The organism is Actinomadura kijaniata NBRC 14229 (assembly GCF_001552175.1).
GTDB lineage: Bacteria > Actinomycetota > Actinomycetes > Streptosporangiales > Streptosporangiaceae > Spirillospora > Spirillospora kijaniata.
This window is the reverse complement of the sequence record NZ_BCQR01000081.1, coordinates 1-50,944: the sequence shown is the minus strand read 5'-3', so window position 1 is coordinate 50,944 and position 50,944 is coordinate 1. Positions and strand designations below refer to the sequence as shown.

Genomic DNA, 50,944 nt, shown 5'->3' with positions numbered 1-50,944 from the left:
GGCGGGTCCCGGCCGCCGGAAGACCGGCCGGGCCCGCCGCACCACGAAGTCCAGAAGTAACAGCGGCACTACCAGTAAAGGACACCGAGGCCACCATGGCGGGACAGAAGATCCGCATCCGGCTCAAGGCCTACGACCACGAGGTTATCGACACCTCCGCGAAGAAGATCGTTGAGACGGTGACGCGGACGGGCGCCAAGGTCGCGGGCCCGGTGCCGCTGCCGACCGAGAAGAACGTGTACTGCGTCATCCGCTCGCCGCACAAGTACAAGGACAGCCGCGAGCACTTCGAGATGCGCACGCACAAGCGGTTGATCGACATCATCGACCCGACGCCCAAGACCGTCGACTCGCTGATGCGACTCGACCTGCCGGCCGGCGTTGACATCGAGATCAAGCTCTAAGGGACGCACCCAGATATGAGTACGCAGAGGAAGGGCGTCCTGGGCGAGAAGCTCGGCATGACCCAGGTCTTCGACGATGAGGGCCGGATCGTTCCGGTGACCGTCGTCCAGGCCGGGCCGTGTGTCGTGACCCAGCTCCGCACCCAGGAGACCGACGGATACACCGCCGTTCAGATCGGGTTCGGGCAGATCGACCCCCGCAAGGTGAACAAGCCTTCCGCGGGTCACTTCGCCAAGGCCGGCGTCACGCCGCGCCGCTACCTGGCGGAGCTGCGGGTCGACGACACCACCGAGTTCGAACTCGGCCAGGAGATCAACGCCGGCGTCTTCGAGGCCGGCCAGAAGATCGACGTGACCGGCACCTCCAAGGGCAAGGGCACCGCTGGTGTCATGAAGCGCCACGGCTTCCGTGGTCTGGGCGCTTCGCACGGTACCCAGCGCAAGCACCGCTCGCCGGGCTCGATCGGCGGCTGCGCGACCCCCGGTCGCGTGTTCAAGGGCCTCCGCATGGCGGGACGGCACGGCAACGCCCGTACCACCGTGCAGAACCTGACCATCCACGCCATCGACGCCGAGAAGAACCTGCTCCTCATCAAGGGCGCGGTTCCCGGCCCCAACGGCGGTCTGGTCCTGGTCCGCGACGCAGTGAAGGGGACCGGCAAGTGACCACCAAGCTCGACATCGACCTGCCCTCCGAGATCTTCGACGCGAAGACCTCCGTCCCGCTGATCCACCAGGTCGTGGTGGCGCAGCTGGCCGCGGCTCGTCAGGGCACCCACTCCACCAAGACGCGGGGCGAGGTCTCCGGTGGTGGCAAGAAGCCGTACCGGCAGAAGGGCACCGGCCGCGCGCGCCAGGGTTCGACCCGCGCGCCGCAGTTCGCCGGTGGTGGCACCGTCCACGGCCCGCAGCCGCGCGACTACTCGCAGCGGACGCCCAAGAAGATGAAGGCCGCCGCCCTGCGTGGCGCCCTGTCCGACCGCGCCCGCTTCGGCCGGGTCGTGATCGTCGACAACCTCATCGAGGGTGACGCCCCGAAGACGAAGACCGCTCTGGCGAACCTGCGCGGCGTCACCGACGCCCGGCGCGTCCTGGTGGTCCTCGACCGTGAGGACGAGGTCACCTGGAAGAGCCTGCGCAACGAGCCGAGCGTGCACATCCTCGTCTCCGACCAGCTCAACACCTACGACGTGATGGTGAACGACGTCGTGGTCTTCACGCAGAAGGCCTACGACGAGTTCGTCTCGCGCGCGGCGAAGAAGTAAGGAGGGTCCGGAATGAACAAGATCGCCGACCCCCGTGACATCATCATCGCGCCGGTCGTCTCGGAGAAGAGCTACGGCCTTCTCGACGAGAACAAGTACACGTTCGTGGTCCGTCCGGACGCCAACAAGACGCAGATCAAGCAGGCCGTCGAGGCCGTGTTCGGCGTCAAGGTGACGAACGTCAACACGATCAACCGGCAGGGTAAGCGCAAGCGCACCCGGTTCGGCTACGGCAAGCGCAAGGACACCAAGCGCGCCATCGTCAGCCTGGCCGAGGGCGAGCGGATCGACATCTTCGGTGGCCCGGCCTAAATAGCCCGGCCCGCCCGGAGATCAGAAAAGGGATGAACGAAAAAGATGGGCATCCGTAAGTACAAGCCGACGACTCCCGGTCGTCGCGGGTCCAGCGTGGCCGACTTCGTCGAGATCACGCGCCGCGAACCGGAGAAGTCGCTGCTGCGTCCGCTCCCCAAGAAGGGCGGCCGTAACAACCACGGCCGGATCACCACCCGCCACCAGGGTGGCGGCCACAAGCGCGCCTACCGCGTGATCGACTTCCGTCGCCACGACAAGGACGGGGTCCCCGCCAAGGTCGCGCACATCGAGTACGACCCGAACCGCACCGCGCGCATCGCGCTGCTGCACTACGCCGACGGCGAGAAGCGCTACATCCTCGCGCCGCAGGGCCTGAAGCAGGGCGACCGCGTCGAGAACGGCCCCGGGTCGGACATCAAGCCGGGCAACTGCCTGCCGCTGCGCAACATCCCGACCGGTACGGTCGTCCACGCCATCGAGCTCAAGCCCGGTGGTGGCGCGAAGATCGCCCGTTCGGCCGGTGTCGGCGTCCAGCTGCTGGCCAAGGAGGGCAAGTACGCCACCCTGCGTATGCCCTCCGGCGAGATGCGCATGGTCGACGTCCGCTGCCGCGCCACCGTCGGTGAGGTCGGCAACGCCGAGCAGTCGAACATCAACTGGGGCAAGGCCGGCCGTATGCGCTGGAAGGGCAAGCGCCCGACCGTCCGCGGTGTGGCCATGAACCCGATCGACCACCCGCACGGTGGTGGTGAGGGCAAGACCTCCGGTGGTCGCCACCCGGTCAACCCCAAGGGCAAGAAGGAAGGCCGCACCCGCCAGGCCAACAAGGCCAGCGACCGGCTGATCGTCCGTCGGCGCAGCAAGAAGAAGCGGTAGGAGTAGCCCGACATGCCACGTAGCCTTAAGAAGGGCCCCTTCGTCGACGACCACCTGATGAAGAAGGTGGAAGTCCAGAACGACAAGGGGACGAAGAACGTCATCAAGACGTGGTCCCGGCGCTCCATGATCGTGCCGGACATGATCGGTCACACGATCGCCGTGCATGACGGCCGCAAGCACGTGCCGGTGTTCATCACCGACGCCATGGTGGGCCACAAGCTGGGCGAGTTCGCGCCGACGCGGACGTTCCGCAGCCACGTCAAGGAAGACCGCCGCAGCCGCCGAGGCTGAGCAGGCAGAAAGATCGTAGGAGAGAGGGAACAGCGATGGAAGCCAGGGCCCAGGCGCGGTTCATCCGCGTCACGCCCAGGAAGGCCCGCCGCGTGGTGGACCTCATCCGCGGCCTGCCTGCCGCGGAGGCTCAGGCGGTGCTGCGGTTCGCCCCCCAGGCTGCGAGTGAGCCGGTGGGCAAGGTGCTGGCGAGTGCCATCGCCAACGCCGAGCACAACTTCAAGCTCGACTCGGACACGCTCGTCGTGAGTCGTGCGTGGGTGGACGAGGGCCCGACCCTCAAGCGTTTCCGCCCCCGCGCCCAGGGCCGGGCTTACCGCATCAACAAGCGCACCAGCCACATCACGGTGGTCGTTGAGTCGCGGGACGAGGCGTCGGCGGCCGGCGGTAAGAAGACGAGGAGGGCCCGGTAGTGGGTCAGAAGATCAACCCGCACGGGTTCCGGCTCGGCATCACCACCGACCACAAGTCCGTGTGGTTCGCCGACAAGCTCTACAAGGACTACGTCAAGGAAGACGTCCAGATCCGGCGCATGCTGCAGAAGGGCATGGACCGGGCGGGCATCTCCAAGGTGGCCATCGAGCGCACCCGTGACCGCGTCGAGGTGAACATCCACACCGCGCGTCCGGGCATCGTGATCGGCCGCCGTGGCGCCGAGGCCGAGCGTCTCCGGGGCGACCTGGAGAAGCTGACCGGCAAGCAGGTCCGGCTGAACATCCTCGAGGTCAAGAACCCCGAGGTCGACGCCCAGCTGGTCGCTCAGGCCGTGGCCGAGCAGCTGTCCAGCCGTGTCGCGTTCCGTCGCGCCATGCGCAAGGCCATCCAGTCCGCCATGAAGTCCGGCGCCAAGGGCATCAAGGTCCAGTGCTCCGGTCGTCTGGGCGGCGCCGAGATGTCCCGGTCCGAGTTCTACCGCGAGGGCCAGGTCCCGCTGCACACGCTGCGCGCCGACATCGACTACGGGTTCTACGAGGCCCGTACGACCTTCGGCCGCATCGGCGTCAAGGTGTGGATCTACAAGGGCGACGCCGCGCAGACCCGCGCCGAGCGTGAGGCCCAGGCCGCCCAGCAGCGCGCCGCCGGTGGCGGTCGCGGTGGTGAGCGCCGCGGTGGTGAGCGCCGCGGTGGTGGTGGCGGCGGCGAGCGTCGTGGCGGTGGCCGCGGCGGTCGTGGCGGTCGCGGCGGCGAGCGCGGCGGCGAGGGCGCGCCGAAGCAGCAGCAGAACACCGAGCAGCCGGCCCCCGCCGCTGAGGCTGCTCCGACTGGTGAGGGGAGCTGAACCCGATGCTGATCCCTCGTAAGGTCAAGCACCGCAAGCAGCACCACCCGAAGCGCCGGGGAATGGCCAAGGGCGGCACGAAGGTTACCTTCGGTGAGTACGGCATCCAGGCCGTCGAGGGCGCCTACGTGACCAACCGCCAGATCGAGGCGGCTCGTATCGCCATGACCCGCCACATCAAGCGTGGCGGCAAGGTCTGGATCAACATCTTCCCGGACCGCCCGCTGACCAAGAAGCCCGCCGAGACCCGCATGGGTTCCGGTAAGGGTTCGGTCGAGTGGTGGGTGGCCAACGTGAAGCCGGGCCGCGTGATGTTCGAGATCTCCTACCCGAACGAGCAGATCGCTCGGGAGGCGCTCACCCGCGCGATCCACAAGCTGCCGATGAAGTGCAAGATCGTGAAGCGAGAGGCGGGTGAGTCCTGATGGCCAAGGGTCTTACCGCCGACGAGCTGCGGACCGAGCCTGAGGACGTCCTGGTCACCAAGCTGAAGGAAGCCAAGGAGGAGCTGTTCAACCTCCGCTTCCAGGCCGCGACCGGCCAGCTGGAGAGCCACGGGCGGCTGCGCACCGTGAAGCGCGAGATCGCTCGCATCTACACCGTGATGCGTGAGCGCGAGCTCGGCATCGTCACGGTCGCCGAGGACGCCGCGGAGGGCAAGGACAATGGCTGAGCAGACCGAGAAGCGGAGCACCCGCAAGGTCCTCGAGGGCCTGGTGGTCAGCGACAAGATGGACAAGACCGTGGTCGTGTCCGTCGAGGACCGGGTCAAGCACGCGAAGTACCACAAGGTGATCCGCCGGACCACCAAGTACAAGGCGCACGACGAGGCCAACGAGTGTGGCGTCGGCGACCGCGTCCGTCTCATGGAGACCCGCCCGCTGTCAGCGAACAAGCGCTGGCGCGTGGTGGAGATCCTCGAGAAGGCCAAGTAATTACTGGTTCCGCCAGGCTGGGCCCAATCGATGAACCGAAGGCCCAGAACCGGTGTGACGAACAGGAGTTGACGTGATCCAGCAGGAGTCGCGACTCAAGGTCGCCGACAACACGGGTGCGAAGGAGATCCTTTGCATCCGGGTTCTCGGCGGCTCGGGTCGGCGCTACGCGGGAGTCGGCGACATCATCGTCGCGACGGTGAAGGACGCCCTTCCCGGCGCCGGCGTTAAGAAGGGTGACGTCGTCAAGGCGGTCGTCGTGCGCACCCGCAAGGAGCGCCGGCGTCCGGACGGCTCCTACATCCGCTTCGACGAGAACGCGGCCGTCCTGATCAAGGACGGCGGAGACCCCCGCGGCACCCGAATCTTCGGCCCCGTGGGCCGTGAACTGCGCGAGAAGAAGTTCATGCGCATCATCTCGCTCGCGCCGGAGGTGCTGTGATGAAGATCAAGAAGGGTGACGAGGTCATCGTCATCGCCGGCAAGGACAAGGGCGCGACGGGCAGGGTGCTGCGCGTCGACCCGCGCTCCGAGCGCGTTGTCGTCGAGGGCGTCAACATCATCACCAAGAACATCAAGGCCGACGCCGCACGGGCCGGCAAGGAGAGCGGCCAGGTCAAGGTCGAGGCGCCGCTGCACGTCAGCAACGTCGCCCTGGTCGAGGACGGCAAGCCGGTCCGCGCGGGCTACCGCGTCGACGAGGACGGCACCAAGGTCCGCGTCTCCCGCCGTTCCGGCAAGGAGATCTGACGATGACCGAGACCGTTACCGAGCGCCCCGTCCCGCAGCCGCGCCTGAAGCTTCGCTACCGCGAGGAAATCGTGAAGGCGATGCAGGAGCAGTTCGGCTACTCCAACGTGATGCTGGTTCCCGGTCTGACCAAGATCGTGGTCAACATGGGTGTCGGCGACGCCGCCAAGGACGCCAAGCTCATCGAGGGCGCCGTCCGCGACCTGACCGCGATCACCGGCCAGAAGCCGGCCGTGAACCGCGCCAAGAAGTCGATCGCCCAGTTCAAGCTGCGCGAGGGCATGCCGATCGGCGCCCACGTGACGCTGCGCGGCGACCGGATGTGGGAGTTCCTGGACCGTCTGCTGTCCACGGCCCTCCCCCGCATCCGTGACTTCCGCGGCCTGTCGCCGAAGCAGTTCGACGGCAACGGGAACTACACCTTCGGTCTGACCGAGCAGGTCATGTTCCACGAGGTCGACCCCGACAAGATCGACCGCGTGCGTGGCATGGACATCACCCTGGTCACCACGGCCAAGACCGACGATGAGGGCCGGGCGCTGCTGAAGCTCCTGGGCTTCCCGTTCAAGGAGAACTGAGCGAAATGGCGAAGAAGTCCCTGATCGCCAAGGCGGCCCGCAAGCCCAAGTTCGGCGTGCGCGCGTACACTCGTTGCTCGCGCTGCGGGCGTCCCCGCTCCGTCTACCGGAAGTTCGGCCTGTGCCGTGTCTGCTTCCGCGAGATGGCGCACCGGGGCGAGCTGCCCGGCATCACCAAGTCCAGCTGGTAAAGGGCGTGTTCGGCCCCCCGAACCGTGCTGAACGGCCAGGGGGGCCGCCCTTTGCAGCCTGTGTAATAACCACCGGGCACCTGACGAAGGTGCCCATGACCACGCCAAAGGTCCGACAAGGAAACCGTGGCGAGGGAGGGCCTGTAGGCCATGACGATGACCGACCCGATCGCAGACATGTTGACGCGTCTGCGTAACGCGAATTCGGCGTACCACGACAGCGTGGCGATGCCGTACTCGAAGATCAAGGCGCACATCGCCGAGATCCTCCAGCAGGAGGGCTACATCTCGGGCTGGAGCGTGGAGGACGCCGAGGTCGGCAAGAAGCTCGTGATCGAGCTCAAGTTCGGTCCGACCCGTGAGCGTTCGATCGCCGGTATCAAGCGCGTCTCGAAGCCGGGTCTGCGCGTGTACGCGAAGAAGGACAACCTGCCCAGGGTCCTGGGCGGCCTGGGCGTCGCGATCATCTCGACGTCCTCCGGCCTCATGACCGACCGGCAGGCCGGCAAGCGCGGCGTGGGCGGCGAAGTCCTCGCCTACGTCTGGTAGAGGGGAGGGCTTAACAAATGTCTCGCATTGGACGTCTCCCCGTTACCGTGCCCAGCGGCGTCGAGGTGAAGATCGACGGGCGTGAGGTCACCGTCAAGGGCCCCAAGGGCACCCTGTCGCACACCGTGGCCGAGCCGATCGAGGTGAAGCTGGAGGACGGTACCGTCACCGTCTCCCGGCCGAACGACATCAACACCGTTCGCGCCCTGCACGGGCTCACCCGCTCGCTGATCAACAACATGGTGGTCGGCGTGACCGAGGGGTACAAGAAGACCCTCGTGATCCAGGGTGTCGGTTACCGCGTGGTGGCCAAGGGGCAGAACCTGGAGTTCTCGCTCGGCTACAGCCACCCGATCGTGGTCGAGCCCCCGGAGGGCATCAAGTTCACGGTCGAGAAGCCGACCCAGCTCGTTGTCGAGGGCATCGACAAGCAGAAGGTCGGCGAGGTCGCCGCCAACATTCGTAAGCTGCGCAAGCCCGACCCCTACAAGGGCAAGGGCGTCCGCTACGAGGGCGAGCAGATCCGCCGCAAGGTCGGAAAGGCTGGTAAGTAGTCATGGCAGGCACCAAGACCCTGGCCGGCAAGGCCACGTCGGCGCGGGCCAAGTCCCGCAAGCGCCGGCACCTGCGGGTCCGCAAGAAGGTCGTCGGTTCCACCGCACGCCCTCGCCTGGTCGTGACCCGCTCGACCAAGCACGTGTTCGTCCAGGTCATCGACGACAGCAAGGGCCACACCGTGGCCTACGCCTCGACGATGGAGGCGGACCTGCGCTCCGACTCCGGCGACAAGACCGCCAAGTCCCGCAAGGTCGGCGAGCTCGTCGCCCAGCGGGCCAAGGAGGCCGGCGTCACCGCTGTGGTCTTCGACCGTGGCGGCAACAAGTACCACGGCCGCGTCGCCGCTGTGGCGGACGGCGCGCGCGAGGGGGGCCTGGAGCTCTGATGGGCCTCACGACCGAAGAGAAGAGGAACCACTGATGGCAGCGCAGAGGCGCGGTGGCGGTCAGGGTGGCGACCGTCGCGACGGCCGCCGCGACGACCGCCGCGGTGGCGCCGACAAGGGTCAGTCGTACATCGAGAAGGTCGTGGCGATCAACCGGGTCGCCAAGGTCGTCAAGGGCGGTCGCCGTTTCAGCTTCACCGCCCTGGTGATCGTCGGTGACGGCAACGGCACCGTCGGCGTCGGCTACGGCAAGGCCAAGGAGGTGCCCGCGGCGATCGCCAAGGGTGTCGAGGAGGCCAAGAAGCACTTCTTCAAGGTGCCGCGGATCCAGGGCACCATCCCGCACACCGTTCAGGGTGAGGCGGCGGCGGGCGTGGTCCTGCTGCGTCCGGCCGCTCCCGGTACCGGTGTGATCGCGGGTGGCCCGGTGCGCGCGGTGCTGGAGTGCGCCGGTATCCACGACGTGCTGAGCAAGTCGCTGGGCACCGACAACGCGATCAACATCGTGCACGCGACCGTCGCCGGTCTGAAGGCCCTCAAGCGGCCCGAGGAGATCGCGGCCAAGCGCGGTCTGCCGATCGAGGACGTCGCCCCCGCCGCCATGCTGCGGGCGCGCGCGGCCGGCTCCGAGCCGCGGCAGGAGGTCGCCGCCTCATGAGCCAGCTGAAGATCACGCAGATCAAGTCCGTGATCAGCGAGAAGCAGAACCAGCGTGACACGCTGCGCACCCTGGGCCTCAAGAAGATCGGGCAGAGCACCGTTCGCGAGGACAACCAGCAGATCCGCGGCATGATCCGGACGGTGGCGCACCTGGTCACCGTCGAGGAGGTCGACTGACATGGCGGACGCCAACGAGGGCACGCCCCTCAAGGTGCACGACCTGCGTCCGGCCCCGGGTGCCAACCGCGCCAAGACCCGCAAGGGTCGCGGTGAGGCGTCCAAGGGCAAGACCGCCGGTCGCGGCACCAAGGGCACCAAGGCCCGCAGCACCGTCCCCGTCGGGTTCGAGGGCGGCCAGATGCCCCTGATCCGCCGGGTCCCGAAGCTCAAGGGCTTCAAGAACCCCAACCGGGTCGAGTTCCAGGTCGTGAACCTGGACAAGCTCGCCGCCCTCTACCCCGAGGGTGGCGAGGTGACCGCCGAGGACCTGGCGGCCAAGGGCGCGGTTCGCCGCAACCAGCCGGTCAAGGTCCTGGGCACCGGCGAGATCTCGGTCGCGGTGCAGGTGAAGGCGCACGCCTTCTCCGCCTCCGCGAAGGAGAAGATCGCCGCTGCCGGCGGCACCGCCGAAGAGCTGTAAGCAACACCATGAAGCCGAGGCCGTGTTCGTCTTGCGCTGAGGGCCGAAAGGTCCGCGCGCCGGAGAACACGGCCTCGGCGTCATCTGCTGTTAGAGTCTCACCGGCGATGGTGCTCCCACCGACGGACTTCCGACGGAACCGCGCCGCCGCCTCTGGAATTGGAACCGGCCCCTCGGCTGCCATGGATACGTCAGTCGCGCAGGAGGAATGGTGCTGACCGCGTTCGCTCGGGCTTTCCGTACGCCCGACCTGCGTAAGAAATTGTTGTTCACGCTGTTCATCATCGTGGTGTTCCGGATCGGCTCGATGCTGCCGTCTCCCGGCGTGAACACCAAGGTGCTGGCGGAGACCGCCGAAGCGGCCAAGGACAGCAACAAGCTCTACGGCCTCGTCGACCTGTTCAGCGGTGGCGCGCTGCTCAAGCTGTCGGTCTTCGCGCTGGGCATCATGCCCTACATCACCGCGAGCATCATCCTGCAGCTGCTGACGGTGGTGATCCCGAGGCTGGAGGCCCTCAAGAAGGAGGGCCAGGCCGGGACCACGAAGATCACGCAGTACACGCGTTACCTGACGATCGGCCTGGCGATCCTGCAGGCGACCGGCATCGTGGCGATGGCCTCGACCGGCCAGCTCTTCCAGGGCGTGGCCGGCGGCGGTGACGTCCTGCACAAGACCGACCTGTTCACCATCATCACCATCGTGGTGGTGATGACCGCGGGCACCTCGGTCATCATGTGGCTGGGCGAGCTGATCACCGACCGCGGCGTCGGCAACGGCATGTCCATCCTGATCTTCACGCAGGTCGTCGCGGTCTTCCCCGCCCAGTTCTGGAGCATCTACACCCAGAAGGGCGCCTTCGTCTTCGTGCTGGTGCTCATCGTCGGTCTGGCGATCATGGCGGGCGTCGTGTTCGTCGAGCAGGCCCAGCGCCGCATCCCGGTGCAGTACGCCAAGCGCATGGTGGGCCGCCGCATGTACGGCGGGACCTCCACCTACATCCCGCTGAAGGTGAACCAGGCGGGCATCATCCCCGTGATCTTCGCCTCGTCGCTGCTGTACCTGCCGGTGCTGGCGACCCAGCTGTGGCCGAACACCAAGTGGCTGCAGAAGATCCAGCCCTACCTTCAGCAGGACAACCCCTGGCACATGGGCGTGTTCTTCGCCTTCATCATCTTCTTCACGTACTTCTACGTCGCCATCACCTTCAACCCCACTGAAGTCGCCGACAACATGAAGAAGTATGGTGGGTTCATCCCAGGCATCCGTCCGGGCCGGCCGACCGCCGAGTACCTCGACTACGTGCTGACCCGGATCACCACCCCCGGTGCGCTCTACCTGGGACTCGTCTCGCTGATCCCCATGGTCGCGTTCGCCCTGCTGAAGGCGACCAACGACTTCCCGTTCGGCGGGACGAGCATTCTCATCATCGTCGGCGTCGGACTGGATACCGTGAAGCAGATCGAATCTCAGCTCCAGCAGCGCAACTACGAGGGTTTCCTCCGGTAAATGCGTATCGTGCTGGTGGGCCCCCCCGGAGCGGGCAAGGGGACGCAGGCCCAGTTCATCGCCTCGCATCTGTCGATCCCGAAGATCTCGACGGGTGACATCTTCCGCGCCAACGTCAGCGGCGGCACCGAGCTCGGCCGCAAGGCCAAGGAGTTCATGGACCGCGGCGACCTGGTCCCCGACGAGATCACCATCGAGATGGTCCGGGACCGGCTGGCCGAGGACGACGCCACCGACGGGTTCCTGCTCGACGGATTCCCGCGCAACGTGCCCCAGGCCGAGACGCTCAAGAAGATGCTCGCCGAGATGGACACGCGGCTCGACGTGGTGCTCGAACTCGTCGTCGACGAGGAGGAGGTCGTCCGGCGGCTGTCGGGCCGCCGGACCTGCGCCGGCTGCGAGAAGATCTGGCACGTCGACTTCGACGACAAGCAGGACGACATCTGCGACGACTGCGGCGGCCGGCTGTTCCAGCGGGACGACGACAAGGAAGAGGTCGTCCGGCACCGCCTCGAGGTCTACCAGGAACAAACGGCTCCGCTGGTGCAGTTCTACGCTGACGAGGGCATTCTGGTCGGCATCGACGCGACCGGCCCGGTCGAGGAAGTCACCCAGCGCGCTCTGGCCGCCCTGCGTCCGTACGAGAAGTGACCCCCTCGGCCCGCTACTGAGGGGGAGAGATGTTCCGACGCCGTAAGCCCGCCATCCAGATCAAGACGGCCGAGCAGGTCGAGCTGATGCGGAAGGCGGGCCTGCTGGTCGGTCAGACGCTGCACCTGCTGCGCGACGCGGTCAAGCCGGGGATCACCACCCTGGACCTGGACCGCCTCGCCGAGGCCCACATCCGCGACAACGGCGGCATCCCGTCGTTCAAGGGCTACCACGGCTTCACCGGCACGATCTGCGCCTCGGTCAACGAGGAGATCGTGCACGGCATCCCGCGCCCCGACAAGGTGCTGGCCGAGGGCGACGTCATCTCCATCGACTGCGGCGCGATCGTGGAGGGCTGGCACGGCGACTCGGCGATCACGGTTCCGGTGGGGGAGATCACCCCCGAGCTCCAGAAGCTGCTGGACGTGACCGAGGCGTCGATGTGGCACGGCCTGGCGGCCGGGGTCGCGGGGGCACGGCTGACGGACATGTCGCACGCGATCGAGACGTACGTCCGCTCGCAGGGCGACTACGGGATCGTCGAGGGCTACGGCGGTCACGGCATCGGCACCGAGATGCACATGGACCCGCTGATCCCCAACCACGGCGCCCCGGGCCACGGCCCGGTGCTGGAGGTCGGGATGTGCTTCGCGGTGGAGCCGATGGTCAACCTCGGCACCAAGGACACCGAGGAGCTGGACGACGGCTGGACGGTCGTGACGACCGACGGCAGGTACTCCGCCCACTTCGAACACACCTTCGCCGTCACCGAGAACGGCCCCCGCGTGCTCACGGCCCTTGACGAAGGTCGTGAGTGGTTCGCCAAACTGAAGGCATGATGGCGCTTCGCGCCCGGCCCACTTCGAAGCAGCGCCCCTTGGCGGTCACCGAGCACGGCCCTCGCGTGCTCACGGCCCTTGACGAAGGTCGTGAGTGGTTCGCCAAACTGAAGGCATGATGGCGCTTCGCGCCCGGCCCACTTCGAAGCAGCGCCCCTTGGCGGTCACCGAGCACGGCCCCCGCGTGCTCACGGCCCTTGACGGGGGCCGGGAGTGGTTCGCCAAGCTGGGTAGGTAAGAGCCACACCCTCCGAGCCACACCCCACCCTCCGAAGGGACCGGTCCATGGCACCGAACCCTGACATCCGGGCCTCGGACGCCGACCGCGACCGGGTCGCGTCGGCGCTCCGTGAGCACTGCGCCCAGGGCCGCATCACCATCGACGAGCTGAACGAGCGACTGGAGTCCGTCTACGCCGCCCGCACGCTGGGGGAGCTGGAGGCGGTCACCGCGGACCTGCCCGAGGAGGACCTGTACCAGCTGCCGGTCCCGGCGGCGCAGAAGACCACCGGCGGGCTGCCGGCGCCGCGTTCCGGCGCGGGGGCGCTGGAGCGGTTCGGCGGCCGGGGCGCGTGGGCGACCTGGGCGGCGGTCAGCGGGATCAACCTGGCGATCTGGGCGATTCTGCTGGTGGCCGTCGGTCCGGTGTACCCGTGGTGGATCTGGGTGGCCGGGCCCTGGGGCGCGGCGCTGCTGATCGGGTCGCTGCTGGGGTCCGGGCGGCGCGACTGAGAACGGACGCGAGAAGGGCGGCGGGGAGGACCCCGCCGCCCTTCTCGCGTTCCCGGGTCCTACTCCACGTCCATCAGCGGGCGGTAGTTGCCGGTCGGGACGAAGTGCGTGGTCGCCACCCCGGTGTCGGTGACCAGGTGGACGGCGAACCCGGCGGGCTCCCCGGTGACCGCGGCGCGGCCCGGCCGGGTCAGGTCCAGGAACAGCTGCCGGTAGGTGCTGGGGCAGGTGACGGCGGTGCGGCCCGCGACCGTGCCGACCGCGCCCCGGTGCACGTGCCCGCTGACCAGCCGCACGACCTGGGGGTGACGCTCGATCACCCGCACGAACGCCGCGGCGTCCCGGAACCGCATGTCGTCGATGAAGCGGATGCCGATCGGGAACGCCGGATGGTGCGTCGCGATCACGGTCGGGACGTCGGGCGCGGCGGCCAGCGTCGCGTCCAGCCAGGCGATCTGCTCGTCGTCCATCGTCCCGTGCGAGCCACCCCGCACCGAGGTGTCGCAGCACACCAGGCGGGTCCCGGCCACGTCCACGGCGTACCGGACGGGCGCGTCCGGCGCGGTGCCGCTCTCGTGGACGGCCGGGTGGTCCTTGAACGCGGCGCGCAGGGCGTCCCGGTCGTCGTGGTTGCCGGGCACGGGGTAGACGGCCATCGGCAGCGGCGACAGCAGCGCGTGCAGCCGCGCGTACTCGTCGGGCCGCCCGCCGTCGGCCAGGTCCCCGGTCAGCACGACGGCGTCGGGCCGGGCGGGCAGCGACAGGAGGCTCGACACCGCCGCCCGCAACGCGCGCACCGGCCCGGAACCGTCGTCGACCTCGCCGTCGGGTCCCGCCGCCAGGTGGATGTCGCTGAGCTGCGCAATGATCGCCATTGATCCTCCCCCAAGGCCAAGCACATCACGGACCGCCGCTCAGGGCACCCCCGCCGCCGGGCCGCGCCGCCCCGGACGAGTGCTGGCACGATCTTTGCGCCGGATTGCCCCCCTGTCGACTCGCCGCCGGGGACAACAAGATCACTTGCTCCGGCGCGGCGCGGAGCCCGGAGGGGCCGGACGGGGGAGGCATGGCGAGCGGAGCGACCAGCGGGGAACGGCGCCCGCGATGGCGGGCGCGGCGGTCCCGGTACGCGCTCGTGGCGGTCGCGGGGGTTGTGGGAACGGCGCAGATGGTGTTCGGATGCGCGCTGATCGGCTCGCAGAGGGCCGCACAGCCCCGTTCGGGACTCGTGTTGCCCACCACGCCCGCCGCGCCGCTCTCCGGGCCGCAGAGCGCCGCGCCGGACGCGCCGCGGCCGTTGCCGGGGTTCCCGGGCCGGGCGCTGCCCACGTCGCTCTCCATCCCCTCGATCGGGGTGAACTCCCCGCTGGTGCGCGTCGGCCGGGAGGGGAACGGGGCGATCGCCGCTCCGCCGCTGGAACGGCCCGGCGCGGCGGGCTGGTACGGGTACGGGCCGACGCCGGGGGAGCCGGGCGCGGCGGTGATCGTCGGGCATCTGGACACCCGCACCGGACCGGCGGTGTTCGCGCGGCTGGGCGAGCTGAGGCCCGGCGCGCTCCTGGGGGTGGCGCGGGCGGACGGGACGGTGCCGGTGTTCCGCGTCACCTCCGCCGAGCGGGTCCCGAAGAACGGGTTCCCCGCCACGCGCGTCCACGCGTCCGCCGACGGCCGTCCCGCGCTGCGGCTGGTCACCTGCGCGGGCCGGTACGACCCGCGGCGGCACCTGTACGCCGAGAACCTGGTCGTCTACGCGACGTTCACGGCGTCCTACCGCCTGGCGGACCTGGTCCCCTCCTGACCTGATCTTTGCGTCCCGCCGGTCTGCCCGGACCGACCCGCCGGGGAGAACGAGATCATGATGCGCAGGCTGGTAGCGGCGGGCATGTGCGCCGTCGCGGCGCTGGGCGCGGGCGTCCCCGGCGTGGCGCTGGCGGAGGGCGGGGCCGTCACCGTGGCGCCGCGGTCGGTCCGCGCGGGGGACCAGGTCATCATCAGGGTCGGGATCGCCGACTGCGGTGACGGCGTGGCCTTCGCGAAGTCCCGCGCGTTCGCCGAGCCCGTCGAGCTCGGCCCGGCGGGGCTCACCACGCTCACGGGGCTGGCGTCGGTGCGCCGCACGGCCGAGCCGAGGCGGTACGACGTCACGGTCGAGTGCCTTGAGGAGGACCTGAAGGGTTCCCTGCTCGTCCTGCGCGCCCCGAAGCCGAGGGCCCGCACCGTGGTGCGGCACGTGCCCCGGCGCGATGGGACCGATGGGACCGATGGACTCGACGGGACCGGCGGGCTCGACGACTTCGGGGGGACCGGCGACACCCACGTCGGTCCCGCGACCGGCGGCGGGTGGCTGGCCGCGCGGGAGCGGACGGCCGGACGGCCCGGCCCCGCGGCGCTCGGGCTGGCGGGGATCGTCGTGCTCGGCGGGGCCGCGTTCGCGGTGCGGTCGGTGCGCTCGGCGCGGCGGCGGAACGCCGGGGAGTGAGCCGGCGGGTCAGGCCACGTGCGGGATGACCGCGTTCAGCGCCGAGGTCACGTCCTCGGGCTTGGGCGCCACCGACGGGACCACGTCGCGCAGCGCCAGCCAGCCGTTGATCGCCTGGGCGGTCGGTTTGGCCTCCACCAGCAGGTGGTCGTCCACGCCGAACCACTCGGCGACCTTGGACCAGCGCCACAGCCGGTGCCCGGCGGTGGACAGCTCGGCCGGCGGGAACCCGCCCGGCCCGCGCGCCCCGGTGATCGACATGCGGACGAAGTCGGGGGTGCGCCCCACGCGGTCGGCGATGTCGCGGATCGTCAGCAGCGGATCGACCTCGACCTGGCGGACCCGCACGCCCTCGGCGGCGGTCTCGACGTGCGCGACCACCTCCATGATCGCCTCGGCGAGGGTGTTGCCCTCCCAGGTGCAGGAGGCGTTTCCGGGGCGGTCGGCGTGCTGCGGCTCGGTGATGATCGAGACGGTGACCCGGCCCTGCGTCCGGTGCCACAGCGGGTCCAGCTCCTCCTCGTAGAGGGGACGGCTGAGGATCAGCGCGAAGTCATAGCTCGGCATCCGATCCTCCCCGGGGCGATTCCTTCTCCTGGAAAGGTACAACGCCCGAGCGAGGTATGCTGGTGTCGGGAGCGGTCTCCGGACACGGGCCATGCGTTGGTTTCGCATTAGGCGGTCCGGTGACGTACACTTCTGTGTCGGTCCGTTTTCGGCCGCCTTCATCCCTCTCGCACGACCCTCCTCCGGGAGGGGAGCGTCGGTTGTGGTGCGGCCGTCTTCCTCGGTTTCCCTCCATGGGTCTTCCGGGCGTATTCGGGCCGAGTCCAATGAGCCGACAGTGAAGCGCGGAGGACATGCCCAAAAAGGAAGGCGCCATCGAGATCGAGGGCACCGTCATCGAGTCCCTCCCGAACGCGATGTTCCGGGTGGAGCTCGACAACGGGCACAAGGTGCTCGCCCACATCTCCGGCAAGATGCGGATGCACTACATCCGTATCCTGCCGGACGACCGCGTCGTCGTGGAGCTGAGCCCCTACGACCTCACGCGCGGTCGGATCGTTTACCGCTACAAGTAACAGCCCACTGGGGTTGCCTCTCCCGTGCGTGGCGGCGCGGGGGTGACCCTGTGTCCATAGGAGACCCAGTGAAGGTCAAGCCGAGCGTCAAGAAGATCTGCAACAAGTGCCGCGTCATCCGCCGGCACGGCCGGGTCATGGTCATCTGCTCCGACCCGCGCCACAAGCAGCGTCAGGGCTGACGCTCCCGCAGCGTGATCCCGCCCCCGGGCGGGTCGAAGATCAACGTATCGCAGCCTTCGCACGGTCGCCGTACGACACCGAACCGGCAGGTCGGGTCGTACGGCTTCACGTGTGAGGGGGCCCACCCCCGGAGCCGGAGGCCGGGGCCGCCACCCGCGAGGGTGTGTGCGGACGCGATGCGCCAATACCTCCGCACAACGAAGGGAACGCCAGCACATGGCACGCCTCCTCGGCGTCGATCTCCCGCGCGACAAGCGTCTGGAGATCGCTCTCACCTACATCTTCGGGATCGGCCGCACCCGCGCGCTGGAGACCCTGGCCGGCACCGGCGTGGACGGCAACCTGCGCGTCCACCAGATCGGCGACGACGAGCTCGTGAAGCTCCGGGACTGGATCGAGGCGAACTACAAGGTCGAGGGTGACCTGCGCCGCGAGGTCCAGGCCGACATCCGTCGCAAGATCGAGATCGGTTGCTACCAGGGCATCCGGCACCGTCGTGGTCTTCCCGTCCACGGTCAGCGCACCCAGACCAACGCGCGTACCCGCAAGGGCAAGAAGAAGACCGTGGCCGGCAAGAAGAAGGCCGGCAAGAAGTAGTAGTCCGTCCGGACCCGGTCCGGTACGGATCGACGACCTGAAGAGTAGAGAGAGCAGATGCCTCCTAAGAGCCGTGTCGGCGCCAAGAAGGTGCGCCGCAAGGAAAAGAAGAACGTCGCCCACGGGCACGCTCACATCAAGAGCACGTTCAACAACACGATCGTCTCGATCACCGACCCCAACGGCAACGTGATCTCCTGGGCCTCCTCGGGCCACGTGGGCTTCAAGGGCTCGCGCAAGTCCACCCCGTTCGCCGCGCAGCAGGCCGCCGAGTCCGCCGCGCGCCGGGCGATGGAGCACGGCATGCGCAAGGTCGACGTCTTCGTGAAGGGCCCGGGCTCGGGCCGCGAGACCGCCATCCGTTCGCTCCAGGCGACCGGCCTCGAGGTGGGCTCGATCCAGGACGTCACGCCCGTTCCGCACAACGGCTGCCGGCCGCCCAAGCGCCGCCGCGTCTGATAGCCGTAGGGGAGATCTAGAACAATGGCTCGTTACACCGGTGCGGACTGCAAGCTCTGCCGCCGCGAGAAGATGAAGCTGTTCCTCAAGGGCAGCAAGTGCGAGGGCCCCAAGTGCCCGATCGAGATCCGTCCTTACCCCCCGGGTGAGCACGGCCGCGGTCGGCCGAAGGAGACCGAGTACCTCCTGCAGCTCCGTGAGAAGCAGAAGGCCAAGCGCATCTACGGCGTGCTGGAGAAGCAGTTCTCCAACTACTACGTCGAGGCCAACCGCCAGGGCGGCAAGACGGGTGAGAACCTGCTCACCCTGCTGGAGCGCCGCCTGGACAACGTGGTGTACCGCGCTGGCTTCGCCAAGTCCCGTGACATGGCCCGCCAGCTGATCCGCCACGGTCACATCCGGGTGAACGGCAAGAAGGTCGACATCCCGTCGTACCTGGTCCGCGAGGCCGACATCGTCGACGTCAAGACCAAGTCCCGGGAGATGACCCCCTTCCAGGTCGCCAAGGCCGAGGTCGGCGAGCGTCAGGTCCCGGCCTGGCTGGGCGTGGACGGCGAGCGCATGCGCGTCCTCGTCCACTCGCTGCCGGTCCGCCAGCAGATCGACGCTCCCGTCCAGGAGCAGCTGATCGTCGAGCTTTACTCCAAGTAAGGCTCTGTTCGGGCCCGGCGACGGGCCCGCCTTCCATCGCCGAGCGGACGTGCAGCGATTGTGCGTCCGCTTCGGCGATACTGGGAAGAACTCCAACGCGGTCGTCATATAGCGGGCACCGCGGAAAGAAGGCAAACCCATGCTCATCGCACAGCGTCCCACTCTCACCGAAGAGCAGGTCGACGAGTTCCGTTCGCGGTTCACCATCGAGCCGCTGGAGCCGGGCTTCGGCTACACCATCGGCAACTCGCTGCGTCGCACCCTGCTCAGCTCGATCCCCGGTGCCGCCGTCACCAGCATCCGCATCGAGGGCGTGCTGCACGAGTTCTCGACCGTTCCGGGCGTGAAGGAGGATGTCACCGACATCATCCTGAACCTCAAGGAGCTGGTCGTGTCCTCCGAGCACGACGAGCCGGTGGTCATGTACCTGCGCAAGCAGGGCCCGGGCGAGGTCACCGCGGCCGACATCGCGCCGCCGGCGGGCGTCGAGGTCCACAACCCGGACCTGCACATCGCCACGCTGAACAACAAGGCCAAGCTGGAGATGGAGCTGACGGTCGAGCGCGGCCGCGGCTACGTCTCGGCCGCCCAGAACAAGCAGCCGGGCCAGGAGATCGGCCGGATCCCGATCGACTCCATCTACAGCCCGGTGCTGAAGGTCACCTACAAGGTCGAGGCGACCCGAGTCGAGCAGCGCACCGACTTCGACCGCCTCATCCTGGACGTGGAGACCAAGGCGTCGCTGCTGCCGCGTGACGCGGTGGCCTCCGCCGGCAAGACCCTGGTCGAGCTGTTCGGCCTGGCCCGGGAGCTCAACGTCGAGGCCGAGGGCATCGACATGGGCCCGTCCCCGACGGACGCCGCGCTCGCCGCGGACCTGGCCCTGCCGATCGAGGAGCTGAACCTGACGGTCCGCTCCTACAACTGCCTCAAGCGCGAGGGCATCCACTCGGTCGGCGAGCTCGTCGCCCGTTCCGAGCAGGACCTGCTGGACATCCGCAACTTCGGCGCCAAGTCGATCGAGGAAGTCAAGCAGAAGCTCAACGACATGGGCCTGTCGCTGAAGGACTCCCCGCCCGGGTTCGACCCGAGCGCGGCGGCCGACAACTACGGCGACGACGACGGCGCCTACGCCGAGACCGAGCAGTTCTAGCAAACACGTCGAGTACCCGGGGCGGGGCGCGTTCCCGTCCCCGGGTCCTTGAGCGCCGCCCGCCCCTTCCGGGGCGGGCGAGGATCGCAACGGCTGACGCCGGTACCTGATACGGCCGGCGCAGGAAGGACAGAGCAATGCCTCAGCCCACCAAGGGTGCCCGCCTCGGCGGCAGCGCCGCGCACCAGCGCCTGATCCTGGCCAACCTGGCCACGGCGCTGTTCGAGCACGGCCGCATCACCACCACCGAGGCCAAGGCCCGGCGGGTGCGTCCGCTGGCGGAGAAGCTGATCACCAAGGCCAAGAAGGGCGACCTGCACAACCGTCGCCAGGTGGCCCGGGTGATCCGGGACAAGGGCGTGGTGCACCACCTCTTCACCGAGATCGCGGAGCGCTACGAGAGCCGTCCCGGTGGCTACACCCGCATCACCAAGATCGGTCCGCGCAAGGGCGACAACGCCCCCATGGCCGTGATCGAGCTGGTGACCGAGCCGATGGCCGCGCAGTCGTCGGCCACCAAGGCCGAGACCCCGGCCGAGAAGCCCGCCGAGGCCCCGGCCGAGGAGACCACCGAGGCCAAGGCCGAGGCTCCCGCCGAGGAGACCGAGCAGGCCCCGGCCGAGGAGAAGGCCGACAAGGAGTAGGGCTCCGGCGAAGGCCCGCCGTTCCGTTACGGGACGGCGGGCCTTTTCTTTGCCAGACTTGATCTCAGGTTGGTCTCGCCGCCCCGCGCGCGGCCGTCCGCCCCTTCCTCCAGAACCCCTTCTTTCCAGGACAAGGACACCCCGCCCGCCATGACCGCACTGGTACGCCTCCGCCTCGACATCGGCTACGACGGGACGGACTTCGCCGGCTGGGCCCGGCAGCCCGGCCAGCGCACCGTCCAGGGGGTCATCGAAGACGCCCTGGGGCGGCTGCTGCGGCTGGACCCGCCGCCGATGCTGACCGTCGCCGGGCGCACCGACGCCGGCGTCCACGCGCGCGGCCAGGTCGCGCACGTGGTGGTGCCGGCCGCCGCCTACGCCACGATCAACGGCACCATGCCGCGCCGCCTGGCGGGCCTGCTGCCGCCGGACGTGCGGGTGTGGCGGGTGTCGGTGGCCCCCGAGGGCTTCGACGCGCGGTTCTCGGCGCTGTCGCGGCGGTACGTGTACCGGGTGTGCGACGACCCGGTGGGCGTGGACCCGCTGCGCCGCCACGACGTGCTGTGGTGGCCGCGCCCGCTGAACCTGGACCGGATGAACATGGCCGCCCGGCTGCTGGTCGGCGAGCACGACTTCGCCGCGTACTGCCGCAAGCGGGAGGGCGCGACGACGATCCGGGAGCTGCTGCGGTTCGAGTGGACGCGGGAGGCGCCGCGGCTGGCGGCGGCGACGGTGAAGGCCGACGCGTTCTGCCACTCGATGGTGCGGGCCCTGGTGGGCGCGCTGCTGGTGGTCGGGGACGGCCGCCGCGAGGTGGACTGGCCCGCGCAGGTGCTGACGGCCGGGGTGCGGGACTCGGCGGTGAACGTCGCCCCCGCGCACGGCCTCACCCTGGAGGAGATCGAGTACCCGACCGAGGAGACCCTGCTGGCCCAGCGCGCGCAGGAGACCCGGCGCGTCCGCACCCTGGCCCCGCAGCCGGAGCACTGAGCGGCCGGAGCACTGATCCGGGAGGGCGTCACTCGTCCAGGGGCGCCAGCATGTGCTGGACCCAGGGGGCGAATCCCAGGCGCTCGTACAGCCGTACCGCGTCGCGGTTGGCCTCCACGACCCCGATCGACCAGTGCGTGACGCCGCGTGCGCGCAGCTCCCGCTTGCAGGTCTGGAGGAGCGCCGAGCCGACCCCGCCGCCCCGCGCCCGGTCGGAGACCACCAGGGAGTGGACCTCGCCGTGGGACGGGCCGAGGTCGAAGGTCGGCCCCGAGGGCAGGAGCTGGCAGAGCAGGTAGCCGATCAGCTCGCGGGTCCCGGCGGGGGTGGCGCGGTGCGCCAGGAACAGCAGGGCGGCGCCCTCCCCGAGCCAGGTCCGGTACTGCTCGGAGCACAGGGCCCAGGACTCGCCCGGCCCGCGCACCGGCCACCGCTCACCGGTCACCTCGCGGTGGTGGTCGAGCATGGCGAGCCACAGCGGCTCCAGATCGGCGACGTCGTCCACGGTGCCGGCGGTGATCTCAACATCCATGATCACAACATAGGCGGACCGGGCCGCCCCGCGGTTCCCGCTCAGCGGCCCGCGCGGGTCTCCACCGAACGGGTCGCGTACCCCAGGACCTGCTGGGCCGCGGCCTTCAGGGCCGTGTCGCCGGGCTTGGCCCTCTTGCCGTTGGCGTACTGGGCGTAGGCGTAGACGAGGTAGCGGCCCCGGACGGTGCTGAGCGCGTAGCCGCCCGCCTGGTCGACCTCCGGGGAGCGCTTGCCCGCCAGCCCCCGGAACCACTCGTAGGCGCTGGGGTCCCCGGCGCGGCTCACCTTCCCGGCGGCGGCGCGGTCGGGCAGCACGGCGATGCCGGTGGTGACGGCGAGGGCGCGGTCGGAGTCCAGGTAGGTGGCGCGGACGACGCGGCGGCAGTCGTGCTGCTTCAGCGCCTGGGCCATCGCGCCGTTGGCGGTCAGCGTGCAGACGTCGTTGAGGGAGAAGCGGTCGCGCAGGTAGGGGCGCCCGCCGAGCGTGACCTGCCGGTCGGGGAACGCCTCGGGCACGGTGAGCGGCCTGGTGTCGCTCTTCTCGCTGTTGATGTCCACCGGCGCCGGCTTGGCGGCCGGGGACGGCTTGGCCGGGGAGGACGCGGCCGGGCTCCTGGCGGCCCGGGTGGTCTTCCCGTCGGCGTCGTCGCCGCCGCCCGCCAGGGCGAAGCCGGAGACCGCGACGACCAGCGCGACGGCCGCGCCCGCGCCGATCAGCAGCGGACGGCGGCGGCTGCCGGGGCTCTTGGCGGGGCCGTCGCTGAGCGGGCCGGTGCCGAAGCGCGGGGTGTCGCCGAAGCCGGGCACCAGCGCGTTGGGATGCGTGGACGTGCCGTCGGCGGGCCGCGGCGCGGCGGGCTGCGGCGGTGGAGGCTGGGGTGCGGCCTGCGGCGGTGCGGTCGGCGGTGCGGTGGGCGGTGCGGTGGGCGGTGCGGGTGGCACGCGCGGCATGTCGACGACGGTCGGGGCGTCCGACCAGGGCGGCGGGGGAGCGGCGGGCCGTTCGGCGGCGACCGGGGCGGGCGCCGGCTCCGGGGCCGGTCCGGGCTCGGGGATCGGCTGGGCCTGCGGGATGGGCGCCGCGTTGTCGGCGGGCGGGGTGACGCCCGGCGGCAGGTAGGCGTCCGGCGTCAGGACGGGCTCGGAGTCGGCCGCCTCGGGCTCGGGAGCCTCCGGCGCGGGCTCAGAGGCGGGCTCGGGCGCGGGCTCGGTCGCCTCGGACTCGGCCGGTGCGGGGTCGGCCGGGGGATCGGGCTCCATGACCGGGATGCCGTCGGGGTCGGTGTCGGGGAACGACGACACGGCGGGCCGGGGCGGCGGCGGGACCGCGCCGCGGGTGTCGACGGTGGGGGCGCCGCGTCCGGCCACCAGCGCGCCGGGGGCCGGTTCCGCCGCCGGGGCCGCGCCGTTCGCGCCGTCCTCGTCCTCCGAGGCCCACCAGGGCTTCTGGAGGGGCGGCAGCGGCAGCGGGAGCGCGGCGTCCTGCTCGGCGGAGGTCTCCTCCGGAGAGGGGGCCTCCGGCGGCGTCGCCTCGCGAGCGTCCGCGCCCGAGCCGCCGAAACTGGGCGGGGCCGGGGAGGACGGGGCGGGCATCGCCCCGTCCTCCCCGGTGCGCTCCCGGGCCTCGTCAGATCCAGACATAGCCAGACAGAGTATTCATACCGCTCATTTTTTGAAGGGTTTGCCTTCGGTTTCCCGATAGGCCAGGGCGAAGCCGAGACCGCTGCCCTTGATCATTTGCTGGCCGAACGCCGAGACCAGCTTGTGCGCGGTGGCCGGGATCTTCTTGCCGTCCGGGCGCTGCACCCAGGTCATCACCAGGTAGTGGCCGCGGACCTCGGCGGTGCCGAGCGCCTCACCGGTGCCGATCTTCTTGGTGATCCCGGTGCCGGGCAGCGGCTGCAGGAACGAGTCCTTGGCGAGCGCGGCGCGCTGGGCGTACTTGGCGTGGTTCTCGGACTTGAGGTTCAGCACCCCGACCGTCCCGACCAGCTTGCCGTCGCCGCGCGCGTAGGTGGCGCGCAGCGTCTGCGTGCAGGCGGCCTTCTTCACCGCGGCGACCAGCTTGGCCCCGGTGACGGTGCCGGTGCAGCCCTTGGTGGCCTTCACGGCGGTCCGCGCGTACTTGACGCCGCCGGAGTCCTTGAACGCCGCCTTGGCGAACACCTCGCCCGGCGTGAGCGGCATCGGGTCGGTCTGGCGGCTCTGCAGCTTGACCGGCTCCAGCTTCGGCTTGGTGGGGCTCGGGGAGGCGGCGGGCTGCTTCGGCTTGGCGCCGTTGTTCGTGGCGGCCGTGCTCTTGGGGCCGGACTTCTTGGGCGGGTCGAAGACCCCGGCCGCGCCCGCGCCGATCCCGGCCAGGATCGCCCCGGCGAGGATCGCGCCGCCGATCACCAGCGGCAGGTTGCGTCCCCTCCTGGAACCGCCCTCGTCGGCGAGCGGCCCGTGGCCGCCGGGCCCGCCGGGTCCGTCGCCGAAGGACGCGTGGTGGTCGCCCTGGGGAGGTGGGCCGAACGAGGGCCCCTGCTGGCCGAACTGCCCCTGGCCGAACTGCTCCTGCCCGAACTGCCCCTGCCCGAAGGCGGGCTGCTGCGCCCCGAAGGAGTCCCGGCCGAAGGCGTCCTGGCCCGGAGCCCCCTGGCCGAACGACTCCTGCCCGAAGCCGCCGCCGCCCTGCCCGAAGGAGCCGGGGGCGGGCTGCGCCTGCTCGGCGGGCGGCTCGGCGCTCCACGTCCGGCCGGGGTCGCCGTACTGGTCGTTGCCGTACCGGTCGTCGTGGTGCGGGTCGTTGCCGTACTGCTGGTCGAAACCGCCGCCGAATCCACCGGCGTCGTTTCCGGACTCCTGGCCGGTGCCGCGCGGCTCGTGCGACGACGGCTCGGGGAACGCGCCGCCGGATCTGCCTTTATCGCCCGGGTAACCCATGGTTCTGGACCCTACCGTTCCTTCCTCAGGGCTCTGGACCGCCGGAACATCCACCATGACAGGGGGACGAACCGGGCGTCGGAGTTTCGCGGAAGGTCACATCCCGTTCGTCCGGTCAGGCGGCGCGGTCGTCACTTCCAGCCGAAGTTCTGCGTCCACAGCGGGCCGCCGTTCCCGCCGGCCATGCCGACGCCGATGGCGCGCAGCTTGCAGTTGAGGATGTTGGCGCGGTGGCCGGGGCTGTTCATCCAGCCCTTCATCACGGCGGCGGCGGTCGGGTAGCCCTTGGCGATGTTCTCGGCGCCGGGGCTGGGGTAACCGGCCTTCTCCATGCGGGCCCACGGGCTGGCGCCGTTGCGGGAGGTGTGGCTGAAGTAGTTGTTGGCCGCCATGTCGGCCGAGTGCCGGCGCGCCGAGAGGACCAGGCGGTTGTCGGCGCGCAGCGCGGGGCAGCCGGCCTTGGCGCGCTCCTTGTTGGTGAGCGTCACCACGGCGGCCTCGGAGGCGTTCATGCCGCCGGTCGGGACCGTGGGCGTCTTCGGCTTCGAGGGCCGGGTGGAACGCGTCGGGGCCGGGGTGGGCTTGCGCGTGGGCTGCGTGCGGACCGCCTTGGGCGACCTGCCGGTCGTCGGCCGCTTGGTCGGCGTGCCCGTCGGCCGGGGGGAGCCGGTCGGCGTCTCCTGCGGGACCTGCTCGACCGTCTCGGTGGGGCTGGAGGAGGCGGTGGGGCCGCCCGTCGCGGTGGAGCGGGTCTCCGGCTCCGACAGCGCCAGCCGGCCGATGCCGACGCCCGCGCCGATGACCAGCACGCCCCCGGCGGCCAGCGCCAGGACGAGGGGGGACCGGCGACGGCGCGACGGCCCCTCGGGGCCGGGGCCGAACGGCTCGGAACCGGGGCCGAGCGGCTCGGACCCGGCGGCGGAGCCGAGGCGGCGGGGCGCCGGACGGCGGGACGGGGATCGGCGGGGAGCGGACAACGTGACCTCCGGAGGTGGGGCCAGCCCGGTGGCTGGGGTTCCGGTCGGCACCGCACCATACCTGCACAAGATCCCACAAGTGGGGCAAAATCCCGTAATCCCAGGTCACCGGGGACGCTCCGGCGGACTTCCGCCCCGCCGGGCACGGGCATCGGGCCGCGTGAGGCATACTGTGAGGTGGCTGGGAGACTGTCACAACGTTCCGCTTTTGACCCGCGCACGCGTGCCTGGGTATCCTGCGGGTTTGTTGTATGCGATGACGCCTGCCCTGTGGGCGGCGCGTCGCAGGCTATGTGATCGGTGTGCCTGGATCCGCTGACTCGGCGGCTCCGGCCCCGGCCTCCCGGAGCGCCAGGTCGGACCAGGCTCTGATCGGCGCGAACAGGAATCCGCTGAGTCGACAAGAAACGAAGGCCAACCACCGTGCGCACGTACACCCCTAAGCCCGCTGACGTACAGCGTCAGTGGTACGTCATCGACGCGACCGATGTCGTGCTGGGCCGGCTCGCCAGTCAGGTCGCGCAGTTGCTGCGGGGTAAGCACAAGCCGATCTACGCGCCCCACCTCGACACCGGTGACTTCGTGATCGTCATCAACGCCGACAAGGTGGCGCTGTCCGGCAACAAGCTGGAGCAGAAGCGCGCTTACCGCCACAGCGGCTACCCGGGCGGTCTCCGTTCGGTGGCCTACAGCGACCTGCTGGCCAAGAACCCCGAGCGCGCGGTCGAGAAGGCGATCAAGGGCATGCTGCCCAAGAACTCCCTCGGCCGGAAGATGTTCGGCAAGGTGAAGGTCTACGCCGGTCCCGAGCACCCGCACGCGGCCCAGAAGCCCGTGCCGTTCGAGATCACGCAGATCAGCCAGGTCAAGAAGTAAGACCGCCCGTACGGATCCCCGTACGTCGCGGCAAGCCGTGCCGATCGGCACGCATCCGAAACAGTGGCCGCCGGGGTGCCCGCAGACGCGGGTCCGCCTCCCTGGCTAGAAGACCCTCTGAGGAGAACCGTGGACGAGTCCACCGGCACCGAGACGCCCGAGGGCGTCGAGTTCGACTCGTACGAGGACGCGCCGTCCGAGTACAGCACCGAGACCCCCGAGACCGCCGGCGAGGGCCTCCTGGGCCAGCCGGTCGCCACCGGCCCCGCGGCCGGCACCGGCCGCCGCAAGCAGGCCATCGCGCGGGTCCGCATCGTCCCGGGCTCCGGCCAGTGGACCATCAACGGCCGCACGCTGGACCAGTACTTCCCGAACAAGGTCCACCAGCAGATCGTGAACGAGCCGTTCGTCCTGCTCGGCCTGGAGAACCAGTTCGACGTCATGGTCCGCGTCGGCGGCGGCGGCGTCACCGGCCAGGCCGGCGCCCTGCGCCTGGGCATCTCCCGCGCCCTGCAGACCGCCAACCCCGAGCACCGCCCCGCGCTGAAGAAGGCGGGCTTCCTGACCCGCGACGCGCGCGTGCCCGAGCGGAAGAAGGCCGGTCTCAAGAAGGCCCGCAAGGCGCCGCAGTACAGCAAGCGTTAATCACCACGGTACGAGCCGTCGCATCCCCGGACTTTCCCGCGGCCGACCCGATACGGTCGGCGGCACGAGGATGCGGCGGCTCGTCCGCTTCTTCACGGCTTTCGCGCACTAGATTCGACCGCGTGGAGCGTTCCGGGGGCTCACAGGCCTCCGACGCGTCCCCGCGGTCTTTCGCTTTCTCCGGGAGTTGAACTGTGGGTCGTCTGTTCGGAACCGATGGCGTACGCGGGCTGGCCAACCGTGACCTGACCGCGCCGCTGGCGATGAACCTGTCGGTCGCCGCCGCGCGGGTGCTGGGCGAGGCCGGGGCGTTCGAGGGGCACCGGCCGGTGGCGGTGGTGGGCCGCGATCCGCGCGCCTCCGGCGAGTTCCTGGAGGCCGCCGTGGTGGCGGGCCTGGCCAGCGCCGGGGTGGACGTGCTGCGGCTGGGCGTGCTGCCCACGCCCGCCGTCGCGTTCCTCACGCACGCGCTGGACGCCGACCTCGGCGTGATGCTGTCGGCGTCGCACAACCCGGCGCCCGACAACGGCATCAAGTTCTTCGACCGCAGCGGCCACAAGCTGCCCGACGAGATCGAGGACCGCGTCGAGGCCGCGCTGGGCACCGACTGGGAGCCGCCGACCGGGTCGGGCGTGGGACGCGTCCGCGAGGCGCACGGCGCGGTGGAGCAGTACGTCGCGCACCTGCTGTCGACGCTGCCGGTGTCGCTGGACGGCCTGAAGGTCGTGGTCGACTGCGCCAACGGCGCCTCCTACGAGGTGGCCCCCGAGGTGCTGCGCCGCGCCGGGGCCGAGGTGATCACCATCGGGGCGGCCCCCGACGGCCTGAACATCAACGCCGGGGTCGGCTCCACCCATCTGGACGCGCTGAAGCGGGCGGTCCGGGAGAACGGCGCGGACGCGGGCATCGCCAACGACGGCGACGCCGACCGCTGCCTGGCCGTCACCGCCACCGGCGAGGAGGTCGACGGCGACCAGATCATGGCGATCCTGGCCACCGAGCTGCGCGAGGCCGGGAAGCTGGCGGGCGACACGGTCGTGGCGACGGTGATGTCCAACCTCGGCTTCAAGATCGCGATGCGGGACGCGGGGCTGACCGTCATCGAGACCGCCGTGGGCGACCGCTACGTGCTGGAGGTGATGCGGGAGCGCGGCTTCAACCTCGGCGGCGAGCAGTCCGGCCACGTGATCATGCTGGACCACGCCACCACCGGCGACGGCGTGCTGACCGGCCTGCACCTGCTGGCCGCGATCGCCCGCCGCAAGCGCCCGCTGGACGAGCTGGCCAAGGTGATGACCCGCCTCCCGCAGGTCCTGGTGAACGTCAAGGGCGTCGACAAGTCCCGGGCCAGGACCTCGCCGGAGCTGACCGCCGCCGTGGCCGAGGCCGAGGCCGAGCTGGGCGACACCGGCCGTGTCCTGATCCGGCCGTCCGGCACCGAGCCGATGGTCCGGGTGATGGTGGAGGCCGCGACCCACGACCAGGCGACGGCCGTGGCCGAGCGCCTCGCCGGGGTCGTCCGCACGGCCCTTTCCTGACCGGTCTCCCGAGCGGACGCGCGAGCCCCGTTCCGTCCGGAGCGGGGCTCGCGCGCTATTCGGTGATCTCCAGCTTGCCGACCTTCAGGTGCTTGATCTCCACGGTCCCGGCCTCGAGGTGCTCGACGATCGCCCGCTTGACCACCAGCTTCCCGATGGCCACGGCCCCGATCGCGAGCGCGCCCAGGGCCATGGAGCCCATCGCCAGCGACCCGAACGCGTTGCCCAGCCGCAGCGAGAACCCGGTGGCCTCCGCCCCGGTCACCTCCGCCCCGGTGGCGCGGGCGCCCACGCCCCGCTCGGCCCGCACGCGCGGCAGCGCCTCCTTGCCCTTCTCGGCGCCGTCCTTCTCGGCGCCGTCGCGCTGTCCGTCCGGCGAGGGGCCCTGCTGGTTCGATTCGGTGCTCATGGGCTCAGACTACGCAGCGGTGCGCAGCCGGGGCGCGAGGCGTTCCAACTGGTCGACGGCCCCGGTCAGGTCGCCGGCCAGCGGGTGGAGGAGCACGTGGTCGGCCCCGGCGTCCAGGTGGTCGCGCAGCCGCCGGGCGACGGCGTCCTCGTCTCCCCAGGCGAGGAGGGCGTCCACGAGCCGGTCGCTGCGCTCGCCCGCCAGGTCGGCGTCGCCGTAGCCGAGCCTGCGGTAGTTGGCGGTGTAGGGGCTCCCGGCCGTGCCGGCGGAGCGCATGATCACGCGTAGTGCCTCGCGGGCGCTCCCGGGGTCCTCGTCGAGGACGAGGGCCTGGTGCGGGACCAGCAGCGGCCCGGGCCCCAGCGCCTCGCGGGCGATCCGGGTGTGCTCGACCGGCTGGAGGAAGGGGTGCGCGCCGTCGGTGCTCTCCCGGGCCAGGCCGAGCGCCTTCGGCCCGAGGGCGGCCAGGACGCGCGGGTACCCCACCTCGGGCAGGATCGTCGCGGCGGCCCGGTCCATGGCCGCCAGGTAGTCCCGCAGGGCGGCGAGCGGGCGCGGCCCGCCCTGGCCGCCCAGCCCGAGGACCAGCCGTCCCGGGTACGCCTCGGCGAGCGCGGCCGCGCCGCCGTGCGCCGCGTCCGGGGAGCGCTGGGTGACGTTGGCGATGCCCGCCCCGGCGACGAGCCGTTCGGTGGCGGCCAGCAGGACGCCGAGCTGGGTGAGGATCTCCCGGCTGCTGATCGGATGGCCCGCCGGGGTCTCCCCGGTCCAGAAGGACCCGTAGCCGAGCGCCTCGATCCGCGCGAACTGCTCGCGCTGCACGGCCACGGGCGTGGCCAGCAGGGTCGCCGGGGCGATCCACACGCCGAACCGCCCCAGCCGCCGCCGTACCTCCGTCAGGGACATCGTCCCGCCTCTCCACGACATAAGCGGAGGAAGCCTCCGCTTGGATGTCCGCTACGATACGGAGGCAGTCTCCGGTTGGCAACCCCGAGGAGGATCGTGCGAGCCGACGCGCGGCGCAACCGCGAACGCATCCTGGCCGAGGCGCGGACCGCCCTGGTCGAACGCGGCATCGACGCCTCACTGGAGGAGGTCGCCGCCCGCGCCAGCGTGGGCATCGGCACCCTGTACCGGCACTTCCCCAGGCGGGAGGACCTGCTGGAGGAACTGCTGCGCGAACGCTTCGACGCCGTCGCCGCCCTCGGCCGCGAACTGCTCGACGACCCGTCCGCCCGGGACGCGCTGACCGCGTGGGTACGGGCGTTCGCGGAGATGAACACCACCTACCGCGGGCTGACCGACGTCCTGATCACGACGCTGCGCGACGAGACCTCGGCCCTGCACGCCTCCTGCGAGGCCATGCGCGCGGCGGGGACGGCCCTGCTGCTGCGCGCCCGGGAGGCCGGTCAGGTGCGCGCCGACCTCGAACCGACCGAGCTCCTGGTGCTCGTCTCCGGGGTCACCTGGGCGCACGAGAAGACGGCCGGGCAGGTGCCGCACCGCCTCGACCGTCTGCTGGGACTGCTGTTCGAGGGGCTCAGCAGCGGCTGAGGAAGTCCTGCAGGGCGGAGTGGTCGGCGCGGGTCACCGGCAGGCCGTACTCGTCGGCGACCGCGACGTACCGCACCGCGTAGGCGCACTGGTAGCTCTGCTGCGGCTTCCACTCGCCGGGGCCCTTGTCGCTCTTCTGGCGGTTCGGGACGCCCCACACGGCCAGCAGGTTGTCCAGGTCGTTGGCGAACCGCTCGCGCTGGTCCCCGCTCCAGCGGGAGGCTCCCATCCGCCAGGCCAGCGCGAGCGGGTAGACGTGGTCGATCTGCACCTCGGCCGCCCTGGTCTTGGTGAAGTCGATCCGCTTGCCGCTGTAGGGGTCGTCCAGCACGCCCGACACGATGTCGCAGCGGCCCTTGCGCTGCGTCTGCCTCAGGTCGCGGGCGAGCACGTCGTTGCGCTGGCCGCAGCCGTTGCGGTCGACGTCCTTCCACCGGGCGCCGAACTTCTCGCGCTCGTACCCCGTGCGGCTCCCCTCGGCCGCGATCCGCAGCCCGGACAGGTCCCGCCGCGCCTCGGCGACCGCCTTCGGCTCGGGCTTGCGCTCCGGGACGCCGGCCGTCCCGGTGTCCTGCTTCTGCCCGTCGCAGGCCCCCAGGAACGCCACACCCGCCAACGCGACCGCCACGGCGCCCGCGCGCCGTCCGGCCGAGTCCGCCCACCTCATCTGTCACCCTCCCTGCCCAGAAGACCCTATGCCCGGACTGGGGGGATTAATCGCGCCCGGAGGGTCGTCCCCGGGCGCGACCGCCGGTGCGGCACGATGAGACCGTGCTGCACCTGAGAACGATCGTCCCCACGGATCGTACGGACGCGGTCTGCCGACTGCTCGCCGACGCACCCGGCGTGACCAACGTCGTGGTGCTGCCGGGCGCCGCCCGCGCCCCCGCCGGGGACGTCGTCATGGCCGACGTCGCCCGCGAGGCGGTGAACGAGGTGATCGACGAGCTCAAGGGGATGGGCCTGCGCCGCGACGGGGCGATCACCCTGGAGCACATCGACCTGTCGCTGTCGGACCACTCCGACCGCGCCGAGCGCGACGCCCCCGGCTACGACGACGACGCGGTCGTCTGGGAGGAGCTCGACGAGCGCACCGCCGACGACGCGCGGCTGTCCTGGGCGTTCCTGGCGTTCCTGGCCATCGCCACCCAGCTGGCCGCGATCGCGGCGCTGACCGACTCCACGATCCTGGTGGTCGGCGCGATGGTGGTCGGCCCGGAGTTCGGCGCGGTCGCGGCGATCTGCTACGGGCTGCTGCGGCGGCGGCCGCGGCGGGTCGGCGTGGCGCTGCGCACGCTGGTGGTGGGGTTCCTGGTGGCGATCGCGGTGACGTACGTGTGCGCGCTGGTCAGCCGCTGGATCGGGGTGATCGAGCTGGACCGGCTGCCGGGCGAGCGGCCCAACACCGCGTTCATCTACAGCCCGGACCGGTGGTCGTTCATCGTGGCGCTGCTGGCGGGCGCGGCCGGGGTGCTGTCGATGACGGCGGGCAAGTCGGCGGCGCTGGTCGGGGTGTTCATCTCGGTCACCACCGTCCCGGCCGCCGGGAACCTGGCGGTCGCGCTGGCCCTGAAGCACCGCAGCGAGATCGACGGCTCGCTGCTCCAGCTCGGCGTCAACCTCGCCGGGATGGTCATCGCGGGGACGGTCGTGCTGCTGCTGCAACGCGCCGTGTGGGCGGCGGTGCTGCGCGGCCGCCGCCGCCGGGCCGCCCGCGCCGGGACCTGAGCCCGCCGCGGATCCGGACCCACCCCCCTTGAGAGGGAGACGGGTCAGCCGTATGGCCGATGCCCGGACCGCCGTCAGGCACTAGGTTCGGACGCATGCCGATCATCGCTGCCCAGGGGCTGACGATGAGGTTCCCCGGCGTCACCGCGCTGGACGACCTCACCGTCGCCGTCGAACCGGGCGTCACCGGGCTGGTCGGGGCCAACGGCGCGGGCAAGTCCACCCTCATCAAGATCCTGCTGGGGCTGCTGCCGCCGACCTCCGGCACCGCGCAGGTCCTCGGCCTGGACATCGCCCGCGACGGGGCGCGCATCCGGGAACGCGTCGGTTTCATGCCCGAGTACGAGGCGCTGCCGCCGGACGTGTCGGCCACCGAGTTCGTGGTCCACATGGCGCGCATGTCGGGCCTGCCGCCCACCGCCGCCCGCGAACGCGCCGCCGACACGCTGCGGCACGTCGGGCTGTACGAGGAGCGGTACCGGCCGATCGGCGGCTACTCCACCGGCATGCGCCAGCGCGTCAAGCTCGCCCAGGCGCTCGTCCACGACCCGCAGCTGGTGTTCCTGGACGAGCCGACCAACGGCCTTGACCCGGCGGGCCGCGACGACATGCTCGGCCTGATCCGCCGGATCGGCGCCGAGTTCGGCATCAGCGTGCTGGTCACCTCGCACCTGCTGGGCGAGCTGGAACGCGTCTGCGACCACGTCGTCATCATCGACGGCGGCAGGCTGCTGCGCTCCCAGGCCGTGGAGGCCTACACCGCCGCCAGCGGCTCCCTGGTCGTGGAGGTCGAGGAGGGCCGCGACCGGCTCGGGCAGCACCTGTACGACCAGGGCGTGGCGGTGCGCCCCGAGGGCCGCCTGCTGGTGGTCGACATCGCGGACGAGGGGACCTACGACCGCATCCGCGACGGCGTGGCCGACCTGGGGCTGCGGCTGGTCCGGCTGGAGCAGCGCCGCCACCACATCGAGGAGGTCTTCGCCGTGGGGTCCGAACAGCCGCACCCGGTTCCGCAGGGGGCTCCCCGATGACCGTCAGCACCATCCACGACATCGGCTACCGGCACTACGAGGGCCGCCGCCTCGGCCGCGGCTACGTGCTGCGCTCGCTGTTCGTGCACAACCTGCGCGCCGCGTACGGCCTGGGCCGCCCGGCCCGCGCGAAGGTCATGCCGTTCCTGCTGCTGGCGGTCATGATGCTGCCCTCCGTGGGCAGCGTCGCGGCGGTCGCGATCACCAAGGAGCCGCGCGGGCTGATCCCGTACGCCGCCTACGCCAACATCCTCCAGGTCGTCATCGCGATCTTCCTGGCGACGCAGGCGCCGGTGCTGGCCTCCCGCGAGCTGCGCTTCCACGTGGTCCCGCTGTACTTCTCCCGCCCGGTCGGGCACCTGGACTTCGTGCTGGCCAAGCTCGCGGCGATGACGACGGCGCTGCTGGCGCTGCTCACCCTGCCGGTCACGCTGCTGTACGTCGGCGGGCTGGTCACCAAGGTCCCCGACTCCGGCGAGCACCTGGTCCGGTACCTGACGGCGCTGGTCGGCTGCGCGCTGTTCGCGGTGGTGCTGGCCTCGATCGGGCTGGTGGTGTCGGCGTTCACGCCGCGCCGCGGCTTCGGCGTCGCCGCCGTGATCGCGGTCTACATGCTGAGCAGCGCGTTCGTGGTGATCGTGCAGGGGCTGGCGGAGATGCGGACGAACTTCACCCTCGCCGGGTGGGTCGGGCTGCTGACGCCGTTCAACCTGGTGGACATCGTCCAGGTCCGGCTGCTGGGGGCCCCGAGGTCGTCGGCGGCGATGCCGGAGGGCACGCTCGCGGGCATGGTCGCGCTGGCGGTGTGCGCCGCGCTCGTCGCCGGGTCCACCGCCGTCCTGTACGCCCGGTTCCGGAAGGCGGGGCTCTCATGAGCGTGCTGACGTTGGAGAACGTGTCGCGCTGGTACGGCAACGTCGTCGCCGTCAACGGCGTCTCCATGACCATCGGCCCCGGCGTCACCGGCCTGCTCGGCCCCAACGGCGCGGGCAAGTCCACCCTCATCCACATGATGGGCGGCTTCCTGGAGCCCTCGGCCGGGTCCGTCACCCTCGACGGCACGCCGATCTGGCGCAACCCCGACGTCTACCGGCGCCTCGGCCTGGTCCCCGAACGCGAGAGCGCCTACGACTTCCTCACCGGCCGCCAGTTCATCCTGGCGATGGCCAAGCTGCACAAGCTGCCCGACCCCGGTGCCGCCGCGCGGCGGGCCATCGACCGGGTGGAGATGGAGTACGCCGCCGACCGGCAGATCGGCAACTACTCCAAGGGCATGAAGCAGCGCATCAAGATGGCCTCGGCGCTGGTCCACGACCCGCCGGTGCTGCTGCTGGACGAGCCGTTCAACGGCATGGACCCGCGCCAGCGGCTCCAGCTCATGGACCTGATCCGGAAGATGGCCGCCGAGGGCCGCACGATCCTGTTCTCCTCGCACATCCTGGAGGAGGTGGAGCGGCTCGCCGGGCAGATCGAGGTGATCGTCGCCGGGCGGCACGCGGCCTCGGGGGACTTCCGGGAGATCCGGCGGCTGATGACCGACCGGCCGCACCGGTTCCTGGTGCGGTCCGGCGACGACCGGGCCCTCGCCGCGGCGATCATCGCGGACGGCTCGGCGCGCAGCGTCCACCTCACCCCCAAGGGCCTGGAGATCGAGGCGACGGACTTCCAGCGGTTCACCTGGCTGCTGCCGCGGCTGGCGCGGGACGCGGGCATCCGGCTGTGGGAGGTCTCCCCGTCCGACGAGTCCCTGGAAAGCGTCTTCTCCTACCTGGTAGCGCGGTGATCAGCACATGAATCCGACGATCGCGATGATCACGTTCCGGGCGATGCTGGGCCGCCGCCGCGCCCTGCTGCTGTTCGGGCTGCCGCTGGTGCTGCTGGCGATGGCCGCCGCGCTGCGGTTCACCGACCTCGCCGACCTGGACACCACCGCGACGATCCTGCAGCGCTTCGGCATCGCCACGCTGCTGCCGCTGCTGGCGCTGATCGCCGGGACGGGCGTGATCGGCCCGGAGATCGACGACGGCCAGATCATGTACGTGCTGACCAAGCCGATCCCGCGCCAGGTGATCGTGCTGACGAAGCTCGTGGTGGCGATCGTGCTGGTCACGCTGTTCGCGACGGTCCCGACGCTGGTGGCGGGCCTGCTGATGTCGGGGATGACGGCGCAGCTGGCCCCGGCGTTCGCGGCCGGGGTGCTGGTCGGCGGGATCGCCTACAGCGCGCTGTTCGTGGCCCTGGCGGTCGTCAGCCGCAACGCCGTCACGATCGGCCTGCTGTACGCGCTGGTCTGGGAGAGCCTGCTCGGCAACTTCGCCCCCGGCGCCCGCTCGGCGTCGGTCCAGCAGTGGGCGCTGTCGGTGACCGACGCCCTGACCGACGCGTCGGTGGTCCGCTCCACGGTGGACCTGCCGCTGGCGGCCGCGCTGCTGGCCCTGGTCACCGCCGCCGGAACGGCCCTGGCGGTGGTCCGCCTGCGCTCGCTGACCGTCGCCAGCGCCGAGTGACCCGTCAGGACGGGGTGATCGTCGTGCGGGTGCCGGCGGGCTCCTCGGCCACCACCCAGACCAGCGGCAGGTAGGTCGCCGGGAGCGGGGGCGTGCGGCGGGCCGGCCCCCGGACGTGCAGGAACGGGCGCGGGCCCCGCGCCTGGTGGTCGCCCAGCTCGCCCGCCGTCCGCAGCGTCGTCACACCCGGGCCCGCGGCGGCCACCAGGTGCCAGCGGTCCTTCGCGAGCCACCAGACCGCGGCGGCCATGCCGGACTCCCCGGTGGAGTAGTCGCTGTTGGTGCCGCCCCGCTGGGTCAGGGTGCGGCCGGTGGGGGACAGCAGGACGGCCGAGCCCGGGGCGTTCCAGGGCGACTCGGTGTCCACGACCGTCAGCGACGCCGGGCCGCCCCCGTCGGGGAGCTCACCGGTCCACAGGCGGCCGACGCGCAGGTCGCCGGAGTCCGACAGGGACGCCGCGCCCTGGCAGGCGACGGCGTGGGACGCGATGTTCTGGAAGCGCTCGTCGCCGGCCGCCGCGCCCCGGAACCACACGCGGGGGGCCGCCGCGTCCGGGTTGTGGCTGGCGAACTGCAGGACCCGGCGCGGCCAGCCGCCCGCCACGGGCCGGTGCGTCATGCGGAACAGCAGGTAGTTCTGGCAGCGCGGCGTGAACCAGCGCCACTCCACCGGGTCGGTCAGGCCGTCGCGGACCGCCAGCGGCCGCCACTGCGGGGCCGCGCCGGGCACCGCCAGGGACGGGTCCATCAGCCACGGCGGGAGCAGGTAGCGCCAGGTGCCGCCCAGCATGATCAGGCCGCCGAAGTCGGAGTCGAGGCGGCGGACGCTCTCCACGCCGCGCGACAGCCGCCGTTCGAAGTACTGGGCGACCATCGGGGTGTCGCGGTAGCCGGGGGAGTCGCGCAGCACCACGACGGTCGCGTCGTCCACCGCGCCCGCGTACAGGACGACGATCGGGCCCGACGGCGGGTCGCGGCGGTGGGCCCGCCAGGCCGCGGCCGCGCGGGACAGCAGCGCGCGGTCGCCGCGCGACCCGCCCCGCGTCGGCCACTGCGCCAGCGTCGGCGTGGCCGTCCGCTGCCAGTCCGTGTCGTCCACCAGCAGCGGGACCTCGCCGCCGTCCCGGGCCCAGGGGCGGACCACCAGCGCGGCCGCCACGACCGGGACCAGCAGGACCGCGGCCCAGGGCCGGGGCGGGCGCGGGGGCGGGCGCAGGCGCACCAGCATCGGGTCGAACGCCCGCAGCTCGGCCCGCTGGGCGGCGGCGTCCAGCCGCGTCGCCAGGTCCATCGCCGTCGCCGTGCGGTCCACGTCCCAGGCGCTCACCATCAGGTGCTCCGACACCTCGGCCGCCGCCTCCGGGGACGTCAGGCCCTCGACGCGGTGCAGGACGTAGACCAGGCGCTCGTGCGGGGAGAGCGCCCGCAGCGCGAGCCGGGCCGGGCCCGGCGGCAGCGGGTCGGGGCGGAACAGCAGCCGGTGCGGACGCAGCCGGGGGCGGGACGGCGACGCCAGGAGGACGGCCGCCAGCCGCGCGCGGAGCCGGGGATAGGGGGCGCCGGGTCGCACCGACCGCACCGCCCGCCGCGCCCGCGCCAGCACCACGTCCGGCGGGCCGCCGTCGTCCAGGGCCAGGTACGCCACCCGCAGCAGGTCGGCATACCGCTCCCGGAACGCCGCCGACCGCATGCCTCCATTGTGCTCAGATCCGGCGCAACCGCACCCGCCGGACGCTGTGGTCCTGGCCCTTGTGCAGCACCAGCGTGGCGCGGGCGCGGGTCGGCAGGATGTTGGAGACCAGGTTGATCTCGTTGATGTCGCGCCACACCCGCTGGGCGAACGCCGCCGCCTCGTCCTGGTCGAGCTTGGAGTACCGGTGGAAGTAGGAGCGCGGGTCGGCGAACGCCGTGCGGCGCAGCGCGAACAGCCGTTCCACGTACCACTGCCGGATGTGCTCGACGCGGGCGTCCACGTAGATCGAGAAGTCGAAGAAGTCGGAGACCCCGAGCGACCCCGCGGGCGGGGCCTGCAACACGTTCAGCCCCTCGACGATCAGGATGTCGGGCCGCTTCACCGTCTGCCGGACGTCGGGCAGGATGTCGTACTCCAGGTGGGAGTAGACCGGGATCGGCATCTCCTCGGCGCCCGACTTGATCGATGAGACGAACCTCACCAGCGCCCGCCGGTCGTAGGACTCGGGGAACCCCTTGCGGTCCATCAGGCCGCGCTCCTGGAGCACGGCGTTGGGGTACAGGAAGCTGTCGGTCGTCACCAGCTCGACGCTGGGGTGCTCGGGCCAGCGCGCCAGCAGCGTCCGCAGCAGCCGCGAGGTGGTGGACTTGCCGACCGCGACGCTGCCCGCGACCCCGATGATGAACGGCGTCGGCTGCACCGGCCCGCCCAGGAAGCCGCTCACCGTGTCGCGCAGGCCCCCGTCCGACAGGAAGAACAGGTTCAGCAGCCGCGACAGCGGCAGGTAGACCTCCTCGACCTCGGTGATGTCGATCGGGTCCTTCAGGCCGCGCAGCGCGTCCAGCTCGTCGGGGGTGAGCGGCAGCGGAGTGTTGGCGCGCAGCGCCCGCCAGGCGTCGCGGGAGAGTTCCACGTAGGGGCTCGGCACGCTGTCCCATCCGCTCGTCATGCACTGAACATTAACCACCCGTGCAGGTGGCGCTCGGTGTTTTCACCGGCGGTACACGGTATAGCCATGGCGATGAGGCCGCTGCAGGTAGGTCAGCACGTCCGACAGCCAATAGGCTGCACGCCATGTGCGGAATCGTGGGTTACGTCGGCACCAGGCCGGCGCTTGACGTCGTGGTCGAGGGACTGGCGCGGCTGGAGTACCGCGGGTACGACTCGGCCGGTGTGGCGGTCCTGGCCGACGGTGAGTCGGACGAGCGGGAGCTGGTCACCGCCAAGCGCGCCGGGAAACTGGTGAACCTGCGCAACGCCCTGGACGAGACGCCGCCGCCCGCCGGGACGCTCGGCATGGGCCACACGCGGTGGGCGACGCACGGCGCGCCCAACGACCGCAACGCCCACCCCCACCTGGACTGCTCGGGCAAGGTCGCCGTCATCCACAACGGCATCATCGAGAACTTCGCCGCGCTGCGCGCCGAGCTGGAGGAGAACGGCCACAAGCTCGTCTCCGACACCGACACCGAGGCCGTCGCCCACCTGCTGGAGGACGAGCTGCGCGACGGCGGCACCCTGGCCGACGCGATGCGCCGCGTGTGCGGCCGGCTGGAGGGCGCGTTCACCCTGGTCGCCGTGCACACCGGCGACCCGGACCTGGTGGTCGGCGCGCGCCGCAACTCCCCGCTGGTCGTCGGGGTCGGCGACGGCGAGAACTTCCTGGCCAGCGACGTGGCGGCGTTCATCGCCCACACCCGCGACGCGATCGAGCTGGGCCAGGACCAGGTCGTGGAGCTGCGCGCGTCCGGGGTGACCGTCACCGACTTCGAGGGCCGCCCGGCGGAGGTGAAGGAGTACCACGTCGACTGGGACGTGTCGGCCGCGGAGAAGGGCGGCTACGACTACTTCATGCTCAAGGAGATCGCCGAGCAGCCGCGCGCCGTCGCCGACACGCTGCTGGGCCGCATCGCCGCCGACGGCCGCCTGGTCCTGGACGAGATGCGCATCACCGACCAGGAGCTGCGCGAGGTCGACAAGATCATCATCGTGGCGTGCGGCACCTCCTACCACGCCGGGCTGATCGCCAAGTACGCCCTCGAACACTGGGCCGGGCTGCCCTGCGAGGTGGAGCTGGCCAGCGAGTTCCGCTACCGCGACCCGATCCTGTCGCGCTCCACGCTGGTGATCGCGATCTCCCAGTCGGGCGAGACGATGGACGCGCTGATGGCCGTCCGGCACGCCCGCGAGCAGCACGCCAAGCTGCTGGGCATCTGCAACGTCAACGGCTCCACCCTGCCCCGCGAGTGCGACGGCGTGCTCTACACCCACGCCGGGCCCGAGGTCGCGGTGGCGTCCACCAAGGCGTTCCTCACCCAGCTCGTCGCCGTCTACCTGATCGCCCTCTACATCGCGCAGGTGCGCGGCACCAAGTGGGGCGACGAGGTGTTCGCGATGATCCAGCTCCTGGCGCAGATGCCGGAGAAGGTGGAGAAGGTCCTGGAGACCATGGAGCCGGTGCGCGAGCTGGCCCGGTCCCTGGCGAACGAGCGCAGCGTGCTGTTCCTGGGCCGCCACGTGGGCTTCCCCGTGGCGCTGGAGGGCGCGCTCAAGCTCAAGGAGCTGGCCTACATGCACGCCGAGGGCTTCGCGGCGGGCGAGCTCAAGCACGGCCCGATCGCGCTGATCGAGGAGGGCCTGCCGGTGATCGTGGTGGTGCCGCCGCGCGCCCGCGCCGTGCTGCACGACAAGATCGTCTCCAACATCCAGGAGATCCGCGCCCGCGGCGCCCGCACCATCGTGATCGCCGAGGAGGGCGACGAGACGGTGGAGCCGTTCGCCGACACGCTGATCCGCGTCCCGGCCGTGCCGACGCTGTTCCAGCCGCTGGTGACGACCGTCCCGCTCCAGGTGTTCGCGTGCGAGCTGGCCACCGCCAAGGGCCACGACGTGGACCAGCCGCGGAACCTCGCCAAGTCCGTCACCGTCGAATGACCGCGATGCGATAGCGGAATGGCGGATTCGCCGGAACCACCCGCCACCTCCCGAGCGTCGTACCGGAGAGCCGGTGCGGGAGGTGGCGGGTGGACGCTTACTACGGCGACGCTGAGCATCACGACGGCGGGTCCGGGCACGGGATCGAGGCGTCCGGCGTCACGCGCGCGTTCGGCACCGTCCCCGCGCTCCAGGGCGTCGATCTCACCGTGCCCTACGGCCAGGTCACCGCGCTGGTCGGGCCGAACGGCGCGGGCAAGACCACACTGCTGCTGATCCTGGCGACGCTGCTGGCCCCCGACGCGGGCCGGGTCACCGTCGCCGGGCACGACCTGGCCGCCCACCCCGAGCGGGCGCGCACCGCGATCGGCTGGATGCCCGACCAGTTCGGGGTGTACGACCAGCTCACCGTGGACGAGTACCTGGCGTTCTTCGCCGACGCCTACCGGCTGCCGCCCGCCGAGAAGTCCCGCCGCATCCGCGCGCTGCTGGCGCTGGTGCACCTCGACGAGTACCTCGGACGGCCCGTGCACGTGCTGTCGCGCGGGCAGAAGCAGCGGCTCGGCGTCGCCCGCGCCCTGATCCACCGGCCGCGCGTGCTGCTGCTGGACGAGCCCGCCTCCGGCCTGGACCCCCGGTCCCGCGTGGAGCTGCGCGACCTGCTGCGCTCGCTGGCCGCCGACGGCGTCGCGGTGCTGGTGTCCAGCCACGTCCTCAGCGAGCTGGAGGAGATCGCCGACCGGGTGGTGCTGGTGGACCGGGGCCGCACCGTCGGCGCGCACGCCGTCGCCGACCTGGCCGGGACCGGTCGCGTCCGCTGGCGGGTGCGCGCCCTGGACCCCGACGCCCTGGACGCGGCGTTGGCGGGACGGCCCGACGCCGGCGAGGTGGTCCGGCTGCCCGCGGGGGCGGAGGTGGGGCCGTTGACCGAGCCGGAGGCGGCGCGGATGCTGACGGAACTGGTGGGGGCGGGCGTGCCCGTGGTGGGCTTCGGCCCGGCGAGCGGCGCGCTGGAGGCGGCCTACCTGGCGATGACGCAGGACCGCCGCTGAGAGGGGAACGGGGACGCATGATCAGTCCGCACGGAGTCGGCCTGGTGGCCCGGCAGGAGGTCCGCACCCGGCTGCGGACCGGTCGCTGGAAGGCCCTGATGACGGTGTGGTTCCTGACGGTGAACGGCACGGCGCTGTTCTTCCGGCTCGCGCTGGAGGCGAGCATCTCCAGCCGGGACGCGTCGCTGCACATGTTCGGCGGGGTGCTGCTGGGGGTGCTGGTGCTGACGATGCTGGTCACGCCCGCGCTGACGGCCCAGTCGATCAACGGTGACCGGGAGCGCGGCACGCTGGCCGCCCTGCAGATCACCCGGCTGTCGCCCGCCGACATCGCCGTCGGCAAGCTCGCCGCCGCCTGGGGCACCGGCCTGCTGGTGCTGGCGCTGACGCTGCCGTGCGTGGCGCTCCCGGTCCTGGAGGGCGCGGTCGGCGCGGGGCGGGCCGCGGTGACGCTGGCGGTGGTCGCGCTGCTGATCGGCGTCGTGTGCGCGCTGGCGCAGGCGTGGTCGGCGCTGGTGACGCGCAGCATCACCTCGGTGCTGCTGTCGTACCTGACGGTGTTCGCGCTGCTGGTGGGGACGCCGGTGCTGTTCGCGCTGGCGGTGCCGCTGACCTCCGAGAAAGTGACCACCTCCCGCCACTACGCCTACGACCGCGAGCACCCCGACCGGGTGTGGTGGCTGCTGGCCCCCAACCCGGTCGTCGTGCTCGCCGACGCGGCGCCGGAGGTGCCCGCCCGCCGGCTCCCGGTCACCCGGTACGACTCCCGGGGACGGCCGTACACCGAGCTCGTCCGGTACAACCGGCGCACCGACGTGCTCGGCGAGCTGGGCCGGGAGATCCGGGGGCTGCGGGCGGGCGGGGACCGCCGGTCGGGCGACCCGGAGCGGGGCGGCCCGGTGTGGCCCTACGGGCTGGCGTTCAACGTGCTGCTGGCGGGGGGCGCGTTGTGGACGACGGTCCGGCGTCTACGCACTCCGGTCCGGACCCTCCCCTCCGGCGTCCGCCTGGCCTGACCCCGCCCTCACCCGCAGGGCGAACGCTCGCCACTCGGCCAGCCCGAACGCCAGCGCGGGACCGGGGCCCTGCGTCCCGACGGGAACGTTGTCGCGGACGCCGATCGTGCGCGGCCCGAGCCGGGCGACCTCGACGCACGTGTTGGTGGGGCCGCACCGGGTGCTGCGCCGCCACCCGGGGGAGGGCGGGGCGCCGTCGGTGGGCGGCGGGTCCGGGAGCGTGGAGACATTCACGGTCGTCTCGTACGTGGTCATGGGGGTGGGGTGGGGTCGCATACCGCCTCCAGTCGACGCGGTGAGAGGGGCAGTGCCGCCCACAGTCTTCTCCCCGAACCCGCCTAGAAACCGCTTACCGGGAGAAATGTCACCAATACGGTAGGTTCCAGGTTCGATGTCGAAATGGGGGTGAGGTATCGGTCCCGGATCAGCGGCTCGACGGTGCCGTGCGAGAAGCGGCAGATGAAGTCGCGCCGTTTCCCCCGGGCCGACACCGGGATCGGGATCGGGACGTTACCACTTGGTTTTGACAACCTCACGTTTTGGACCGGTCGTGAGGTCCTGCTTTCGCGGCGCAGAGGTCATCACCGTCCACACGGGAAACTCGCGCGCAACGGAGTCACTCGACCGGGGAGGGCGTGGGGAGTTCCGGGTTTCCTGGCCGCTGTCGGCCATCGGTGTCGGGACCCGAAAATGAGAATCTCACGTGCGCCGGGAGTGGAAAAGGGGCGGGCGCCGCGGAGGCGAAAATTTCACGGGAAGTTTACGGGAAGCGCGCATCGAACACGGTGCGCGCTTCCCGTTCGGGCCCCGCGCCGTGGCGGAGCCGGAGCGCCGGTCGTCGGCGTCAGGCGGGCCCGTCCAGCGAACCGCTCTTGACCTGCGTCAGGAAGGTGCGCCATTCGGCCCGGGTGAGAGTGAGGACCGGGCTTCGCTCGCCGCGCTTGGCGTCGCGGGCTCCGATCAGGCTGCCCGGGGAGGCCAGAGCGGCGATCTCCACGCAGGTTCCGTTAGCTCCGCAGTGCGTACTACGCCGCCAGTTGGGAGCGCCGTTGACATTCATCATGGCCGGGATGGCGCCTTTCAAAAAGAGGGACCCCCTGTGCGACGCGCAGGGGGATCTGCTTTGCACGGGTTGCTGAGAAAAGCGGCCGGGCCGGCGGCCCCCCTCCCGGACGCGAATGATGGCGTGCCCGGGACGCCGCGGTTCAGGGTGCTGAACGCCCGACTTTCGGTCTGCACCTTATACCAGCGGCCGAAGGCAGGGAAACTCGACCCGTCCGCTCGGGCAGTCGGGAAAAATGTCCGGTTGTGGGGCGGGCGGTGCAGTTTAGGGAGGTTTCATGAGCGGGCCAGCCATTGGTCGCGTACCTCGGCCAGGTGACGGCGTGTCTCATGCTCGTCCAGCGCGGCCCGGGCCATTCCGTTGTGGGCCAGACGGTACATGTGCGTGGTCTGCTCGTCCTCCAGATAACTGAAAGTGATGCTCTCGATGTGCACTATGTCCGGGAAAGTCACATCGTGTACCGGGGCGAACTCCAGCACCGTGAACGACGTGGCCATGATCGGGTGCGGGCCGTCCAGCGTCAGGATCCGCAGGTCGACGTTGGGCAGGATCGAGATCTGCCGCAGGTGGTCGAGCTGCTCGGCCATCACCCGGGCGTCGCCCACGCGGCGGTGCAGCACCGACTCGTCCAGCACGACCGACATCCGCAGCGGCTGCGGCCGGTGCAGCACCTGCTGGCGGCGCAGGCGCACGTCGATCCAGCGTTCGATCTCGGCGGGCGGCTTGGTCGCGACCACGTCCCAGCCGCCCACGATGTGCCGGGCGTAGGACTCGCTCTGCAACAGGCCGGGGATGACCAGGTTGTCCCAGGCCAGGATCGCGTCGGCCTCCGCCTCCAGGGCGATGAACTCGGCGTACCCCCCGCTCAGCATGGGGTAGTCCTCCCACCAGCCGCGCTTGGTGGCGTCCTGGGCGAGGGCGATCAGCTCGTCGAGGCGGGGGCCGTTGACGCCGTAGAGCTTGAGCAGCTCGATCACGTCGTCGACGCGCGCGCCGGTACGGGCGTTCTCCAGTCGGCTGACCTTGGCGGTGGACCAGGACAGCCGGGCGGCGACCTCGTCGCCGGTGAGCCTGCTGTGCTCGCGCAGGCGGCGCAGTTCGATGCCCAGCCTGCGCTGTCGGACGGTGGGACCGCGTGAGGTGCTCATGGCGGGTGTCCTCGGCCGGGGAGTGGGCTGCGGGGTGGTGGAAGACCGTTCCGGTTGAGATTCCCAGCGTCGCGCCTGAGCCGCCGGGCGGCAAGACCACGCGCGGGGAGAGGCCGGATCGCCGTCACGCGGGGTGCGCGGCGTGGCACCCTGGGGAGAGTGATCGTTGGGGTGGGCATCGACGTGGTGGACATCGCGCGGTTCGAGCGTTCCCTGGAGCGGACGCCGGGGCTGCGCACGCGCCTGTTCACCGAGGTGGAACGGGACCTGGCGGGGCGTTCGCTGGCCGCCCGGTTCGCCGCCAAGGAGGCGCTGGCCAAGGCGCTGGGCGCGCCGCGCGGCCTGATGTGGACCGACGCGGAGGTGCGGCGCGCGGCGGACGGGCGGCCCTCGCTGCACGTGACGGGCACCGTCGCGGCGGCCGCGGCCGCGCGCGGGGTGACCTCCTGGCACGTGTCGTTGAGCCACGACGGCGGCGTCGCCACCGCCATCGTGATCGCGGAGTCCGGCGTCTAGCGGCCCGGACGGATGGCAGTTCCGATCTTCACGGGAGAGGCGGCGGAATGCGGTACGCGCACGAGGTCGGCAAGGTCCGGGCGGCCGAACGGGCCCTGATGGCCCGGCTGCCCGAGGGAGCCCTGATGCAGCGCGCCGCCGCCGGGCTGGCCTCGGTCTGCGCCCGGCTGCTGCCCTCGGTCTACGGCGCGGACGTGGTGCTGCTGGTCGGGTCCGGCGACAACGGCGGCGACGCGCTGTACGCGGGCGCCCGGCTGGCCCGGCGGGGCGCGCGGGTCGTCGCCGTCGCGGCCGGGTCGAGGATCCACGAGGACGGCGCGGCGGCGCTGCGCCGGGCCGGGGGCCGGGTGCTGGACGACCCGGCGGGCGCGGAGCCGGTCGTGGCCCGCGCCGACCTGATCGTCGACGGGCTGACCGGGATCGGCGGCACCGGCGGCCTGCGCGAGCCGCACGCGACGCTCGCGCGGTGGGCGTCGGAGGCGACCGGAACGGTCGTGGCGTGCGACGTCCCCAGCGGCGTGGACGCCTCCTCCGGGCGGGTGGACGGGGCCGCCGTCCACGCCGACGTGACCGTCACGTTCGGCACCCACAAACCCGGACTGCTCATCGACCCGGGCGCGGCGCACTGCGGCGTGGTCGAGCTGGTGGACATCGGGCTGGGCGACGACCTGCCCGACCCCGACGTCGTCGCGCCCTGGCCGGTGGACGTCCGGCCGCCCGAGCCGGGCCCCGAGTCCGACAAGTACCGGCGCGGCGTCGTCGGGGTCCTGGCCGGGAGCCGCCGGTACACCGGGGCGGCGGTGCTCAGCACGGGCGGCGCGGTGCGCGGCGGGGCGGGCATGGTGCGGTTCGCGTCGGAGGCCGAGCCCGTCGACCTGGTGCGGCAGCGCTGGCCCGAGGTCGTCACCACCGTCATCGACCCCGGCGAGGGCGGCGCGCTGGACCGGGTGGGGCGCGTCCAGGCGTGGGTCGTGGGGCCGGGGCTGGGCACCGGCGACGACGCCGAGGCGCTGCTGGAGGCCGTGCTGCGCACCGAGCTGCCGGTGCTGGTCGATGCCGACGGGCTGACCGTGCTGGCCCGGCGGCGCAAGCTGCTGGCCCGCGACGCGCCCACGGTGCTGACCCCGCACGCGGGCGAGCTGTCCCGGCTGATCGGCGTGGACCGGGAGCGCGTCGAGGCGCGGCGGCTGGAGAACGTGCGCCGCGCCGCCGAGGAGCTGACGGCGACCGTGCTGCTCAAGGGCTCCACCACGCTGGTCGCCGAGCAGGACCGCCCGGTCCGCGTCAACCCGTCGGGCACGCCCCGGCTGGCCACCGCCGGGACCGGGGACGTGCTGTCCGGGCTGGTCGGGGCGCTGCTGGCCGGGGGGATGCCCGCGCTGGAGGCCGCCGCGGCGGGCGCCTACCTGCACGGGCTGGCCGCCCGGATCGCCGCGGCGGGGCCGGGGGACGCCGGGACCGCGCCGATCAGCGCGTTCGACGTGATCGGCGCGCTGCCCGAGGCGTTCCGGCTGCTCGACTGATCACCTCCGTTGAACCCCGGGCCGGGCCGCTGCGTCCCAATGGGTGGGAACGCCGCCGGCGTTCCGAGGGGACGACGGGGACGCGCCCGCCCCGGCGGGGCCGTGAGCTGCACGGTCACCGCTCCGGGGACGGCACACTGGATAACCATGAGGACTCCCGCACAGGCACGTATCGACCTCGACGCCATCAGCGGCAACGTCGCGCTGCTCAGGAACCGCGCGGCCGGCGCCGAGGTGATGGCGATGGTGAAGGCCGAGGCGTACGGACACGGACTGGTGCCGGCGGCGCGGGCGGCCCTGGCCGGGGGAGCGACCTGGCTGGGCGTCGCCAAGGTGGCCGAGGGCCTGACCCTGCGCGCGGCGGGGGTGACCGGCGTCCCGGTGCTGGTCGGCGTGAGCGTGCCGGGCGAGCCCTACGAGGAGGCCGTGCTCGCGGACCTGGACCTGTGCGTCGGGGGCCGCTGGCTGCTGGAGGAGCTGGCCGGGGTCGCGCGGCGGACCGGGCGGGCCGCCCGCGTCCATCTGGAGGCCGACACCGGCATGAGCCGCGGCGGCAGCGGGCCCGCGGACTGGCCCGACCTGGTGGACGCCGTGCTGGCCGCCGAGGCCGAGGGCCTGGTCGAGGTGGTCGGGGTCATGTCGCACCTGGCGTGCGCCGACACGCCCGACCACCCGTCGGTGGCCGCGCAGGTGACGACGTTCACCGAGATGGTCGAGCGGGCCGAGAAGGCGGGGCTGCGCCCGGCGGTGCGGCACCTGGCCAACTCGGCGGGCCTGCTGACGCTGCCGGAGGCCCGCTTCGACCTGGTCCGGCCCGGCATCGCGATCTACGGGCTGTCGCCGATCCCCGAGCGCGGCTCGTTCGGGCTGCGGCCCGCGATGACGCTGGTGTCGGACGTCGCGGCGTGCAAGCGCGTCCCGGCCGGCAGCGGCGTCTCCTACGGGCACACCTACCACACCGGCGCCGACACGAACCTGGCCGTGGTGCCCGCCGGATACGGCGACGGCGTGCCCCGCCACGGCTCCAACCTGCTGGAGGTGCTGGCGGGCGGCCGCCGCCACCGGATCGCGGGGCGGGTCTGCATGGACCAGTTCATGATCGACATCGGGGACGCCGCGCTCGCCGTCGGGGACGAGGTCGTGCTGTTCGGGCCGGGCGACCGCGGCGAGCCGACCGCGCAGGAGTGGGCGGACGCGCTCGGCACGATCTCCTATGAGATCGTCACCCGGATCGGGTCCCGAGTCCCGCGGGTCTACACCGGTCGGCTCGCGGCGGAGGTTTCGCATGGTTAGCAGGAACAGGCGCAGGATCGGCATCGCCGGGGCCGTCGCGGGCCTCGGGGCCGCCGGGATCGGCGCGGCCGTGGGGCTGCGGCGGCTGGCGGTCGGCCGGATCGCGCTGCGCCCCGACCCCGACGCCGACGAGCCGTTCGGCGAGCTGCGCGGGGAGCCGACGACCGTGGAGGCCGACGACGGGCTGCCGCTGCACGTGGAGGTCGACGGACCCGATGACGCGCCGCTGACCGTCGTGTTCTGCCACGGCTACTGCCTCACCCAGGACGCCTGGCACTACCAGCGCCGCGACCTGCCCGGCCGGGGGCCGGACGGGCGGCGGCTGCGGATGGTGTTCTGGGACCAGCGCAGCCACGGGAGGTCCGGCCGCAGCGCCCCCACCCACGCCACCATCGACCAGACCGGCTCCGACCTGCACGCGGTGCTGCGCGCGACCACCCGTCCGGGGCAGCCGGTGGTGCTGGTGGGGCACTCCATGGGCGGTATGTCGATCATGGCGCTGGCGGAGGCGCACCCCGAGCTGTTCGGCGACCGGATCGTGGGCGTCGCGCTGGTCAACACCTCCGGCGGCGACCTGCGCGAGATGACGCTGGGCCTGCCGATGGCGCTGGCCCGGCTCGTCCAGCCGCTGACGCCGACCGCGCTGCGCGGCCTGGGCCGCCGGGCCGACCTGGTGGACCGGGTGCGCGGGCTGGGCGCGGACGTGGCGTTCATGGTCACCAAGCGGATGGCGTTCGCCGACCGGCAGGTCAGCCCGACCGTGGTGGACTTCCTGGAGCAGATGATCCGGGCCACCCCGATCGACGTGATCGCCGAGTTCTACCCGACGCTGATCGCGCACGACAAGACGGCCGCGCTGGAGACCGTCGCCCGCGTCCCGACGGTGGTGATGGTGGGCGGCGCGGACCGGCTCACCCCGGTGGAGCACGGCCGGCGGCTGGCCGAGGCGCTGGACGCCGAACTGATCGAGATCGCCGAGGCGGGACACGTGCTGCCACTGGAGTACCCGGGCGTGGTCACCGGCGGCGTCCGCCGCCTGATCGACCGCATCCGGCCGCAGCTGGAGGAGCGCACGGCATGAGCGGGCTGGAGGGGCGCGGCGTCGTCTGGACTGACCCGCGAGCGCAGCGAGCCGATGGGCACTGCGTCCGCGCGGAACGAGCGCAGCGAGTGCAGCGGGAGCGAAGCGACCAGAGTGACGAGGGAAGACGGCGCCTTGGGGCGTCCTGGAAGCCCGCGGGAGACGCAGCGTGAGCGGGCTGGAGGGGCGCGGCGTCGTCTGGACTGACCCGCGAGCGCAGCGGGAGCGAAGTGACCGGAGTGACGAGGGAAGGCGGCGCCTTGGGGCGCCCTGGAAGGCCGTGGGAGAGACAGTTTGAGCGACGTGACCACTCTCGCCGTTCCGACCGCCGAGGACATGCAGCGGCTCGGCGTGCGGCTGGGCGGGCTGCTGCGGGCGGGGGACCTGCTGGTGCTCACCGGTGACCTGGGGGCGGGCAAGACCACCCTCACCCAGGGGATCGGGGAGGGGCTGAAGGTGCGCGGGCCGATCACCTCGCCCACGTTCGTGATCGCGCGGGTGCACCCGTCGCTGGCCGGGGGGCCGGGTCTGGTGCACGTGGACGCCTATCGGCTGGGCGGATTCGCCGAACTCGACGATCTGGATCTGGACGCCTCGCTGGAGGACTCGGTGACGATCGTGGAATGGGGCGAGGGACTGGCCGAGGGATTGGCCGAGGAACGGCTGGAGGTCCTCATCACGCGGTCGGCCGACGGGGCCACCGAGGAACGCCTCGTGCGGTTCACCCCGGTGGGTGATCGCTGGTCCGACCTGCATGATCACCTGACCGGCTGATGTGAAAATCCCTCATATTTTTTGTCGGTAAGGCTGGACCGCTTTGCCGGGAGATGTCGTACTCTTTGCCGGAACGAACCTCACCTTCGCGACAATTCGATTTCCTCGGCACGGGAGTGGGATCCGGTGAGTGGTAGCCATCGCAGCGGAAACAACCGCGTCGACAGCTACCGCGGTTCGGGCGGTGGTCAGGGCGCGACAGGCGACGGTTACCGTTCGGACGGCGGGTACAGCGGCGACTATGTCGGCAGCGGGCGCACGGGCAACACGTACGCCGGTGGCGAGTACGCCACCGGCGGCCACATCAGTGGCGAGCACGGCAGCGGAAGGCACGGCCTGCCCCCGTCCGGGAGCGACGAGTACCTCGCGCGCAGCGACGAGTACCCCCGGCGCGGCGCCGACCCGGCCCCGCGCGGCGGCTACCGGGGAACGCGGCGGTCGGCCGGCAGCGGCGGCTACCGCGCCGGCAGCGGCGCGCACC

The 50,944-nt window shown here is 71.6% G+C and carries 66 protein-coding genes and 1 pseudogene; 53 read left to right on the top strand and 14 right to left on the bottom strand.

Going from position 1 to position 50,944, the window contains the following annotated elements; all coding sequences use genetic code 11:
* The first annotated feature begins 95 nt into the window (after nucleotides 1-95).
* The 25 genes from rpsJ (at nucleotide 96) to AKI01S_RS25025 (ending at nucleotide 13,408) form a co-directional block, all read left to right on the top strand.
* Nucleotides 96-404 carry a 30S ribosomal protein S10 gene (gene rpsJ, locus AKI01S_RS25145; protein ID WP_018657599.1) on the top strand — a complete coding sequence of 103 codons (309 nt, stop codon included), beginning with the start codon at nucleotides 96-98 and terminating at the stop codon, nucleotides 402-404.
* A 15-nt stretch (nucleotides 405-419) separates the two neighbouring features.
* On the top strand, nucleotides 420-1,070 hold the full coding sequence (gene rplC, locus AKI01S_RS25140; RefSeq protein ID WP_067822881.1) for a 50S ribosomal protein L3: 651 nt from the start codon (nucleotides 420-422) through the stop codon (nucleotides 1,068-1,070).
* Nucleotides 1,067-1,669 carry a 50S ribosomal protein L4 gene (rplD, locus tag AKI01S_RS25135; RefSeq protein ID WP_067822878.1) on the top strand — a complete coding sequence of 201 codons (603 nt, stop codon included), beginning with the start codon at nucleotides 1,067-1,069 and terminating at the stop codon, nucleotides 1,667-1,669. Before rplC ends, rplD begins: the two co-directional genes overlap by 4 nt.
* Nucleotides 1,670-1,681: 12 nt before the next feature.
* Nucleotides 1,682-1,981: a 50S ribosomal protein L23 gene (rplW, locus tag AKI01S_RS25130; protein ID WP_067822876.1), complete on the top strand. Its 300-nt coding sequence runs from the start codon at nucleotides 1,682-1,684 to the stop codon at nucleotides 1,979-1,981.
* Between the two features lie 45 nt (nucleotides 1,982-2,026).
* Nucleotides 2,027-2,860, top strand: a complete 834-nt coding sequence (gene rplB / locus AKI01S_RS25125) for a 50S ribosomal protein L2 (protein WP_067822873.1) — start codon at nucleotides 2,027-2,029, stop codon at nucleotides 2,858-2,860.
* Nucleotides 2,861-2,872: 12 nt separating this feature from the next.
* The gene (rpsS, locus tag AKI01S_RS25120) at nucleotides 2,873-3,154 is read left to right on the top strand and encodes a 30S ribosomal protein S19 (protein WP_067822870.1); all 282 of its coding nucleotides are present in this window, start codon (nucleotides 2,873-2,875) and stop codon (nucleotides 3,152-3,154) included.
* Nucleotides 3,155-3,189: 35 nt separating this feature from the next.
* Nucleotides 3,190-3,567, top strand: coding sequence for a 50S ribosomal protein L22 (rplV, locus tag AKI01S_RS25115; RefSeq protein ID WP_067822867.1), 378 nt, complete (start codon nucleotides 3,190-3,192; stop codon nucleotides 3,565-3,567).
* Nucleotides 3,567-4,433, top strand: coding sequence for a 30S ribosomal protein S3 (gene rpsC, locus AKI01S_RS25110; protein ID WP_067822864.1), 867 nt, complete (start codon nucleotides 3,567-3,569; stop codon nucleotides 4,431-4,433). Before rplV ends, rpsC begins: the two co-directional genes overlap by 1 nt.
* Before the next feature lie 5 nt (nucleotides 4,434-4,438).
* Nucleotides 4,439-4,858 carry a 50S ribosomal protein L16 gene (gene rplP, locus AKI01S_RS25105; protein ID WP_067822861.1) on the top strand — a complete coding sequence of 140 codons (420 nt, stop codon included), beginning with the start codon at nucleotides 4,439-4,441 and terminating at the stop codon, nucleotides 4,856-4,858.
* Nucleotides 4,858-5,106: a 50S ribosomal protein L29 gene (rpmC, locus tag AKI01S_RS25100; RefSeq protein ID WP_067822858.1), complete on the top strand. Its 249-nt coding sequence runs from the start codon at nucleotides 4,858-4,860 to the stop codon at nucleotides 5,104-5,106. Before rplP ends, rpmC begins: the two co-directional genes overlap by 1 nt.
* Nucleotides 5,099-5,368: a 30S ribosomal protein S17 gene (gene rpsQ, locus AKI01S_RS25095; protein ID WP_067822855.1), complete on the top strand. Its 270-nt coding sequence runs from the start codon at nucleotides 5,099-5,101 to the stop codon at nucleotides 5,366-5,368. Before rpmC ends, rpsQ begins: the two co-directional genes overlap by 8 nt.
* A 73-nt stretch (nucleotides 5,369-5,441) precedes the next feature.
* The gene (gene rplN, locus AKI01S_RS25090; protein WP_021596728.1) at nucleotides 5,442-5,810 is read left to right on the top strand and encodes a 50S ribosomal protein L14; all 369 of its coding nucleotides are present in this window, start codon (nucleotides 5,442-5,444) and stop codon (nucleotides 5,808-5,810) included.
* Complete coding sequence (gene rplX / locus AKI01S_RS25085) at nucleotides 5,810-6,118, top strand: 50S ribosomal protein L24 (protein ID WP_067822853.1); 309 nt, start codon at nucleotides 5,810-5,812, stop codon at nucleotides 6,116-6,118. Before rplN ends, rplX begins: the two co-directional genes overlap by 1 nt.
* Nucleotides 6,119-6,120: 2 nt before the next feature.
* Entirely contained in the window at nucleotides 6,121-6,696 is a 576-nt protein-coding gene (rplE, locus tag AKI01S_RS25080) for a 50S ribosomal protein L5 (protein WP_067822850.1), read from the top strand.
* 5 nt (nucleotides 6,697-6,701) lie between these two features.
* Nucleotides 6,702-6,887 (top strand): type Z 30S ribosomal protein S14, encoded by a 186-nt coding sequence (locus AKI01S_RS25075; RefSeq protein WP_018657585.1) that lies wholly within the window; start codon nucleotides 6,702-6,704, stop codon nucleotides 6,885-6,887.
* Nucleotides 6,888-7,037: 150 nt separating this feature from the next.
* Complete coding sequence (rpsH, locus tag AKI01S_RS25070; protein ID WP_067822847.1) at nucleotides 7,038-7,436, top strand: 30S ribosomal protein S8; 399 nt, start codon at nucleotides 7,038-7,040, stop codon at nucleotides 7,434-7,436.
* Between the two features lie 17 nt (nucleotides 7,437-7,453).
* The gene (rplF, locus tag AKI01S_RS25065) at nucleotides 7,454-7,990 is read left to right on the top strand and encodes a 50S ribosomal protein L6 (protein ID WP_067822844.1); all 537 of its coding nucleotides are present in this window, start codon (nucleotides 7,454-7,456) and stop codon (nucleotides 7,988-7,990) included.
* Nucleotides 7,991-7,992: 2 nt separating this feature from the next.
* Nucleotides 7,993-8,379: a 50S ribosomal protein L18 gene (gene rplR, locus AKI01S_RS25060; RefSeq protein ID WP_067822841.1), complete on the top strand. Its 387-nt coding sequence runs from the start codon at nucleotides 7,993-7,995 to the stop codon at nucleotides 8,377-8,379.
* 34 nt (nucleotides 8,380-8,413) lie between these two features.
* Nucleotides 8,414-9,037: a 30S ribosomal protein S5 gene (rpsE, locus tag AKI01S_RS25055; RefSeq protein WP_067822838.1), complete on the top strand. Its 624-nt coding sequence runs from the start codon at nucleotides 8,414-8,416 to the stop codon at nucleotides 9,035-9,037.
* Entirely contained in the window at nucleotides 9,034-9,216 is a 183-nt protein-coding gene (gene rpmD, locus AKI01S_RS25050) for a 50S ribosomal protein L30 (RefSeq protein WP_067822836.1), read from the top strand. Before rpsE ends, rpmD begins: the two co-directional genes overlap by 4 nt.
* A 1-nt stretch (nucleotide 9,217) precedes the next feature.
* On the top strand, nucleotides 9,218-9,679 hold the full coding sequence (rplO, locus tag AKI01S_RS25045; RefSeq protein ID WP_067822833.1) for a 50S ribosomal protein L15: 462 nt from the start codon (nucleotides 9,218-9,220) through the stop codon (nucleotides 9,677-9,679).
* Nucleotides 9,680-9,890: 211 nt separating this feature from the next.
* Complete coding sequence (gene secY, locus AKI01S_RS25040; protein WP_067822903.1) at nucleotides 9,891-11,186, top strand: preprotein translocase subunit SecY; 1,296 nt, start codon at nucleotides 9,891-9,893, stop codon at nucleotides 11,184-11,186.
* A complete protein-coding gene (locus AKI01S_RS25035) occupies nucleotides 11,187-11,837 on the top strand; it encodes an adenylate kinase (RefSeq protein WP_067822830.1) in 651 nt (216 codons plus the stop codon). It begins immediately after the preceding gene.
* 29 nt (nucleotides 11,838-11,866) lie between these two features.
* A complete protein-coding gene (map, locus tag AKI01S_RS25030; RefSeq protein WP_067822827.1) occupies nucleotides 11,867-12,676 on the top strand; it encodes a type I methionyl aminopeptidase in 810 nt (269 codons plus the stop codon).
* A gap of 285 nt (nucleotides 12,677-12,961) precedes the next feature.
* Nucleotides 12,962-13,408 (top strand): DUF1707 SHOCT-like domain-containing protein, encoded by a 447-nt coding sequence (locus AKI01S_RS25025; RefSeq protein ID WP_067822824.1) that lies wholly within the window; start codon nucleotides 12,962-12,964, stop codon nucleotides 13,406-13,408.
* A 59-nt stretch (nucleotides 13,409-13,467) separates the two neighbouring features.
* Here AKI01S_RS25025 and AKI01S_RS25020 read toward each other — a convergent pair whose 3' ends face one another.
* A complete protein-coding gene (locus AKI01S_RS25020) occupies nucleotides 13,468-14,283 on the bottom strand; it encodes a phosphodiesterase (RefSeq protein ID WP_067822821.1) in 816 nt (271 codons plus the stop codon).
* Nucleotides 14,284-14,474: 191 nt separating this feature from the next.
* Here AKI01S_RS25020 and AKI01S_RS25015 point away from each other — a divergent pair, with 191 nt between their 5' ends.
* Both AKI01S_RS25015 and AKI01S_RS25010 read left to right on the top strand, forming a co-directional pair.
* Nucleotides 14,475-15,206 (top strand): class F sortase, encoded by a 732-nt coding sequence (locus AKI01S_RS25015; protein ID WP_245681769.1) that lies wholly within the window; start codon nucleotides 14,475-14,477, stop codon nucleotides 15,204-15,206.
* A 60-nt stretch (nucleotides 15,207-15,266) separates the two neighbouring features.
* Nucleotides 15,267-15,887 carry a hypothetical protein gene (locus tag AKI01S_RS25010; protein ID WP_157420110.1) on the top strand — a complete coding sequence of 207 codons (621 nt, stop codon included), beginning with the start codon at nucleotides 15,267-15,269 and terminating at the stop codon, nucleotides 15,885-15,887.
* A gap of 9 nt (nucleotides 15,888-15,896) precedes the next feature.
* Here the strand turns inward: AKI01S_RS25010 and AKI01S_RS25005 are convergent, their stop codons facing one another.
* Nucleotides 15,897-16,454: a hypothetical protein gene (locus AKI01S_RS25005; protein ID WP_067822813.1), complete on the bottom strand. Its 558-nt coding sequence runs from the start codon at nucleotides 16,452-16,454 to the stop codon at nucleotides 15,897-15,899.
* A 293-nt stretch (nucleotides 16,455-16,747) separates the two neighbouring features.
* Between AKI01S_RS25005 and infA the strand changes: the two genes are divergently transcribed.
* The 8 genes from infA (at nucleotide 16,748) to truA (ending at nucleotide 21,646) form a co-directional block, all read left to right on the top strand.
* Nucleotides 16,748-16,969, top strand: a complete 222-nt coding sequence (infA, locus tag AKI01S_RS25000) for a translation initiation factor IF-1 (protein ID WP_018657567.1) — start codon at nucleotides 16,748-16,750, stop codon at nucleotides 16,967-16,969.
* 68 nt (nucleotides 16,970-17,037) lie between these two features.
* On the top strand, nucleotides 17,038-17,151 hold the full coding sequence (rpmJ, locus tag AKI01S_RS24995) for a 50S ribosomal protein L36 (RefSeq protein WP_021596712.1): 114 nt from the start codon (nucleotides 17,038-17,040) through the stop codon (nucleotides 17,149-17,151).
* A 217-nt stretch (nucleotides 17,152-17,368) separates the two neighbouring features.
* Entirely contained in the window at nucleotides 17,369-17,749 is a 381-nt protein-coding gene (gene rpsM, locus AKI01S_RS24990; protein ID WP_067822810.1) for a 30S ribosomal protein S13, read from the top strand.
* A 57-nt stretch (nucleotides 17,750-17,806) separates the two neighbouring features.
* Nucleotides 17,807-18,208, top strand: a complete 402-nt coding sequence (rpsK, locus tag AKI01S_RS24985; protein ID WP_067486841.1) for a 30S ribosomal protein S11 — start codon at nucleotides 17,807-17,809, stop codon at nucleotides 18,206-18,208.
* 24 nt (nucleotides 18,209-18,232) lie between these two features.
* The gene (gene rpsD, locus AKI01S_RS24980) at nucleotides 18,233-18,859 is read left to right on the top strand and encodes a 30S ribosomal protein S4 (RefSeq protein WP_067822807.1); all 627 of its coding nucleotides are present in this window, start codon (nucleotides 18,233-18,235) and stop codon (nucleotides 18,857-18,859) included.
* A gap of 139 nt (nucleotides 18,860-18,998) precedes the next feature.
* On the top strand, nucleotides 18,999-20,012 hold the full coding sequence (locus tag AKI01S_RS24975) for a DNA-directed RNA polymerase subunit alpha (protein ID WP_067822804.1): 1,014 nt from the start codon (nucleotides 18,999-19,001) through the stop codon (nucleotides 20,010-20,012).
* 137 nt (nucleotides 20,013-20,149) lie between these two features.
* Entirely contained in the window at nucleotides 20,150-20,656 is a 507-nt protein-coding gene (rplQ, locus tag AKI01S_RS24970) for a 50S ribosomal protein L17 (RefSeq protein WP_067822801.1), read from the top strand.
* Between the two features lie 150 nt (nucleotides 20,657-20,806).
* Complete coding sequence (gene truA, locus AKI01S_RS24965; RefSeq protein ID WP_174567416.1) at nucleotides 20,807-21,646, top strand: tRNA pseudouridine(38-40) synthase TruA; 840 nt, start codon at nucleotides 20,807-20,809, stop codon at nucleotides 21,644-21,646.
* A gap of 28 nt (nucleotides 21,647-21,674) precedes the next feature.
* On the opposite strand, the gene AKI01S_RS24960 is transcribed toward truA, so the two are convergent.
* The 4 genes from AKI01S_RS24960 to AKI01S_RS24945 form a co-directional block, all read right to left on the bottom strand.
* A complete protein-coding gene (locus AKI01S_RS24960) occupies nucleotides 21,675-22,178 on the bottom strand; it encodes a GNAT family N-acetyltransferase (protein WP_157420108.1) in 504 nt (167 codons plus the stop codon).
* 41 nt (nucleotides 22,179-22,219) lie between these two features.
* Nucleotides 22,220-23,821, bottom strand: a complete 1,602-nt coding sequence (locus tag AKI01S_RS54340; RefSeq protein WP_157420106.1) for a hypothetical protein — start codon at nucleotides 23,819-23,821, stop codon at nucleotides 22,220-22,222.
* A 24-nt stretch (nucleotides 23,822-23,845) separates the two neighbouring features.
* Nucleotides 23,846-25,105, bottom strand: a complete 1,260-nt coding sequence (locus AKI01S_RS24950; RefSeq protein WP_067822793.1) for a hypothetical protein — start codon at nucleotides 25,103-25,105, stop codon at nucleotides 23,846-23,848.
* 131 nt (nucleotides 25,106-25,236) lie between these two features.
* Nucleotides 25,237-26,082, bottom strand: coding sequence for a CAP domain-containing protein (locus AKI01S_RS24945; RefSeq protein ID WP_067822790.1), 846 nt, complete (start codon nucleotides 26,080-26,082; stop codon nucleotides 25,237-25,239).
* A gap of 423 nt (nucleotides 26,083-26,505) precedes the next feature.
* Between AKI01S_RS24945 and rplM the strand changes: the two genes are divergently transcribed.
* The 3 genes from rplM to glmM all read left to right on the top strand — a co-directional run bounded on the left by rplM (nucleotide 26,506) and on the right by glmM (nucleotide 29,141).
* A complete protein-coding gene (rplM, locus tag AKI01S_RS24940) occupies nucleotides 26,506-26,958 on the top strand; it encodes a 50S ribosomal protein L13 (protein ID WP_067822787.1) in 453 nt (150 codons plus the stop codon).
* Nucleotides 26,959-27,087: 129 nt separating this feature from the next.
* Nucleotides 27,088-27,603, top strand: a complete 516-nt coding sequence (gene rpsI, locus AKI01S_RS24935) for a 30S ribosomal protein S9 (RefSeq protein WP_067822784.1) — start codon at nucleotides 27,088-27,090, stop codon at nucleotides 27,601-27,603.
* Between the two features lie 194 nt (nucleotides 27,604-27,797).
* Nucleotides 27,798-29,141, top strand: coding sequence for a phosphoglucosamine mutase (gene glmM, locus AKI01S_RS24930; RefSeq protein ID WP_067822781.1), 1,344 nt, complete (start codon nucleotides 27,798-27,800; stop codon nucleotides 29,139-29,141).
* A 55-nt stretch (nucleotides 29,142-29,196) separates the two neighbouring features.
* On the opposite strand, the gene AKI01S_RS24925 is transcribed toward glmM, so the two are convergent.
* Nucleotides 29,197-29,550: a hypothetical protein gene (locus AKI01S_RS24925; RefSeq protein ID WP_245681768.1), complete on the bottom strand. Its 354-nt coding sequence runs from the start codon at nucleotides 29,548-29,550 to the stop codon at nucleotides 29,197-29,199.
* 9 nt (nucleotides 29,551-29,559) lie between these two features.
* On the bottom strand, nucleotides 29,560-30,456 hold the full coding sequence (locus AKI01S_RS24920; RefSeq protein WP_067822778.1) for a TIGR03620 family F420-dependent LLM class oxidoreductase: 897 nt from the start codon (nucleotides 30,454-30,456) through the stop codon (nucleotides 29,560-29,562).
* Nucleotides 30,457-30,552: 96 nt separating this feature from the next.
* On the opposite strand from AKI01S_RS24920, the gene AKI01S_RS24915 reads away from it, so the two are divergent.
* Nucleotides 30,553-31,104, top strand: coding sequence for a TetR/AcrR family transcriptional regulator (locus AKI01S_RS24915; protein ID WP_245681767.1), 552 nt, complete (start codon nucleotides 30,553-30,555; stop codon nucleotides 31,102-31,104).
* On the opposite strand, the gene AKI01S_RS24910 is transcribed toward AKI01S_RS24915, so the two are convergent.
* Complete coding sequence (locus AKI01S_RS24910; RefSeq protein WP_084000207.1) at nucleotides 31,091-31,771, bottom strand: HNH endonuclease family protein; 681 nt, start codon at nucleotides 31,769-31,771, stop codon at nucleotides 31,091-31,093. The genes AKI01S_RS24915 and AKI01S_RS24910 overlap by 14 nt on opposite strands.
* A gap of 104 nt (nucleotides 31,772-31,875) precedes the next feature.
* On the opposite strand from AKI01S_RS24910, the gene AKI01S_RS24905 reads away from it, so the two are divergent.
* From AKI01S_RS24905 to AKI01S_RS24885, 5 genes are all read left to right on the top strand, one after another.
* Nucleotides 31,876-32,832: a DUF389 domain-containing protein gene (locus tag AKI01S_RS24905; RefSeq protein ID WP_067822891.1), complete on the top strand. Its 957-nt coding sequence runs from the start codon at nucleotides 31,876-31,878 to the stop codon at nucleotides 32,830-32,832.
* Between the two features lie 95 nt (nucleotides 32,833-32,927).
* Nucleotides 32,928-33,863, top strand: coding sequence for an ABC transporter ATP-binding protein (locus AKI01S_RS24900; RefSeq protein WP_067822773.1), 936 nt, complete (start codon nucleotides 32,928-32,930; stop codon nucleotides 33,861-33,863).
* The gene (locus AKI01S_RS24895) at nucleotides 33,860-34,738 is read left to right on the top strand and encodes an ABC transporter permease (RefSeq protein ID WP_067822770.1); all 879 of its coding nucleotides are present in this window, start codon (nucleotides 33,860-33,862) and stop codon (nucleotides 34,736-34,738) included. The genes AKI01S_RS24900 and AKI01S_RS24895 overlap by 4 nt, the downstream gene beginning before the upstream one ends.
* The gene (locus tag AKI01S_RS24890; RefSeq protein ID WP_067822768.1) at nucleotides 34,735-35,646 is read left to right on the top strand and encodes an ABC transporter ATP-binding protein; all 912 of its coding nucleotides are present in this window, start codon (nucleotides 34,735-34,737) and stop codon (nucleotides 35,644-35,646) included. Before AKI01S_RS24895 ends, AKI01S_RS24890 begins: the two co-directional genes overlap by 4 nt.
* Before the next feature lie 7 nt (nucleotides 35,647-35,653).
* Nucleotides 35,654-36,370: an ABC transporter permease gene (locus tag AKI01S_RS24885; RefSeq protein ID WP_067822765.1), complete on the top strand. Its 717-nt coding sequence runs from the start codon at nucleotides 35,654-35,656 to the stop codon at nucleotides 36,368-36,370.
* A 4-nt stretch (nucleotides 36,371-36,374) separates the two neighbouring features.
* Here AKI01S_RS24885 and AKI01S_RS24880 read toward each other — a convergent pair whose 3' ends face one another.
* Together AKI01S_RS24880 and coaA are read right to left on the bottom strand one after the other, a co-directional pair.
* On the bottom strand, nucleotides 36,375-38,060 hold the full coding sequence (locus tag AKI01S_RS24880; RefSeq protein WP_067822763.1) for an RNA polymerase sigma factor sigma-70 region 4 domain-containing protein: 1,686 nt from the start codon (nucleotides 38,058-38,060) through the stop codon (nucleotides 36,375-36,377).
* Nucleotides 38,061-38,073: 13 nt separating this feature from the next.
* On the bottom strand, nucleotides 38,074-39,012 hold the full coding sequence (coaA, locus tag AKI01S_RS24875) for a type I pantothenate kinase (RefSeq protein ID WP_067822760.1): 939 nt from the start codon (nucleotides 39,010-39,012) through the stop codon (nucleotides 38,074-38,076).
* Nucleotides 39,013-39,137: 125 nt separating this feature from the next.
* Between coaA and glmS the strand changes: the two genes are divergently transcribed.
* The 3 genes from glmS to AKI01S_RS24860 all read left to right on the top strand — a co-directional run bounded on the left by glmS (nucleotide 39,138) and on the right by AKI01S_RS24860 (nucleotide 43,065).
* Nucleotides 39,138-40,997, top strand: a complete 1,860-nt coding sequence (gene glmS / locus AKI01S_RS24870) for a glutamine--fructose-6-phosphate transaminase (isomerizing) (protein ID WP_067822757.1) — start codon at nucleotides 39,138-39,140, stop codon at nucleotides 40,995-40,997.
* Between the two features lie 89 nt (nucleotides 40,998-41,086).
* On the top strand, nucleotides 41,087-42,049 hold the full coding sequence (locus AKI01S_RS24865; RefSeq protein WP_067822755.1) for an ABC transporter ATP-binding protein: 963 nt from the start codon (nucleotides 41,087-41,089) through the stop codon (nucleotides 42,047-42,049).
* Nucleotides 42,050-42,066: 17 nt separating this feature from the next.
* A complete protein-coding gene (locus tag AKI01S_RS24860; protein ID WP_218009795.1) occupies nucleotides 42,067-43,065 on the top strand; it encodes an ABC transporter permease in 999 nt (332 codons plus the stop codon).
* Here the strand turns inward: AKI01S_RS24860 and AKI01S_RS24855 are convergent.
* From AKI01S_RS24855 to AKI01S_RS24845, 3 genes are all read right to left on the bottom strand, one after another.
* Complete coding sequence (locus AKI01S_RS24855) at nucleotides 43,018-43,320, bottom strand: DUF397 domain-containing protein (RefSeq protein ID WP_067822751.1); 303 nt, start codon at nucleotides 43,318-43,320, stop codon at nucleotides 43,018-43,020. The two genes, AKI01S_RS24860 and AKI01S_RS24855, sit on opposite strands and share 48 nt — an antisense overlap.
* Before the next feature lie 589 nt (nucleotides 43,321-43,909).
* Nucleotides 43,910-44,125, bottom strand: a complete 216-nt coding sequence (locus AKI01S_RS24850) for a DUF397 domain-containing protein (protein WP_084000209.1) — start codon at nucleotides 44,123-44,125, stop codon at nucleotides 43,910-43,912.
* Between the two features lie 278 nt (nucleotides 44,126-44,403).
* The gene (locus AKI01S_RS24845; protein ID WP_067822746.1) at nucleotides 44,404-45,276 is read right to left on the bottom strand and encodes a helix-turn-helix domain-containing protein; all 873 of its coding nucleotides are present in this window, start codon (nucleotides 45,274-45,276) and stop codon (nucleotides 44,404-44,406) included.
* A 159-nt stretch (nucleotides 45,277-45,435) separates the two neighbouring features.
* Here AKI01S_RS24845 and AKI01S_RS24840 point away from each other — a divergent pair, with 159 nt between their 5' ends.
* The 6 genes and pseudogenes from AKI01S_RS24840 to AKI01S_RS24815 form a co-directional block, all read left to right on the top strand.
* The gene (locus AKI01S_RS24840; RefSeq protein ID WP_067822743.1) at nucleotides 45,436-45,792 is read left to right on the top strand and encodes a holo-ACP synthase; all 357 of its coding nucleotides are present in this window, start codon (nucleotides 45,436-45,438) and stop codon (nucleotides 45,790-45,792) included.
* 47 nt (nucleotides 45,793-45,839) lie between these two features.
* A complete protein-coding gene (locus AKI01S_RS24835) occupies nucleotides 45,840-47,315 on the top strand; it encodes a bifunctional ADP-dependent NAD(P)H-hydrate dehydratase/NAD(P)H-hydrate epimerase (RefSeq protein ID WP_067822740.1) in 1,476 nt (491 codons plus the stop codon).
* 147 nt (nucleotides 47,316-47,462) lie between these two features.
* A complete protein-coding gene (gene alr / locus AKI01S_RS24830; RefSeq protein ID WP_067822737.1) occupies nucleotides 47,463-48,608 on the top strand; it encodes an alanine racemase in 1,146 nt (381 codons plus the stop codon).
* On the top strand, nucleotides 48,601-49,689 hold the full coding sequence (locus AKI01S_RS24825; RefSeq protein WP_067822734.1) for an alpha/beta fold hydrolase: 1,089 nt from the start codon (nucleotides 48,601-48,603) through the stop codon (nucleotides 49,687-49,689). Before alr ends, AKI01S_RS24825 begins: the two co-directional genes overlap by 8 nt.
* Before the next feature lie 303 nt (nucleotides 49,690-49,992).
* Nucleotides 49,993-50,463 (top strand): tRNA (adenosine(37)-N6)-threonylcarbamoyltransferase complex ATPase subunit type 1 TsaE, encoded by a 471-nt coding sequence (gene tsaE / locus AKI01S_RS24820; protein WP_281186141.1) that lies wholly within the window; start codon nucleotides 49,993-49,995, stop codon nucleotides 50,461-50,463.
* A 126-nt stretch (nucleotides 50,464-50,589) separates the two neighbouring features.
* Nucleotides 50,590-50,944, top strand: a pseudogene (locus AKI01S_RS24815) (hypothetical protein); the annotation flags it as partial.

Bases quoted from the DNA above. Each gene is read 5' to 3' on its own strand.
- rpsJ (WP_018657599.1), top strand. From the start codon at position 96: ATGGCGGGACAGAAGATCCGCATCCGGCTCAAGGCCTACGACCACGAG.
- rplC (WP_067822881.1), top strand. From the start codon at position 420: ATGAGTACGCAGAGGAAGGGCGTCCTGGGCGAGAAGCTCGGCATGACC.
- rplW (WP_067822876.1), top strand. From the start codon at position 1,682: ATGAACAAGATCGCCGACCCCCGTGACATCATCATCGCGCCGGTCGTC.
- rplB (WP_067822873.1), top strand. From the start codon at position 2,027: ATGGGCATCCGTAAGTACAAGCCGACGACTCCCGGTCGTCGCGGGTCC.
- rpsS (WP_067822870.1), top strand. From the start codon at position 2,873: ATGCCACGTAGCCTTAAGAAGGGCCCCTTCGTCGACGACCACCTGATG.
- rplV (WP_067822867.1), top strand. From the start codon at position 3,190: ATGGAAGCCAGGGCCCAGGCGCGGTTCATCCGCGTCACGCCCAGGAAG.
- rplP (WP_067822861.1), top strand. From the start codon at position 4,439: ATGCTGATCCCTCGTAAGGTCAAGCACCGCAAGCAGCACCACCCGAAG.
- rpmC (WP_067822858.1), top strand. From the start codon at position 4,858: ATGGCCAAGGGTCTTACCGCCGACGAGCTGCGGACCGAGCCTGAGGAC.
- rpsQ (WP_067822855.1), top strand. From the start codon at position 5,099: ATGGCTGAGCAGACCGAGAAGCGGAGCACCCGCAAGGTCCTCGAGGGC.
- rplX (WP_067822853.1), top strand. From the start codon at position 5,810: ATGAAGATCAAGAAGGGTGACGAGGTCATCGTCATCGCCGGCAAGGAC.
- rplE (WP_067822850.1), top strand. From the start codon at position 6,121: ATGACCGAGACCGTTACCGAGCGCCCCGTCCCGCAGCCGCGCCTGAAG.
- AKI01S_RS25075 (WP_018657585.1), top strand. From the start codon at position 6,702: ATGGCGAAGAAGTCCCTGATCGCCAAGGCGGCCCGCAAGCCCAAGTTC.
- rpsH (WP_067822847.1), top strand. From the start codon at position 7,038: ATGACGATGACCGACCCGATCGCAGACATGTTGACGCGTCTGCGTAAC.
- rplF (WP_067822844.1), top strand. From the start codon at position 7,454: ATGTCTCGCATTGGACGTCTCCCCGTTACCGTGCCCAGCGGCGTCGAG.
- rplR (WP_067822841.1), top strand. From the start codon at position 7,993: ATGGCAGGCACCAAGACCCTGGCCGGCAAGGCCACGTCGGCGCGGGCC.
- rpsE (WP_067822838.1), top strand. From the start codon at position 8,414: ATGGCAGCGCAGAGGCGCGGTGGCGGTCAGGGTGGCGACCGTCGCGAC.
- rpmD (WP_067822836.1), top strand. From the start codon at position 9,034: ATGAGCCAGCTGAAGATCACGCAGATCAAGTCCGTGATCAGCGAGAAG.
- rplO (WP_067822833.1), top strand. From the start codon at position 9,218: ATGGCGGACGCCAACGAGGGCACGCCCCTCAAGGTGCACGACCTGCGT.
- AKI01S_RS25035 (WP_067822830.1), top strand. From the start codon at position 11,187: ATGCGTATCGTGCTGGTGGGCCCCCCCGGAGCGGGCAAGGGGACGCAG.
- map (WP_067822827.1), top strand. From the start codon at position 11,867: ATGTTCCGACGCCGTAAGCCCGCCATCCAGATCAAGACGGCCGAGCAG.
- AKI01S_RS25025 (WP_067822824.1), top strand. From the start codon at position 12,962: ATGGCACCGAACCCTGACATCCGGGCCTCGGACGCCGACCGCGACCGG.
- AKI01S_RS25020 (WP_067822821.1), bottom strand. From the start codon at position 14,283: ATGGCGATCATTGCGCAGCTCAGCGACATCCACCTGGCGGCGGGACCC.
- AKI01S_RS25015 (WP_245681769.1), top strand. From the start codon at position 14,475: ATGGCGAGCGGAGCGACCAGCGGGGAACGGCGCCCGCGATGGCGGGCG.
- AKI01S_RS25010 (WP_157420110.1), top strand. From the start codon at position 15,267: ATGCGCAGGCTGGTAGCGGCGGGCATGTGCGCCGTCGCGGCGCTGGGC.
- AKI01S_RS25005 (WP_067822813.1), bottom strand. From the start codon at position 16,454: ATGCCGAGCTATGACTTCGCGCTGATCCTCAGCCGTCCCCTCTACGAG.
- infA (WP_018657567.1), top strand. From the start codon at position 16,748: ATGCCCAAAAAGGAAGGCGCCATCGAGATCGAGGGCACCGTCATCGAG.
- rpsM (WP_067822810.1), top strand. From the start codon at position 17,369: ATGGCACGCCTCCTCGGCGTCGATCTCCCGCGCGACAAGCGTCTGGAG.
- rpsK (WP_067486841.1), top strand. From the start codon at position 17,807: ATGCCTCCTAAGAGCCGTGTCGGCGCCAAGAAGGTGCGCCGCAAGGAA.
- rpsD (WP_067822807.1), top strand. From the start codon at position 18,233: ATGGCTCGTTACACCGGTGCGGACTGCAAGCTCTGCCGCCGCGAGAAG.
- AKI01S_RS24975 (WP_067822804.1), top strand. From the start codon at position 18,999: ATGCTCATCGCACAGCGTCCCACTCTCACCGAAGAGCAGGTCGACGAG.
- rplQ (WP_067822801.1), top strand. From the start codon at position 20,150: ATGCCTCAGCCCACCAAGGGTGCCCGCCTCGGCGGCAGCGCCGCGCAC.
- truA (WP_174567416.1), top strand. From the start codon at position 20,807: ATGACCGCACTGGTACGCCTCCGCCTCGACATCGGCTACGACGGGACG.
- AKI01S_RS24960 (WP_157420108.1), bottom strand. From the start codon at position 22,178: ATGGATGTTGAGATCACCGCCGGCACCGTGGACGACGTCGCCGATCTG.
- AKI01S_RS54340 (WP_157420106.1), bottom strand. From the start codon at position 23,821: ATGTCTGGATCTGACGAGGCCCGGGAGCGCACCGGGGAGGACGGGGCG.
- AKI01S_RS24950 (WP_067822793.1), bottom strand. From the start codon at position 25,105: ATGGGTTACCCGGGCGATAAAGGCAGATCCGGCGGCGCGTTCCCCGAG.
- AKI01S_RS24925 (WP_245681768.1), bottom strand. From the start codon at position 29,550: ATGAGCACCGAATCGAACCAGCAGGGCCCCTCGCCGGACGGACAGCGC.
- AKI01S_RS24920 (WP_067822778.1), bottom strand. From the start codon at position 30,456: ATGTCCCTGACGGAGGTACGGCGGCGGCTGGGGCGGTTCGGCGTGTGG.
- AKI01S_RS24910 (WP_084000207.1), bottom strand. From the start codon at position 31,771: ATGAGGTGGGCGGACTCGGCCGGACGGCGCGCGGGCGCCGTGGCGGTC.
- AKI01S_RS24900 (WP_067822773.1), top strand. From the start codon at position 32,928: ATGCCGATCATCGCTGCCCAGGGGCTGACGATGAGGTTCCCCGGCGTC.
- AKI01S_RS24895 (WP_067822770.1), top strand. From the start codon at position 33,860: ATGACCGTCAGCACCATCCACGACATCGGCTACCGGCACTACGAGGGC.
- AKI01S_RS24890 (WP_067822768.1), top strand. From the start codon at position 34,735: ATGAGCGTGCTGACGTTGGAGAACGTGTCGCGCTGGTACGGCAACGTC.
- AKI01S_RS24885 (WP_067822765.1), top strand. From the start codon at position 35,654: ATGAATCCGACGATCGCGATGATCACGTTCCGGGCGATGCTGGGCCGC.
- AKI01S_RS24880 (WP_067822763.1), bottom strand. From the start codon at position 38,060: ATGCGGTCGGCGGCGTTCCGGGAGCGGTATGCCGACCTGCTGCGGGTG.
- coaA (WP_067822760.1), bottom strand. From the start codon at position 39,012: ATGACGAGCGGATGGGACAGCGTGCCGAGCCCCTACGTGGAACTCTCC.
- glmS (WP_067822757.1), top strand. From the start codon at position 39,138: ATGTGCGGAATCGTGGGTTACGTCGGCACCAGGCCGGCGCTTGACGTC.
- AKI01S_RS24860 (WP_218009795.1), top strand. From the start codon at position 42,067: ATGATCAGTCCGCACGGAGTCGGCCTGGTGGCCCGGCAGGAGGTCCGC.
- AKI01S_RS24855 (WP_067822751.1), bottom strand. From the start codon at position 43,320: ATGACCACGTACGAGACGACCGTGAATGTCTCCACGCTCCCGGACCCG.
- AKI01S_RS24850 (WP_084000209.1), bottom strand. From the start codon at position 44,125: ATGAATGTCAACGGCGCTCCCAACTGGCGGCGTAGTACGCACTGCGGA.
- AKI01S_RS24845 (WP_067822746.1), bottom strand. From the start codon at position 45,276: ATGAGCACCTCACGCGGTCCCACCGTCCGACAGCGCAGGCTGGGCATC.
- AKI01S_RS24835 (WP_067822740.1), top strand. From the start codon at position 45,840: ATGCGGTACGCGCACGAGGTCGGCAAGGTCCGGGCGGCCGAACGGGCC.
- alr (WP_067822737.1), top strand. From the start codon at position 47,463: ATGAGGACTCCCGCACAGGCACGTATCGACCTCGACGCCATCAGCGGC.
- AKI01S_RS24825 (WP_067822734.1), top strand. From the start codon at position 48,601: ATGGTTAGCAGGAACAGGCGCAGGATCGGCATCGCCGGGGCCGTCGCG.